This is a genomic window from Actinomyces sp. oral taxon 171 str. F0337, from assembly GCF_005696555.1.
In the GTDB taxonomy this organism is placed as follows: domain Bacteria; phylum Actinomycetota; class Actinomycetes; order Actinomycetales; family Actinomycetaceae; genus Actinomyces; species Actinomyces oris_E.
In genome coordinates this window covers 1,029,808-1,086,477 of record NZ_CP040005.1, presented here as the reverse complement: position 1 = coordinate 1,086,477, position 56,670 = coordinate 1,029,808, and the positions used below count along the sequence as shown (strand labels likewise).

51 protein-coding genes, 4 tRNA genes and 1 other RNA gene (2 of these 56 cut by a window edge) are annotated in these 56,670 nt (G+C 67.0%); 16 read left to right on the top strand and 40 right to left on the bottom strand.

The features are described from left to right. The 3 genes in view from FBF36_RS04825 to FBF36_RS04815 are tightly spaced (at most 5 nt apart) and all read right to left on the bottom strand, a layout consistent with a single transcriptional unit that may run on beyond the window. A protein-coding gene (locus FBF36_RS04825; protein WP_087944043.1) for an alanine/glycine:cation symporter family protein crosses the window boundary here: on the bottom strand, positions 1-1,148 show its 5' portion. 328 nt of this gene lie to the left of the window's left edge; only the first 1,148 of its 1,476 coding nucleotides appear in the window; its start codon is at positions 1,146-1,148; the stop codon falls past the left edge of the window. 5 nt (positions 1,149-1,153) lie between these two features. Continuing rightward, entirely contained in the window at positions 1,154-2,608 is a 1,455-nt protein-coding gene (locus tag FBF36_RS04820) for an alanine/glycine:cation symporter family protein (RefSeq protein WP_009398533.1), read from the bottom strand. Continuing rightward, positions 2,605-4,152 (bottom strand): alanine/glycine:cation symporter family protein, encoded by a 1,548-nt coding sequence (locus FBF36_RS04815; protein ID WP_009398531.1) that lies wholly within the window; start codon positions 4,150-4,152, stop codon positions 2,605-2,607. Before FBF36_RS04815 ends, FBF36_RS04820 begins: the two co-directional genes overlap by 4 nt. A gap of 210 nt (positions 4,153-4,362) precedes the next feature. Here FBF36_RS04815 and FBF36_RS04810 point away from each other — a divergent pair, with 210 nt between their 5' ends. Continuing rightward, positions 4,363-7,029 (top strand): DEAD/DEAH box helicase, encoded by a 2,667-nt coding sequence (locus FBF36_RS04810; protein WP_009398527.1) that lies wholly within the window; start codon positions 4,363-4,365, stop codon positions 7,027-7,029. A gap of 38 nt (positions 7,030-7,067) precedes the next feature. Here FBF36_RS04810 and mmuM read toward each other — a convergent pair whose 3' ends face one another. Further along, positions 7,068-8,045 (bottom strand): homocysteine S-methyltransferase, encoded by a 978-nt coding sequence (gene mmuM / locus FBF36_RS04805; RefSeq protein ID WP_009398525.1) that lies wholly within the window; start codon positions 8,043-8,045, stop codon positions 7,068-7,070. A 190-nt stretch (positions 8,046-8,235) separates the two neighbouring features. Here mmuM and FBF36_RS04800 point away from each other — a divergent pair, with 190 nt between their 5' ends. Continuing rightward, positions 8,236-9,576: an amino acid permease gene (locus FBF36_RS04800; RefSeq protein ID WP_034493518.1), complete on the top strand. Its 1,341-nt coding sequence runs from the start codon at positions 8,236-8,238 to the stop codon at positions 9,574-9,576. Positions 9,577-9,601: 25 nt separating this feature from the next. Here the strand turns inward: FBF36_RS04800 and FBF36_RS04795 are convergent, their stop codons facing one another. Both FBF36_RS04795 and FBF36_RS04790 read right to left on the bottom strand, forming a co-directional pair. Next, a complete protein-coding gene (locus FBF36_RS04795; protein WP_009398519.1) occupies positions 9,602-9,976 on the bottom strand; it encodes a YccF domain-containing protein in 375 nt (124 codons plus the stop codon). A gap of 50 nt (positions 9,977-10,026) precedes the next feature. Further along, entirely contained in the window at positions 10,027-10,947 is a 921-nt protein-coding gene (locus tag FBF36_RS04790) for an ATP-grasp domain-containing protein (RefSeq protein ID WP_009398517.1), read from the bottom strand. 180 nt (positions 10,948-11,127) lie between these two features. Here FBF36_RS04790 and FBF36_RS04785 point away from each other — a divergent pair, with 180 nt between their 5' ends. The 6 genes from FBF36_RS04785 (at position 11,128) to FBF36_RS04760 (ending at position 13,296) form a co-directional block, all read left to right on the top strand. Beyond that, positions 11,128-11,628, top strand: coding sequence for a hypothetical protein (locus FBF36_RS04785; protein ID WP_034493516.1), 501 nt, complete (start codon positions 11,128-11,130; stop codon positions 11,626-11,628). A 177-nt stretch (positions 11,629-11,805) separates the two neighbouring features. Continuing rightward, positions 11,806-11,878: transfer RNA gene (locus FBF36_RS04780), tRNA-Lys, on the top strand. 48 nt (positions 11,879-11,926) lie between these two features. Then, positions 11,927-12,002 (top strand) — tRNA-Lys (locus FBF36_RS04775). 287 nt (positions 12,003-12,289) lie between these two features. Beyond that, positions 12,290-12,514 (top strand): hypothetical protein, encoded by a 225-nt coding sequence (locus FBF36_RS04770; RefSeq protein ID WP_009398507.1) that lies wholly within the window; start codon positions 12,290-12,292, stop codon positions 12,512-12,514. A 155-nt stretch (positions 12,515-12,669) separates the two neighbouring features. Continuing rightward, positions 12,670-13,146 carry a thioredoxin-dependent thiol peroxidase gene (gene bcp / locus FBF36_RS04765; RefSeq protein WP_009398506.1) on the top strand — a complete coding sequence of 159 codons (477 nt, stop codon included), beginning with the start codon at positions 12,670-12,672 and terminating at the stop codon, positions 13,144-13,146. A gap of 68 nt (positions 13,147-13,214) precedes the next feature. Continuing rightward, positions 13,215-13,296: transfer RNA gene (locus tag FBF36_RS04760), tRNA-Leu, on the top strand. A 73-nt stretch (positions 13,297-13,369) separates the two neighbouring features. Here FBF36_RS04760 and FBF36_RS04755 read toward each other — a convergent pair. After that, positions 13,370-13,663 (bottom strand): antibiotic biosynthesis monooxygenase family protein, encoded by a 294-nt coding sequence (locus tag FBF36_RS04755; protein ID WP_009398504.1) that lies wholly within the window; start codon positions 13,661-13,663, stop codon positions 13,370-13,372. Between the two features lie 152 nt (positions 13,664-13,815). On the opposite strand from FBF36_RS04755, the gene rph reads away from it, so the two are divergent. Beyond that, complete coding sequence (gene rph / locus FBF36_RS04750) at positions 13,816-14,622, top strand: ribonuclease PH (RefSeq protein WP_009398502.1); 807 nt, start codon at positions 13,816-13,818, stop codon at positions 14,620-14,622. 3 nt (positions 14,623-14,625) lie between these two features. After that, the gene (rdgB, locus tag FBF36_RS04745) at positions 14,626-15,333 is read left to right on the top strand and encodes an RdgB/HAM1 family non-canonical purine NTP pyrophosphatase (protein ID WP_009398499.1); all 708 of its coding nucleotides are present in this window, start codon (positions 14,626-14,628) and stop codon (positions 15,331-15,333) included. 15 nt (positions 15,334-15,348) lie between these two features. Here rdgB and FBF36_RS04740 read toward each other — a convergent pair whose 3' ends face one another. From FBF36_RS04740 to clpS, 5 genes are read right to left on the bottom strand one after another with little or no spacing between them, the layout of a single operon-like run. Beyond that, positions 15,349-15,912 carry a DUF3054 domain-containing protein gene (locus FBF36_RS04740; protein ID WP_225792466.1) on the bottom strand — a complete coding sequence of 188 codons (564 nt, stop codon included), beginning with the start codon at positions 15,910-15,912 and terminating at the stop codon, positions 15,349-15,351. Beyond that, positions 15,909-16,706 (bottom strand): MBL fold metallo-hydrolase, encoded by a 798-nt coding sequence (locus FBF36_RS04735; RefSeq protein WP_009398496.1) that lies wholly within the window; start codon positions 16,704-16,706, stop codon positions 15,909-15,911. The genes FBF36_RS04740 and FBF36_RS04735 overlap by 4 nt, the downstream gene beginning before the upstream one ends. After that, on the bottom strand, positions 16,703-17,566 hold the full coding sequence (gene murI / locus FBF36_RS04730; RefSeq protein ID WP_009398495.1) for a glutamate racemase: 864 nt from the start codon (positions 17,564-17,566) through the stop codon (positions 16,703-16,705). Before murI ends, FBF36_RS04735 begins: the two co-directional genes overlap by 4 nt. 30 nt (positions 17,567-17,596) lie before the next feature. After that, positions 17,597-18,283: a DUF2017 family protein gene (locus tag FBF36_RS04725; RefSeq protein WP_009398494.1), complete on the bottom strand. Its 687-nt coding sequence runs from the start codon at positions 18,281-18,283 to the stop codon at positions 17,597-17,599. Then, a complete protein-coding gene (clpS, locus tag FBF36_RS04720; protein ID WP_009398493.1) occupies positions 18,283-18,618 on the bottom strand; it encodes an ATP-dependent Clp protease adapter ClpS in 336 nt (111 codons plus the stop codon). The genes FBF36_RS04725 and clpS overlap by 1 nt, the downstream gene beginning before the upstream one ends. 80 nt (positions 18,619-18,698) lie before the next feature. On the opposite strand from clpS, the gene FBF36_RS04715 reads away from it, so the two are divergent. Then, a complete protein-coding gene (locus FBF36_RS04715; RefSeq protein WP_087944047.1) occupies positions 18,699-20,069 on the top strand; it encodes a nicotinate phosphoribosyltransferase in 1,371 nt (456 codons plus the stop codon). A 42-nt stretch (positions 20,070-20,111) separates the two neighbouring features. Here the strand turns inward: FBF36_RS04715 and FBF36_RS04710 are convergent, their stop codons facing one another. From FBF36_RS04710 to FBF36_RS04630, 17 genes are all read right to left on the bottom strand, one after another. Continuing rightward, the gene (locus FBF36_RS04710; RefSeq protein ID WP_034493511.1) at positions 20,112-21,935 is read right to left on the bottom strand and encodes a DEAD/DEAH box helicase; all 1,824 of its coding nucleotides are present in this window, start codon (positions 21,933-21,935) and stop codon (positions 20,112-20,114) included. Then, a complete protein-coding gene (locus FBF36_RS04705; RefSeq protein ID WP_009398490.1) occupies positions 21,932-22,297 on the bottom strand; it encodes a DUF3039 domain-containing protein in 366 nt (121 codons plus the stop codon). The genes FBF36_RS04710 and FBF36_RS04705 overlap by 4 nt, the downstream gene beginning before the upstream one ends. Before the next feature lie 92 nt (positions 22,298-22,389). Beyond that, a complete protein-coding gene (gene nagB, locus FBF36_RS04700; protein ID WP_009398489.1) occupies positions 22,390-23,130 on the bottom strand; it encodes a glucosamine-6-phosphate deaminase in 741 nt (246 codons plus the stop codon). Positions 23,131-23,270: 140 nt separating this feature from the next. Continuing rightward, entirely contained in the window at positions 23,271-24,995 is a 1,725-nt protein-coding gene (locus FBF36_RS04695) for a hypothetical protein (protein ID WP_009398488.1), read from the bottom strand. Beyond that, on the bottom strand, positions 24,971-25,816 hold the full coding sequence (locus FBF36_RS04690; RefSeq protein ID WP_034493507.1) for an ABC transporter ATP-binding protein: 846 nt from the start codon (positions 25,814-25,816) through the stop codon (positions 24,971-24,973). Before FBF36_RS04690 ends, FBF36_RS04695 begins: the two co-directional genes overlap by 25 nt. A 208-nt stretch (positions 25,817-26,024) precedes the next feature. After that, positions 26,025-26,306, bottom strand: a complete 282-nt coding sequence (locus FBF36_RS04685; protein ID WP_003783064.1) for an HU family DNA-binding protein — start codon at positions 26,304-26,306, stop codon at positions 26,025-26,027. Positions 26,307-26,508: 202 nt separating this feature from the next. Further along, on the bottom strand, positions 26,509-27,258 hold the full coding sequence (locus FBF36_RS04680) for an N-acetylmannosamine-6-phosphate 2-epimerase (protein WP_009398486.1): 750 nt from the start codon (positions 27,256-27,258) through the stop codon (positions 26,509-26,511). A gap of 36 nt (positions 27,259-27,294) precedes the next feature. Further along, the gene (locus FBF36_RS04675) at positions 27,295-28,335 is read right to left on the bottom strand and encodes an ROK family protein (protein ID WP_138137222.1); all 1,041 of its coding nucleotides are present in this window, start codon (positions 28,333-28,335) and stop codon (positions 27,295-27,297) included. Between the two features lie 174 nt (positions 28,336-28,509). Beyond that, the gene (locus FBF36_RS04670; protein WP_034493503.1) at positions 28,510-29,430 is read right to left on the bottom strand and encodes a dihydrodipicolinate synthase family protein; all 921 of its coding nucleotides are present in this window, start codon (positions 29,428-29,430) and stop codon (positions 28,510-28,512) included. A gap of 171 nt (positions 29,431-29,601) precedes the next feature. Next, positions 29,602-30,381 (bottom strand): carbohydrate ABC transporter permease, encoded by a 780-nt coding sequence (locus FBF36_RS04665; protein ID WP_225792465.1) that lies wholly within the window; start codon positions 30,379-30,381, stop codon positions 29,602-29,604. 60 nt (positions 30,382-30,441) lie between these two features. Further along, entirely contained in the window at positions 30,442-31,329 is an 888-nt protein-coding gene (locus tag FBF36_RS04660) for a carbohydrate ABC transporter permease (RefSeq protein WP_034493501.1), read from the bottom strand. Between the two features lie 57 nt (positions 31,330-31,386). Beyond that, entirely contained in the window at positions 31,387-32,772 is a 1,386-nt protein-coding gene (locus FBF36_RS04655) for an ABC transporter substrate-binding protein (protein WP_034493499.1), read from the bottom strand. Between the two features lie 79 nt (positions 32,773-32,851). Continuing rightward, complete coding sequence (locus FBF36_RS04650) at positions 32,852-35,158, bottom strand: sialidase family protein (RefSeq protein WP_034493497.1); 2,307 nt, start codon at positions 35,156-35,158, stop codon at positions 32,852-32,854. A 666-nt stretch (positions 35,159-35,824) separates the two neighbouring features. Next, positions 35,825-36,652 carry an ATP-binding cassette domain-containing protein gene (locus tag FBF36_RS04645; RefSeq protein ID WP_009398472.1) on the bottom strand — a complete coding sequence of 276 codons (828 nt, stop codon included), beginning with the start codon at positions 36,650-36,652 and terminating at the stop codon, positions 35,825-35,827. Beyond that, the gene (locus FBF36_RS04640; RefSeq protein ID WP_009398470.1) at positions 36,652-38,811 is read right to left on the bottom strand and encodes a dipeptide/oligopeptide/nickel ABC transporter permease/ATP-binding protein; all 2,160 of its coding nucleotides are present in this window, start codon (positions 38,809-38,811) and stop codon (positions 36,652-36,654) included. Before FBF36_RS04640 ends, FBF36_RS04645 begins: the two co-directional genes overlap by 1 nt. Then, on the bottom strand, positions 38,811-39,776 hold the full coding sequence (locus tag FBF36_RS04635) for an ABC transporter permease (protein ID WP_009398468.1): 966 nt from the start codon (positions 39,774-39,776) through the stop codon (positions 38,811-38,813). Before FBF36_RS04635 ends, FBF36_RS04640 begins: the two co-directional genes overlap by 1 nt. Before the next feature lie 208 nt (positions 39,777-39,984). Then, positions 39,985-41,568 (bottom strand): ABC transporter substrate-binding protein, encoded by a 1,584-nt coding sequence (locus tag FBF36_RS04630; RefSeq protein ID WP_009398465.1) that lies wholly within the window; start codon positions 41,566-41,568, stop codon positions 39,985-39,987. A 170-nt stretch (positions 41,569-41,738) separates the two neighbouring features. On the opposite strand from FBF36_RS04630, the gene FBF36_RS04625 reads away from it, so the two are divergent. Continuing rightward, complete coding sequence (locus tag FBF36_RS04625) at positions 41,739-42,581, top strand: FadR/GntR family transcriptional regulator (RefSeq protein WP_138137220.1); 843 nt, start codon at positions 41,739-41,741, stop codon at positions 42,579-42,581. Here FBF36_RS04625 and FBF36_RS04620 read toward each other — a convergent pair. Then, positions 42,564-43,667 (bottom strand): alpha/beta hydrolase, encoded by a 1,104-nt coding sequence (locus tag FBF36_RS04620; protein ID WP_009398460.1) that lies wholly within the window; start codon positions 43,665-43,667, stop codon positions 42,564-42,566. The genes FBF36_RS04625 and FBF36_RS04620 overlap by 18 nt on opposite strands. Before the next feature lie 204 nt (positions 43,668-43,871). On the opposite strand from FBF36_RS04620, the gene FBF36_RS04615 reads away from it, so the two are divergent. Then, positions 43,872-44,591 carry a FadR/GntR family transcriptional regulator gene (locus FBF36_RS04615; protein WP_034493495.1) on the top strand — a complete coding sequence of 240 codons (720 nt, stop codon included), beginning with the start codon at positions 43,872-43,874 and terminating at the stop codon, positions 44,589-44,591. Between the two features lie 20 nt (positions 44,592-44,611). Here the strand turns inward: FBF36_RS04615 and FBF36_RS04610 are convergent, their stop codons facing one another. After that, positions 44,612-45,190, bottom strand: a complete 579-nt coding sequence (locus FBF36_RS04610; protein ID WP_009398456.1) for a methylated-DNA--[protein]-cysteine S-methyltransferase — start codon at positions 45,188-45,190, stop codon at positions 44,612-44,614. 109 nt (positions 45,191-45,299) lie between these two features. Further along, positions 45,300-45,670, bottom strand: a transfer-messenger RNA (tmRNA) gene (gene ssrA, locus FBF36_RS04605). A gap of 233 nt (positions 45,671-45,903) precedes the next feature. On the opposite strand from ssrA, the gene FBF36_RS04600 reads away from it, so the two are divergent. After that, a complete protein-coding gene (locus FBF36_RS04600) occupies positions 45,904-46,890 on the top strand; it encodes an aldo/keto reductase (protein WP_009398454.1) in 987 nt (328 codons plus the stop codon). A 63-nt stretch (positions 46,891-46,953) separates the two neighbouring features. Here the strand turns inward: FBF36_RS04600 and smpB are convergent, their stop codons facing one another. The 4 genes from smpB to ftsE form a co-directional block, all read right to left on the bottom strand. Further along, complete coding sequence (gene smpB / locus FBF36_RS04595) at positions 46,954-47,490, bottom strand: SsrA-binding protein SmpB (RefSeq protein WP_009398453.1); 537 nt, start codon at positions 47,488-47,490, stop codon at positions 46,954-46,956. A 155-nt stretch (positions 47,491-47,645) separates the two neighbouring features. Next, positions 47,646-48,962, bottom strand: coding sequence for a peptidoglycan DD-metalloendopeptidase family protein (locus FBF36_RS04590; RefSeq protein WP_009398452.1), 1,317 nt, complete (start codon positions 48,960-48,962; stop codon positions 47,646-47,648). A 6-nt stretch (positions 48,963-48,968) separates the two neighbouring features. Next, complete coding sequence (ftsX, locus tag FBF36_RS04585; RefSeq protein ID WP_009398451.1) at positions 48,969-49,886, bottom strand: permease-like cell division protein FtsX; 918 nt, start codon at positions 49,884-49,886, stop codon at positions 48,969-48,971. Positions 49,887-49,898: 12 nt separating this feature from the next. Continuing rightward, on the bottom strand, positions 49,899-50,588 hold the full coding sequence (gene ftsE, locus FBF36_RS04580; protein WP_009398449.1) for a cell division ATP-binding protein FtsE: 690 nt from the start codon (positions 50,586-50,588) through the stop codon (positions 49,899-49,901). A gap of 215 nt (positions 50,589-50,803) precedes the next feature. Between ftsE and FBF36_RS04575 the strand changes: the two genes are divergently transcribed. Then, a complete protein-coding gene (locus FBF36_RS04575; RefSeq protein ID WP_009398447.1) occupies positions 50,804-51,364 on the top strand; it encodes a TY-Chap domain-containing protein in 561 nt (186 codons plus the stop codon). Here FBF36_RS04575 and FBF36_RS04570 read toward each other — a convergent pair. The 4 genes from FBF36_RS04570 to FBF36_RS04555 all read right to left on the bottom strand — a co-directional run bounded on the left by FBF36_RS04570 (position 51,357) and on the right by FBF36_RS04555 (position 55,701). Then, positions 51,357-52,040, bottom strand: a complete 684-nt coding sequence (locus FBF36_RS04570; protein ID WP_034493493.1) for a single-stranded DNA-binding protein — start codon at positions 52,038-52,040, stop codon at positions 51,357-51,359. The two genes, FBF36_RS04575 and FBF36_RS04570, sit on opposite strands and share 8 nt — an antisense overlap. A gap of 180 nt (positions 52,041-52,220) precedes the next feature. Next, the gene (locus tag FBF36_RS04565; RefSeq protein WP_009398443.1) at positions 52,221-53,723 is read right to left on the bottom strand and encodes a GTPase; all 1,503 of its coding nucleotides are present in this window, start codon (positions 53,721-53,723) and stop codon (positions 52,221-52,223) included. Continuing rightward, the gene (locus tag FBF36_RS04560; RefSeq protein ID WP_009398441.1) at positions 53,720-55,321 is read right to left on the bottom strand and encodes a GTPase; all 1,602 of its coding nucleotides are present in this window, start codon (positions 55,319-55,321) and stop codon (positions 53,720-53,722) included. The genes FBF36_RS04565 and FBF36_RS04560 overlap by 4 nt, the downstream gene beginning before the upstream one ends. 307 nt (positions 55,322-55,628) lie before the next feature. Next, positions 55,629-55,701 (bottom strand) — tRNA-Arg (locus FBF36_RS04555). Between the two features lie 396 nt (positions 55,702-56,097). On the opposite strand from FBF36_RS04555, the gene FBF36_RS04550 reads away from it, so the two are divergent. Next, positions 56,098-56,670, top strand: partial view of an ATP-binding cassette domain-containing protein gene (locus FBF36_RS04550; protein WP_034493490.1) — the beginning only. The gene runs 2,109 nt beyond the window's last position; the window shows 573 of its 2,682 coding nt (coding positions 1-573); it begins with the start codon at positions 56,098-56,100; its stop codon lies off the right edge, out of view.

Below are 56,670 nucleotides of genomic sequence, written 5' to 3'. Positions count from 1 at the left end.
TAGGAGAAGGCCCCGATGATGGTGGTGTAGGCCAGGACGACGACGAGCAGCGCCATGGGCCAGCGGCTCCACTCCCCCACGAGGTGGGCGATGGCGTCCTGGGTCAGGGTTCCCGCACTCTCCTTGGCGCTCGCCCCGGGCTGGAGGACGTCCGCACCGGCGACCAGGATCGCCAGCGCCGTCGCGGTGCAGACGAACAGGGTGTCCACCACGACCCCGAAGGCCTGGATGAATCCCTGCTGGACGGGGTGGCTCACGGTGGCCGAGCCCGCGGCGCAGGCGGCCCCTCCCAGTCCCGCCTCATTGGAGAACAGGCCGCGGCGCACGCCGTTGAGCAGCGCGGCGGTCACCCCGCCGGCCAGGCCGCCCAGCCCCTGGCGCAGGCCGAAGGCGCCCTCGATGATGGAGCGCACCGCCTCGAGGGCCTGGACGGGGTGGGTCAGGAGGACGGCCAGAACCAGCACCAGGTAGGCCAGCGCCATGAACGGGGCCAGGTACTCCGCCACGCGGGCCATGGCGCGCAGGCCTCCCAGGAGGACCGGCGCGGTCAGGGCCACGACGAGGACGGCTCCCAGGCTCGGTGAGAGCCCTCCGGCCCCCTGCAGGGACGCGGTGATGGCGTTGGCCTGCACCATGGGCATGACCAGGCCGTTGGCGACGAGGAAGACGACGGCGAACACCCCGCCCAGGATCGGCAGCCCCAGTCCTCGCGAGATGTAGTAGGCGGGACCGCCGCGGAAGGTGCCGTCGGGGCGACGCACCTTGAACAGCTGGGCGAGCGTGGCCTCACTGAAGGCGGTGGCGGTTCCCAGGATCGCCACGAGCCACATCCACAGCACGGCTCCGGGCCCGCCCAGGATGAGCGCCAGGGCGACCCCGACGATGTTGCCGGTCCCCACCCGGCAGGCCAGTCCGACGGCGAAGGCCTGGAAGGAGGTGATGCCGCCGTGGCTGCCGTCGCGGGAGCCGACCACTGAGGCGGCGATCGCGTCGGTGTGCCGCAACTGGACAGCCCCAGTTCTCACGGTGAAGAAGATGCCCGCCCCGATGAGAAGCCACATGAGGCCCCAGGAGTAGAGCATGTCGGAGAAGGAGGCCAGGACGGCGTCGACCTGGCCCATCCATGAGATGCGCCCCAGAGGTGCCATGAGAATCAGCCCCGCTTCACCACGTCGTCGGGCTCCCAGATGCCGGGGACCACGTCTCCGGGAAGCAGGGAGTTGCCGTGCCCCACGAAGGTCGGCTCGGTGATGCCCCGGGCGCGCTGGGACTCGAAGTCCCGCAGGGCTCCGATGACCCAGGGGGCCAGCCGGATGATGACGACGAGGTTGAGCACGCCCAGGAGCCCCAGGGCGATGTCGGACAGGGCCCAGACGACGGGCAGGGTCAGGACGGTGCCGCCGAAGGCCGCAGCGGTCAGCACGATCCCGAAGATCTGCTCGGCCCGGCGCTCTCCGCCCAGGAAGTTGACGTTGACCTGCGCGTAGGAGTAGCAGCCCAGCACCGTGGAGAAGACCAGGACGAAGATGAGCACCACCATGGGCCAGGTGGTCCAGGAACCCAGGTGCTCGGCAACGGACTGCTGGGTGAGGATCGCTCCGACCAGGGAGCCGTCGCCGGGGTGATAGGTCTCGGTGGTCAGGAGGATGAGCAGGCCGGTGGCCGTGCACACGAGGATCGTGTCGACGAAGACGCCGAAGGACTGGATGAGGCCCTGTCGCACAGGGTGGGCGACGGTCGCGGTGCCGGCGGCATTGGGGACGGTTCCCAACCCGGCCTCGTTGGAGAACAGTCCACGGCGCACGCCGTTGAGCAGCGCCGCGAGGACTCCTCCGGCGGTGCCGAACAGGGCCTGGTTGAGACCGAAGGCCCCTTCAAAGACGCTCAGAAGGACCTCGGGAAGCCTGGCGACGTTGAGGATGATGACCACCAAGGCCATGAGCACATAGGCCAGCGCCATGATGGGCGCCAGCCACTCCGCGACGCGGGCCACGAGCCGGACCCCGCCCAGGACCACGGGGGCAGTCAGCAGGACGAGGAAGACCCCGACCATCCAGGCCGAGACGCTGGGAACGGTGGCGGTGATGACCTGGGCCAGTGAGTTCGTCTGCACCATGACCACCGTCACGCCGACTGAGACGATGCAGATGGCGGCGAATATCTTGCCCCACAGGGGCGAGCCCAGACCGTTCTTGATGTAGTAGGCCGGGCCCCCGCGGAAGGTGAAGTCCCGGCCGCGCTCCTTGAAGATCTGGGCGAGCGTGGACTCCACGAAGCTGGTGGCCATGCCGATGAGGGCGACGACCCACATCCAGAGCAGAGCACCGGGGCCGCCGGCCACAATGGCCAGGGCGACTCCGGCGATGTTGCCGATGCCGACGCGCGCGGCCAGGCCCACGGCGAAGGCCTGGAAAGAGGAGATACCGCCCTGCGCACCGGACCGGGACCCGGACAGCGAGTTGACCATGGTGCCGAAGTGGCGCAGCTGAACCAGACGGCTACGTGCGGTCAGGTAGATGCCGGCCAGGATGAGCAGGGCGGTCAGAAGATAGGTGTAGAAGAAGTCATCGACGGAGTTGAGCAGGTTCTCGATACTGGTGAGGTTCATGCGTCGGCTCCTGTCGAGGCGGCGGGCTGGCTGCTGGCCGGGGTGGCTGCGGGAACGCCGTCGTCGGCGGTGCCGCCCGCCTCGGCCAAGTGGGTCCTCTCGCCGGTCCAGACATCACCGGGGAGGTCACCGGGCAGGTAGGGGTTGCCCACGCCGCTGAACAGGGGCGCGACTCGTCCCGCCGCGCGCTGAGCGTCCCAGTCCCTGAGTGCCCCCACTCCCCAGCGAGCGAGCCAGATGAGGGCGACCAGGTTGGTCAGGGTCATGACGGCCATGGTGATGTCGACGGTGTTCCACACGACGGTCAGAGAGGCGAGGGCCCCCAGCCCGGTGGAGACCACCGAGACGAGCCGGGGCAACCAGCGCCATGCGGGTCGCTCAGAGATGAAGGTCATGGAGACCTCGGAGTAGGTGGCCGCGGCGATGATGGAGGAGAAGGCCAGGACGAAGATGACGATGGCCATGGGAATGGCCGTCCAGCTGCCGAGGGTGGCGGCGACGGCGTCGGAGGTCAAGGTTGCCGCGGCATCGGGGGTCAGCGTGCCGGCCTTGACGAGGGCGGGGCTGTAGACCCCGGAGACCAGGATGATGAAGGCGGTCGCGGTGCACACGACGATGGTGTCGACGAACACGCCGAGGGACTGGATGAGGCCCTGCTGGACGGGGTGGGCCACGGTGGCGGTGGCGGCGGCGAAGGGGGCGGTGCCCTGCCCGGCCTCGTTGGAGAACAGGCCGCGGCGGGTCCCGTTGGTCAGAGCGGCGATGATGCCCCCTGTCATCCCTCCGGCGAAGGGCACCGGACCGAAGGCCGAGAAGACGATCGTGACCAGCAGCCCCGGGAGCTGAGTGACGTGGAGGGCGACGATGACGACGGCCATGACCACGTAGACCAGGGCCATGATGGGCGCCATCCACTCGGTGACGCGGGCGACCCGACGCACTCCCCCCAGGATGACCAGGGCGGCCAGCCCCACCAGCACCGCGGCGGCGACGCTCGGGGGCAGGTGCAGCGGGGAGTCCGGGCCGATGACGCCGGCGACGGCATTGGACTGGACCATGATGATGGAGAAGCCGCAGGTGAAGATCGTCAGCCCCGCGAAGGCGATTCCCAGGGGGCGGCTGCGCAGCCCTCGCGCCATGTAGTAGGCCGGCCCGCCACGGAAGGAGCCGTCGGTGTGGCGGACCTTGAACATCTGGGCCAGGGTCGCCTCGAAGAAGGCCGTGGCCATGCCGACCAGGGCGACCACCCACATCCAGAAGATCGCACCGGGGCCGCCCAGGATGAGGGCGGCGGCCACTCCGAAGACATTGCCGATGCCCACGCGGGCGGCCAGGGAGATCGTGAAGGCCTGGAAGGAGGAGATCCCCCCCTGAGCACCCGAACGCGACCCGGCCACCTGGCGGAACATGTCCGGCAGGCGGCGGAGCTGCACGAAGCCGGTGCGGGCGGTCAGCAGGATCCCGGTACCGACAAGCACCCACATGGTGATGTGGAGCGTGATCCAGTCCGAGACCGCCGCGAGCTGAGCAGCGAGGACATCCATGGGAGATTCAGCCTTTCACGGTGTCACGACAGGTGGGGACGGCCCGCATGCTCTCATGAATCGGCGCCCGGAACATAGTGCGGTCGTTTCTCAGGACGCCGGCGCGGCTCCCCAGCATCAGATTCCCGCCAACCTCCCCGGATCGTTCACTGTCCAGCCCCGTGAGACGATGAGGCCGTGACCTCCCAGACTGCTCCGGCCCTCAACGCGATGCTCGACGCCCTCATTCCGGCTGATGATCCCGAGCGCGTCCCCGAGCCCGAGGAGGTCTACCTGGCCTTCTCGAACTGGGCGGAGGCGACCGGCTGCCCCCTCTACCCGCACCAGGACGAGGCGCTGTCGGAGATCCTGGAGGACCGCCACGTCATCGCCGCCACCCCGACCGGTTCGGGCAAGTCGATGATCGCGCTGGCAGCCCACACCGCCTCCCTGGCCCGCGGGGGCCGCTCCTACTACACGGCCCCCCTCAAGGCCCTAGTCAGTGAGAAGTTCTTCGAGCTGGTGCGCCTGTTCGGGGCCGATAACGTCGGCATGGTCACCGGGGACACCTCCATCAATGCCGCCGCCCCGATCATCTGCTGCACCGCGGAGATCCTGGCCAACCAGTCCCTGCGCGAGGGCGAGGACATGGACGTGGACTGCGTCATCATGGACGAGTTCCACTACTACGCCGACCCGCAGCGCGGCTGGGCCTGGCAGGTACCCCTCCTGGAGCTGCCCCAGGCGCAGATGGTGCTGCTGTCGGCCACGCTGGGCGACGTCTCCTTCTTCGTGCGGGACCTGCGCGAGCGCACGGGCCGCGAGGTCGCCGTCATCGACGACGCCGTGAGGCCGGTTCCCCTGGAGATGGAGTACGTCGTCGAGCCGATCGGTGAGCTGCTTCAGCGCCTGGTGGGCCAGGACAAGGCACCGGTCTACGTCGTCCACTTCTCCCAGAAGGAGGCTGTGGAGCGGGCGACCTCCCTGCTGAGCGTGGACCTGGTGCCCAAGTCCCGCAAGGCCGAGGTCGTGAAGGCGCTCGGCGACTTCCGCTTCGGCGGCGGTTTCGGGGCCACGCTCTCCCGACTGCTGCGCGCCGGTATCGGCGTGCACCATGCGGGCATGCTGCCGCGCTACCGGCGGCTGGTGGAGCGACTGGCCCGCGAGGGCCTGCTGTCCGTCATCTGCGGCACGGACACGCTCGGAGTGGGGATCAACGTACCGATCCGCTCAGTGGTCATGACCTCCCTGGTGAAGTTCGACGGCTCCAAGGAGCGCCACCTCACCGCTCGCGAGTTCCACCAGATCGCCGGACGTGCGGGGCGCGCCGGCTTCGACACCCGCGGCTACGTCTCCGTCCAGGCACCCGAGCACGTCATTGAGAACGCCAAGGCGCTGGCCAAGGCCGGCAACGACGAGCGCAAGCGCCGCAAGATCGTGCGCAAGAAGGCGCCCGAGGGCCGCGTCAACTGGACGGACAAGACCTTCGAGCGGCTGCACGACGCGGCCCCGGAGACACTGACCAGCCAGTTCCAGGTCACCACCACCATGGTGCTGAACCTCATGGAGCGCGCCGGCGACCCGGTGGCGGCGATGGCGGGGCTCCTGGAGCGTGCCCATGAGCCCGAGGCCCAGCGGCGCCGACACGTGCGCCGCGCCCTGGAGATCTACCTGTCCCTGCGCACGGCGGGAGTCCTCACGCACGTCTCCAGCGCCCAGGCCGCCGCCGACGGGCGCCCCCGGCTCCGACTGGCCGTAGACCTGCCGGCGGACTTCGCCCTCAACCAGCCCCTGGCCCCCTTCGCCCTGGCGGCCATGGACCTGCTGAACGTGGAGGCCCCGGAGCACACGGTCGACGTCGTCAGCGTCGTCGAGGCCACCCTGGACGATCCGCGTCCGCTGCTCTACGCCCAGCAGCGCGCCGCCCGCGGCGAGGCGATCGCCGCGATGAAGGCCGAGGGCATGGACTACGAGGAACGCATGGCCGCCCTGGAGGAGATCACCTGGCCCCAGCCCCTGGCCGAGCTGCTCTCCCCCGCCCTGGAGATGTACAAGCAGGCCAACCCGTGGATCGCCGAGCATGAGCTGGCGCCGAAGTCGGTGGTGCGCGAGATGGTGGAGAACGCGATGACCTTCTCCGACCTCATCTCCCGCTACGAGCTGGGCCGCAGCGAGGGCGTGGTGCTGCGCTACCTCACTGACGCCTACCGGGCGCTGCGCCAGGTCGTTCCCGAGGAGCACCGCACACCCGAGGTCACCGAGCTCATCGACTGGCTGGGGGCGCTCGTGCGCGCCGTCGACTCCTCCCTGCTCGACGAGTGGGAGGCGCTCGGCCAGGCCCAGGCGGGCAAGGCGGGTGAGATGGCCGGCCTGCTGGAGGCCGACCGTCCCGGCGCGGACGACTCGGCCGGAGTGGAGCGGGCCTTCGACGCGGGCGAGGACGGGACGGTGGCCTTCACTCGCAACCGTCACGCCTTCCGGGTGGCGGTGCGCCGGGAGATGTTCCGGCGCGTGGAACTCATGGCGCGCGACGACGTCGAGGCCCTGGGCCGCCTGGATGCCTCCTCCGGATGGGGCGAGGACCGCTGGGACGAGGTGCTGGGCCGCTACTGGGACGAGTACGACTGGATCGGCACGGACACCTCGGCTCGGGCGATCTCGCTGGCGCCGCTCGACGAGGACCCTGATGAGACGGCCCTGGCGGCCGCGGGGGTCAGTGAGCGCCTGCGCGAGGCCCTGGAGACCTCCGGCAGGCAGGTGTGGCTGGCCACGCAGGTCCTGGAGGACCCCGACGGCGACCACGACTGGCGTCTGACGGCCCTGGTGGATCTGGCCGAGTGCGACCGGGAGGGGCGCGCGGTCGTCCACCTGCTGTCCGTGGGCCCGCAGCAGGGGTAGCCCATCTCATTGGCTTCCACTGTCAGAGGGCTGCGTGGCTAGGGACAGACCGCGCGGGCGAGCTCACTGATCTGGGCCGGTCGGGTGCGGCAGCACCCGCCGACGAGCCGGACCCCAGCGTCGATCCAGGATGGCGCCAACGCCGGGATTCCAGCCCGGTCACCTGTGGACTGCCAGGTCTTGGTCGCCGGGTCGTAGAGATCGCCCGCATTGGGGTAGGCCGCCAGCGGCTTACCGGTAGCCGCACGCAGCACCGGCAGCGCTCGTGCGACGACGCCCGGGGCCACACAGTTGATACCCACAGCGACGACCATCTCCTCCTGCGCACCCCAGGCCGCAGCCTCGGCCAGCGGCGCGCCATCAGCGAGACGGGCGCCGTCGGAGCGCACCTGGAAGGAGACCCAGCACTCGGCCCGAGGAGCGAGACCCTTCACCATGGCGACGAGTGCCTGCGCCTCGTCCAGACGCGGAATCGTCTCCAGCGCAAACAGGTGGATCCCCTCCCCCACCAGGACCTCGATGCGAGGCAGATGAACCTCCTGGAAACCGGGGTCCTCGGGGATGTCGATGTCGTAGGCACCGGTGTACTCACTGCCATCAGCCAGATAGGCCCCATACGGACCGATCCCTCCGGCAACGAGCACCGACTCCTCGGGGTGCTCCTCACCGAACCGACGGGCCGCCTCCTTGGCCAGACGGGCGCCAACTGCGATAACCCGCCTGGCGCCGGCAGCATCCTCCCCGGACCGGATCAGCGCCGGAAGCGTGGCCTGGTAGGTGTTGGTCGTGATGACGCGAGCCCCCGCATCCAGGTAGTCGGAGTGGACCTCGCGCACGAGGTCGGGCGCCGTGGTGAGCGCACGCGCCGACCACAGCGCATTGCGGGTATCGACCCCGCGGGCATCGAGCTCGGTCCCCATCGCCCCGTCCAGAACGACCGGACCTCGGGCCAGCAGATCCGACAACCGGACCGGTTCTCCCCCAAAGGACGTGGCGGATACCGAGAGCGTTCGCATTGCGACACGGTATCGAATGGCTCGAGATGACACCGGTAGCGTCTCACGTATGGACCCGGTTGCCCATCACCGCGAGCCCGCCGCCTCATCGGCCACCCCGGACACCCCTCCTCATCAGTCCCGGTACAACAGCCCTGAAGGGCGGGGAGACCAGGGCAGCCAGGGGCGTGTCACCGCGCTGGAACGCCGCATGAACCGACGTCACCTCATGATGATCAGCTTCGGCGGGGTCATCGGCACGGGACTGTTCCTCTCGACTGGCAACACGATCCACCAAGCCGGCCCCTTGGGGACCGTGCTGGCCTACTCCATCGGCGCCGTCATCGTCTACCTGGTCATGCTGTGCCTGGGAGAGCTGAGCGTTGCGATGCCCTTCACCGGAGCCTTCCATGTCTACGCCCGCCAGTACCTGGGTCCCGCCACGGGCTTCGTCACCGCCATCCTGTACTGGCTCACGTGGACGGTGGCCCTGGGAAGTGAGTTCACCGGCGCGGCGATGATCATGCACGGCTGGTTCCCGGGCGTTCCCGTATGGGTGTGGGCGGTTACCTTCATCGTGCTGGTCCTCGTGCTCAACATGGTCTCCGTCAAGGTCTTCGCCGAGGCGGAGACTGTGCTGTCCGGGATCAAGGTGGCGGCGATCATTGCGTTCATCGCTCTGGGCACGGCCGCAATCGTCGGGCTGCTGCCCTACGAGGGGCACCGCTCGTTCCTGGGGCTGACGAACCTGTACCGGGACGGCCTCTTCCCCAACGGCTTCGGCGCGGTGTTCACCACGATCCTGGCCGTCAACTTCGCTTTCTCCGGCACCGAGCTCATCGGCATCACCGCCGGAGAGGTCGAGGACCCGGGCACCACCATTCCTCGCGCGATCCAGGCGACCCTGGCCCGCCTGGCCATCTTCTTCATCGGCTCGATCATCGTCATCGCAGCACTGATCCCTTGGGAGAAGGCCGGGGTCGAGGAGAGCCCCTTCGTGACGGTCCTGTCCAGAATCGGCGTGCCCTACGCCGGGGACCTCATGAATATCGTCATCCTGGCCGCCATCCTGTCAGCGGCGAACTCAGGGCTCTACGCCTCGACCCGCATGCTGTGGTCCTTGGCCAATGAGGGCACCCTGCCCACGGTCCTGGCCCGCACCAACCGCTACGGGGTACCCGCACTGGCAATGGGCCTGTCCATGGTCGGTGGGCTGGCCTCACTGCTGACCTCGGCCTATGCGGCCTCCACGGTCTATCTGGTCCTTGTGTCCGTCTCCGGTCTCGCCGTCGTCCTGGTGTGGGCGGTCATCGCCGCATGCCACCTGTCCTTCCGACGGCGCTGGCTCGCTGAGGACCGCAGCCTTGAGGACCTGCCCTACCGGGCTCCCGGGTATCCGTGGCTCTCAATCGCCGCACTGGGACTGTCAGCAGCATCGTGCCTGCTCATCGTCTTCGACCCCGAGCAGCGCGGCAGCCTAGCGATCACCGCCGTCTTCCTCGTGGTCTGCTACGTGGGCTACTGGGGAGCCAACCGCCGCATCAGCCTGTGACGCCTGCGATGAGGCCGAAAAGGTCTTACCGGGTCTCGACGATCTGCTTGCCGAAGGGGAAGCAGGTGACGGGGATGAGCTTGATATTGGCCACGGCCAGTGGGATCCCGATGATGGTGATGGCCTGCGCCGCGGCGGTGGTGACGTGGCCGATGGCCAGCCAGAGCCCGGCGACGAGGAACCAGATGATGTTGCTGATCCCGCTCATGGCGCCGGCCCCGGGAGACGGAACCACCTCACGCCCGAAGGGCCACAGGACGTAAGCGGCGATACGGAAGGAGGCGACACCTGCGGGAATCGTGACGATGAGCAGGCAGGCGATCACTCCGAAGAAGAGGTAACCGAGGAACAGCCAGAACCCGCCGAAAACGACCCAGATGATGTTGAGCAGCGTGCGCATGGTATCTATCTACCACACCAGGGTGCCCCGAGATGCCCGCGCCTGCGCGGTCACCAGAAGATGCGCTGGGCGATGGCGTCGGCGAAGTTGTCCAGCCCCTCCGGTGCCGCCCCGAGGTAGAGGCCCGCGTCGATCAGCGAGACCTCCATGAGGTAGAAACCGCCCTGACCGTCCCCGACGACGTCGACACGGTTGAACAGGAGCTGGATGTCGCGGCCGGAGACCTCCTTGATCAGCGTGTGGATGGCCTTGCGCACCCGCTCGCCCCAGAGCCACTCCTGCTCACTGGGCTCGCGCGCCGTGACGATCTCCTCGTGGATCTGGTCGGTCGACTTGAAGGAGGGGTGGAGCATCGGGGCCTTCTCCACCGCGTGGGACAGCACGCCGTTGAAGTAGACCAGGGAGACCTCACCCTTGCGGTCGACCTCCTCGAGGTAGCGCTGGACCATAACGGTGCGCCCACGGCGCAGGTGGTGCATGGCGTCATTGATCGCCGCGGACCGGGAGGAGGCGTCAGTGGCGGTGTAGCGCCCGGTGCCGCGCCCGCCCGAGGAGACGGCCGGCTTGACGACGAAGTCGCCGTGGGCCGGGAAACGGGTGTGAACCTGGTGCTTGGAGTAGCCGGCCTCCGGCTCCAGCCACATCGTCGGAATCATGGGGACCCCCCACTCGCTGAGCCGGGTGAGGTAGTGCTTGTCCGAGTTCCAGGTGACGACGTCGGGGTGGTTGGCGAGCCTGGGCACCGACCGCGCCCACTGGAGGAACCGGGAGTAGTTGCCCTCGGTGGCATAGTCACGGACGCTGCGCAGCACGACCGTGCCGGACTGGCTCCAGTCGACGTCGGGGTCGTCCCATACGGCAACCCGCGGCTCGATGCCACGCGCACGCAGGGCATCCGGCAGGCCACGGTCATCGTCATCAAGGTCAGGGAAGTCGGCGCAGGTCGCCAGCGTCACGATCGGGTCGCTCATGCGGCCCACGCTACCGCGCGCAGGACCGCGACGAGAGCCACAGACATGTGACACTGAACCGCGACCGCACCAGCGGACACGACTACCTGCTGGTCGGATCGGCCGGCAGGTCTCCGTTCCGCAACCTTCGACACCCACACCTTGCTCAGTCGTCATGCGCGAGGGTGTCACAATGCCGAGGTGACTTCTGAAACCCGCGAGCCGCGCATGACCTCCGCGCAGCGCTACTGGGCATCCATGGCCGCCATTGTTGTCGTGACCATCCTCGTCGCGGGCCTGCTCGGAGGAACCGTCTCGATGCTCACCGGTGCCCGCGCGGGGCGCAGCAGCATGTGGGGCGGCATGGTGGTCGCGCTGGTCATGCTGGCGGGCTGGACCCTCGGCACCCGCGTGCGCGACCGCAAGAAGCTCGACCTCCCCCTGTGGCAACGCCTCACCGAGGAGCAGGCGGCCACTCTGAAGCAGTACCACCAGTGGTCTCGCACCGGCAACATCGACCGGGACGACGACGCCACCCAGGGCGCCTCCTCCAGGCGGAGTGGGGGGACCGGCTCGGGCGCGTCACACGCAGCGCCGTCGAGGAAGCCCTCCTCGCAGGGTGCGATGTCGAAGCGCGACCGCGCTCGCGCCGCCGATGTACGCCGCCGCCGACAGAACCGTGAGGGCGGCTCGTCGCACTGAGCGGGATGCTGGACAGCAGGCAGCAGCAACGCGCCTCTGACCCAACCCACGCCCCCTTGAGACTTGCCACACAATCGCCCGGTTTCGCGGATCCTGACTGGACGAAGACCTCCTCCACCCGTAAAGTATTCCTCCGTCGCCCAGCGAGCCACGACGAATGACATCGCTGTGGTGAATGCACCGCTAGCTCAATTGGCAGAGCAGCTGACTCTTAATCAGCGGGTTCAGGGTTCAAGTCCCTGGCGGTGTACGGTTCTTCCAGCCCACAGGGCCGGAGGACCTGGTCACCATTGACCGAGCACCGCTAGCTCAATTGGCAGAGCAGCTGACTCTTAATCAGCGGGTTCAGGGTTCAAGTCCCTGGCGGTGTACCACGAGGGTCACGCGCTTCGCCTGGGATGACCCCGACGGCACAGCAGCAGGCGCATGACGGCGGTCGAAGGCAACCGCCTCGCACTGAGAAGCTCTCAGAATGCCACCGTTTCAGCGGTTCTCACGCCCTCGTGACCACAGTCTGCGACGGCGGCACCAACCAGCCGCCGCGCCAGAAAGTCTTGATCCGCAAGCACGCCGGTTCGGCAGGTACCTCCCTGCTCAGCCACGCGCTGCGACCCCAGGCCCCAAGGGGCCGACGACGTTGAAGGAAGATGAGGAGATACGTATGACACGCAACATCCACACCATGACCACCCTGACCGCCCTGCCCACCGGGCCGGCAACCACTGACACCCGGGCCGACGACGCGGCCACCAGGGAGCTCTTCGCCGCACGCGCGGAGCTCGCCTCGCTCGGGGTAACCGCCTCCCCCTCGCGCCTCGAGCGGGCACTGGAGCGCCTGGAGGCGGCGCAGCAGGCCTCGCGGCGAACGCTCGCCCAGGCCGCCTGACCCGGAGGTCTCACTCGGAGCTGGGTCAGGGGTCCTGCACGACTATCACCCTGAACGTTTGCCAGATCACGAAAGTAAGTCCTCGAATCCACTGCCGCAGGTACGGGAAACGATGCGAGGATGAGCGCATCCGTCCAGGAGCCCGAGGAGGACCCATGACCCAACTCGCCGCCGGTGACCGAGCCCCGGAGTTCGCCCTGCCCGACCAGAACGGCCGCACCGTGACCCTTGACGACCTTCGTTCCAGCACGGACAAGGGCGTCATCGTCTACTTCTACCCCAAGGCCTGCACTCCGGGATGCACCAAGGAGGCGTGCGACTTCAGGGACTCCTTGGAGGCGCTCGAGGCGGCAGGCTATGCCGTCGTCGGCATCTCCCCCGACCCGGAGAGCGCGCAGGCCAAGTTCTCCAGCCGTCACAACCTGCCCTTCCCCCTGCTGTCGGACTCCGACCACACCGTCATGGAGGCCTGGGGAGTGTGGGGCGAGAAGAAGAACTACGGCAAGGTCTACACCGGCGTCATCCGCTCGACCGTGGTGGTGGCCCCTGACGGGACCGTGACGCTGGCCCAGTACAATGTGCGAGCCACCGGTCACGTCAAGCGGCTGCGCACCGCACTCGGCGTGGACTGATACGAACACGACAGCGGTCGCCGCATTCTGCTATCCGAGGCTGAGGTCGGTAGAGTGGGCGCCGCACAGCGCGAGTGGCGGAATTGGTAGACGCCCCAGGTTTAGGTCCTGGTGCCTTCGGGCGTGAGGGTTCGAGTCCCTTCTCGCGTACGGACTTCGGCCCCCGACGCCACAGGGCGTGGGGGCCTGATGCCAAACCCTTCGGTGGGTCTCGCTGCCTGAGTCACTCCTCGTGCTGGACGACCTCGAAACCGAGGACCTCCACGTTCATGCCCCGGCGCTTGTCGTCCTCGTGCCCGCCGGCGGGCCGCGCCGCGCTCCAGCGCTCGTAGTCCTCACGCGTGTCCCACCGGGTCACCACGAAGTAGCGGTCCTCTCCGACCACCGGGCGCAGCAGCTCGAAGCCCTGGAAGCCCTGCGAGGTATCAACACCTCGCTTCCGTGCGGCGAAGCGCTTCTCGATCTCGGCCTGGGCGCCCTCGGGGAAGGTCAGCGCGGTGATGTTGACATAGGTCATAGGTGTTCTCCTCGGTGTCTCCGTCAGCTCCGGACCGGAACAGATATCGTAACGAACGCTACCGCCTGACCACCGTCGCGGACTACAGACATTGGGCATCCCGAAGTACGGAGCAGCCCCGAGGCCCGTTGGCCGCCGGGTAGCCTGAGCCCATGACAACTGCCCCCTTCACTCGCAAGGACGGCCGCGCCGTCGACGAGCTGCGTCCCGTGACCATGACCCGCCACTGGCTCGACCACGCCGAGGGATCGGTCCTGGTGTCCTTCGGGCGCACCCGGGTCCTGTGCGCCGCATCCTTCACCGAGGGCGTTCCGCGTTGGCGCAAGGGCAGTGGCGAGGGCTGGGTGACCGCCGAGTACGCCATGCTCCCCCGGGCCGGGTCGGAGCGCTCCGGCCGGGAGTCCGTGCGGGGGAAGGTCGGAGGCCGCACCCACGAGATCTCCCGCCTCATCGGCCGCAGCCTGCGCGGCATCATCGACGTCGCCGCACTGGGTGAGAACACGATCGCCCTGGACTGCGACGTGCTGCAGGCCGACGGCGGTACCCGCACCGCGGCGATCACCGGCGCCTATGTGGCCCTGGCCGATGCCGTCGCCTGGGGCACAGAGCGCGGCCTTATCAAGGCCCGCCCCGGCAAGCCGGCGCTCTCCGACTCCCTGTCCGCCATCTCGGTGGGGATCATCGACGGCGTCCCCTGCCTCGACCTGCCTTATGAGGAGGACGTGCGCGCCCAGACCGACATGAATGTCGTCCAGACCGGGGACGGCCGCTTCATCGAGGTCCAGGGCACCGCCGAGCACGCCCCCTTCGACCGCTCCGAGCTCGGAGAGCTGCTTGACCTGGCCGCCGTCGGTAACAGCCGGCTGGCGGCGCTCCAGCGCCAGGCCCTGGCCGGCCCCAGCGGCGAGCCCTTCACCGTGTCCTCCCCTCAGTCCTCGTCCCAGCCCGCGGAGGTCTGAGCCGTGAGTGCCTCATCAGCCGCCGAAGGCGCCACCCCGCTCACTGACCGGATCCAGGTGCCCGCTGGCTCCCGGCTCGTCCTGGCCACCCACAACGCCGGCAAGCTGAACGAGCTGCGACAGATCCTGACACCGCTCGTACCGGGACTGGATCCCGGCTCCATCATTTCAGCCGCCTCCCTCCAGGCACCGGAGCCGGTGGAGGACGGCCTGTCCTTCGCTGACAACGCCCTGCTCAAGGCCCGAGCCCTGGCCGGTGCCACGGGCCTGCCCGCGGTCGCCGACGACTCGGGCCTGTGCGTCGACGTCCTGGGCGGAGCGCCGGGGATCTTCTCGGCGCGCTGGAGCGGCCGGCACGGTGACGACACCGCGAACCTTCAGCTGCTCCTGGCCCAGCTGGCCGACGTCGCCGACCCGCACCGCAGCGCGCGCTTCACCTGTGCCGCGGTCTTGGTCCAGCCGGCTTCCGGCAGGGGGCCGGAGCAGGTCACCACCATCGAGCGCTCCATGGAGGGGCGCCTGACCTGCTCCCCCCTGGGGGAGGGGGGATTCGGCTACGATCCGATCTTCGTGCCCGTCCAGGAGGACGAGCCTGGCTGTCGGGGCCGGACCACCGCCCAGATGACGTCTGAGGACAAGCACGCCATCTCCCACCGGGGGCAGGCCTTCCGTGCCCTGGCACCGGTCCTGGCCGAGCTCCTGAACCAGTAGCTAGCCGGTCGCATCTCACTTGCCGGGCACCCGGTGGGCACGCCGGTGCTCAGCCCCTGCCTGCTTCTGCTCGGCGAGGCGACGCGCCACGGGCCTGGGAGTCAAGGAGTCGTGGGCGCGCACGTAGCCGTAGAGCCATCTCCATCCTCCCAGGAACACCAGGAGGAAGGCCCCGGTCATCACCGCCCAGGAGGCCATGGCGGACACGTCGTTGAATGCTGACGTCACGTGGCGCAGCACGACCCATACCAACCAGCTGATCCCCACGATGATAAGCCCCTCGGGCAACGCCATCTCCAGGTGGTCGGGGTGAGAGCGTCGCAGGAGCCAGGTCACGCCCCAGGCGACGACGAGGCCCGCACCCGCCTGCCACAGGGACGCGGGAACCTGCCCCAGGCTGCGGGTGGAGGCGGCGCCGAACAGGGCCACGAGCACGACGGCCGCCAGGTCCGCGGGAACCACCAACCACCAGCGGGTCCGCCTGCCACGGGTCCAGGGGCAGTCCACTCCATCGGGAAGAGCCGGGCTGAAGGAGACCTGTCGTCGTTGAGTGGGGCGATCGTGCCCGTCAGCGCTCACAGCTCCCAGACGGCGTCCGCCGTCGCCGCCTCCAACGGGCCGGAGTAGACGGCTGCGGCCTCCTTGAGAGGAACGGCCGGATCCGTCCAGGGCTGGATGTGGGTGAGAACAAGGTGCCCCGCACCGGCCTGGGCGGCGAGCTCACCAGCGCGACGCCCCGTCATATGCATGCCGCCCACGGTGTCGCGGCCCTCGACGAAGGCCGCCTCGGCCAGGAGGAGGTCCACTCCCTGAGCCATGTCGCTCATGGTCTGGCAGATGTCCGTGTCCCCGGTGAAGGCCAGGCTGACCTGACGGGAGGGGTCCTCCTCACTGGGGCCCTCGATCCGGTAACCATAGGCCTCCACGGGATGAAGCGCCTCGAAGGGTGAGATGACCAGGGGGCCCACGCTGTAGGACCTGCCCGGCACAGCGGTGACGAAACCGAACTCCGTGGCGTAGCGCTCACTGGGCGGGACACCATCAACTCCCTGCAGACGCTCCAACAGCTCCGAGGGCCCCAGGCAGGCGACCGGCCCGAGCGCCCCCGTGGGCAGCCAGCGCCGGTAGACGTGCATGCCCACCAGGTCGACCATGTGATCGGCGTGGCAGTGGGAGATGGCAATGGCGTCGAGCTCGGCGGGATCGAGGTGGCGCAGCAGCTGCCCCATTGATCCCGGCCCGAGATCCAGCACGATCGAGTAGGTGCGCGGTGCGCGGTCGGCGTCAACTCCGTCGGCCTGCACCAAGTAGGAGGAGGCCGAGGACTGGGGACCCGACATGGAGCCCGAGCAACCGATAATCGTAAGTCTCATGCAGATCCTTGATGGGCGGTGGGAGGTGAGGAGAGCCGGGGCAGCTCGACAGGGGCCTCCACTGCCCCGGAGGAGAAGGCGACACGCTCGACGGCGGCAACCTCGGGGCCGAGGAAGCGCCGGGCCAGGACGGAGAAGGCCTCCGGGTCGCCGGTGGAGGCGAAGTCATGGCGAGGTTCGGGGGCGTCGGGTCCGCGCAGAAGGTTCTTGCCTGCCAGTGCCCGGTAGACGTCCTTGGCGGTCTCGTCCGAGGATGTCACCAGGGCCACGTCCTCCCCCATGACGTAGGAGATCGGCCCCACCAGCAGGGGGTAGTGGGTGCAGCCGAGGATGAGGGTGTCCACGCCGGCGGCCTTGATGGGAGCCAGGTACTCCTCGGCGACGTCGAGCACCTCGGGGCCGGTGGTCACCCCCCGCTCGGCCAGCTCGACGAAACGCGGACACGCCTGTGAGACGAGCTCGACGCCGGGAACGGCCTGAAGCGCGTCGTCATAGGCTCGGGAGTCAACCGTCCCACGGGTGGCGATCAGGCCCACCTTGCCGTTGCGGGTCACTCGGGCCGCCGTACGTGCCGCCGGGTGGATGACCTCGATGACCGGGACGCCCCGCCCCAGGGTGTAGCGTTCACGCGCATCATGCAGGACGGCCGCGGAAGCGGTGTTGCAGGCGATGACGAGCAGCTTGACCCCGCGGTCCACGAGCTCGTCCATGATGCTCAGAGCCAGGGACCGGACCTCGGCGATGTCTCGGGGGCCGTAGGGACCGTTGGCGGTGTCTCCGATGTAGAGCACCTGCTCATGGGGCAGCTGGTCGAGGACAGAACGGGCGACGGTGAGGCCACCGACCCCAGAGTCAAACATCCCGATCGGAGCATCATTCACACCGCGAGACTATGCGGGCCCTGTGCCCCCGAACAGCGCGGATACCAGTGATTCCTGCCACCAGGTGATCATGTCGTAGACGAGCGCCGTCCCCCGGTACCACTGCTCGCGAGACGTCTCCTCCTCGGGGAGCTCCTGGAAGGCGGCTGTGTGAACTCGCTCGGCGTCCTGAGCCGACTCGATACCCAGCCGCTGGGCCAGCACGAGCCGGATGTCATTGGTCGCCCCCAGCCAGTCGGACTCCTGACCCGGGGCCACAAGCACTGTCTCCCCGGGGCCCGACGGCTCCCGCAGCTCGGCGGCCAGGCGCACCAGGCGGTCGACCTTGTCACCCCGCAGGCGCGCACGAGTCAGGCTGCTGACCTCCATCGAGGTGAGGGAATCCTCCGAGGCCTGCGGAAGCAGGACGGCGATGACGGGATCCGCGTTCGGACGACCGGCATGAACGTGATTGATTGGCGCATCGAGGTCGAAGTCCAGGGCCTCCAGGACCTCACGATCCCGCTCGCTCTCCCCCGGGCGCACCGGGTCGGGGCGGGACGGCGAGGAGGTCTCGGACTCGCAGGCGTCCTCGGCGCAGGGGGCATCCGCTTGGAGAAGGCCCCGGACCTCCAGTGCCAACCTGGCGATGAGCTCGCGCTCCCAGTCGTCAAGGCCGCAGGCCAGCCCCTCGGGGACTCGGCGGAAGGCTCGCATCAGCGCCCTCCTGAGGAATCGTCCGCGGAGGCGTCGGCGTCCTCACCCATCGGCTCGATGGTGGCGCGCAGACCGTAGCCGTGCATCGCCGTGACATCGACCTCCATGCGCTCGCGGGCCCCTCGGGAGACCACGGCGCGGCCGGCGGTGTGCACCTGCATCATCCGCGCCTCGGCCACAGGCAGTGAGAAGCCGAAGTAGGAGTGGAACACCCAGGTCACATAGCTCATCGTGTTGATCGGATCATCGTGGACCACGGTGCACCACAGGCGCTGGGCACGGACACGCGACTCCTCCAGGGTCTCCGGTTTCACAACGGGCAACGAGGTGCTCATACCACCAGGGTAGCGGTGAGCCGCGATAGGTTGTTCCCGTGAACAGCTATATGCCCACTGCCGAATCCACCGCCGCCTCCATGGACGGGTCCGCGGCCTCGACCTCGCTGCTGACCGACATGTACGAGCTCACGATGCTGCAGGGAGCACTGGCATCGGGGGCCGCCGCACGGCGCAGCGTCTTCGAGCTCTTCGGCCGCAGGCTCCCCGGGTCGCGTCGCTTCGGTGTCGTCGCGGGCACCGGCCGACTGCTGGACGCCATCGAGGCCTTCACGTTCACCCCCTCCCAGATCGACTTCCTGCACCGCGCCGAGGTCGTCAACGACGAGACCCTGGACTTCCTGCGCGGCTACCGCTTCACCGGGACGATCCGCGGCTACGCCGAGGGCGAGTGCTACTTCGCAGGCTCTCCGCTGCTGACCGTGGAGGGCACATTCGCCGAGGCCTGCATCCTGGAGACCCTCGCCCTGTCGATCTACAACTACGACTGCGCCGTCGCTTCAGCCGCCTCCCGCATGACTATCGCCGCCCACGGACGCCCCTGCGTGGACTTCGGGGCGCGCCGCGGCCATGAGCAGGCGGCCGTGGCCGCGGCCAGGGCCTCGGTCGTCGGCGGTTTCGTGGGAACGAGCAACCTGGAGGCGGGACTCCTCTACGGCATTCCCACGGTGGGGACCTCGGCGCACTCCTTCACCCTCCTGCACGACACGGAGGAGGATGCCTTCGCCGCGCAGGTGGCCAGTCTCGGACCGAGCACCACGATCCTGGTGGACACCTATGACATCACCACCGGCGTGGAGCGGGCGGTCAAGGCGGCCCGCGCCGCCGGTGGCGAGCTCGGAGCGGTGCGCCTGGACTCCGGCGACCTGGTGGCCGAGGCCTTCAAGGTGCGCGCCCAGCTCGACGCCCTGGGGGCGACGTCGACAAGGATCACCGTCACCAACGACCTCGACGAGCACGCCATCGCGGCACTGGGGGCGGCCCCCGTGGACTCCTACGGCGTGGGCACCAAGCTCGTCACGGGCTCGGGGCGCCCGACCGCGGCGCTCGTCTACAAACTGGTGGAGCGCGAGGGCGCCGACGGCACCATGGAGGAGGTCGCCAAGTTCTCCTCGGGCGGCAAGTCCACCGTGGGTGGCCGCAAGTGGGCCGGCCGCATCCTCACCTCCGAGGGCACAGCCGCCGAGGAGCTGGTGGTCTCCTCCAGCTCGCAGGAGCAGGGACTGTCGGCGTTGAGCCAGGCCGGCGCCCGACCGCTTCAGGTGCTCCTGGTCGATGAGGGCAGGATCATCGAGGAGCACCGCGGCAAGGAGGCCTTGAGCGCGGCGGCGGAGCGGCACCGGGCTTCCCGCGCCGAGCTCCCCTATAACGCCTGGCGCCTGAGTGACGGTGAGTCGGCACTGCCGACCCGCCACGTCGACCTCGACGGGCGAGGCGCCACCCGACGCTGACCGGCGGCAGAGGCGCCTCCGGCCACCAGTCAGCGCTGCTTGTCAGCGCTTGCCGACGAACCAGCGCCGCAGAGTCTGGATGCGCCTCTCGATCTCCTCGGTGGACGCCGCCGCGACCTCCGGCCCCCCGCACACGCGTCGGAGCTCGTTGTGGACGACGCCGTGGGGCCGGCTCGAACGGCGGGCCCACGCGGCCACCAGCTGGGAGAGCTCCTTACGGGCAGCTGCCCGACGCCGGGCGTCGTCGACGCCTGAGTTCTTCCGCCTCTGCGCCTCGGCGGCGGCCTGCTTCTTCTGGGAGGCGATCTGCTTGTCCTGGCGCTGGCGCAGCAGGGCGGTCACCTGCTCGGGCTCCAGCAGACCCGGCAGCCCCAGGTACTCCTGCTCCTCGATGCTGCCCACCATGGCGCCGGTACCGAACTCGCCACCGTCGAAGAGCACGCGGTCGAACTCGGCCTGGCTGTCCATGGCCTCGAAGCCGGGCAGCAGCTCGGCCGAGGCGTTCTCAGTCCTGTTGGCCTCTGTGAGCAGCCGGTCCTCGGGACTGAACAGGGCATCCTCCTGCGCCGCCGCGTCGGGTCGGCTCAGGACGTGGTCGCGGGCCACTTCCATCTCCCCGGCCAGGGCCAGCAGGGGCGTGACCGATGGGAGGAACACCGAGGCGGTCTCCCCCCGGGCCCGCGAGCGCACGAAGCGCCCCACCGCCTGGGCGAAGAAGAGCGGGGTGGAGGTGGAGGTGGCGTAGACGCCCACGGCCAGGCGGGGCACGTCCACTCCCTCCGAGACCATGCGCACGGCCACCAGCCAGCGGTCGGTGGAGGCGGAGAAGGCCTCGATGCGGCTGGAGGCGCCGTTGTCGTCGGAGAGGACAACCGTGGGGGCCTCGCCGGTGATGGCGCGCAGCTGCTTGGCGTAGGCACGGGCCTTGGCCTGGTCGGAGGCGATGACGAGGGCTCCTGCGTCGGGCACCTGGCGGCGCACCTCGGTCAGGCGCTGGTCAGCGGCGGCCAGGACCGCGGGGATCCACTCCCCCGCCGGGTCGAGTGCGGTGCGCCAGGCCTGGGCCTCCAGGTCCTTGGTGAGGGGCTCGCCCAGGCGGGCCGCGACCTCGTCGCCGGCCTTGGTGCGCCAGCGCATCTGCCCCGAGTAGGACATGAACATCACAGGGCGCACGACTCCGTCGCGCAGCGCGTCGGAGTAGCCGTAGGAGTAGTCGGCCTGGGAGCGCTTCGCCCCGGAGGCGTCCTCCTTGTACCGCACGAACGGGATCGGGGAGGTGTCGGAGCGGAAGGGTGTCCCGGTCAGGGCCAATCGCCTGCGTGCCGGGGTGAAGGCCTCGCGGATCGCGTCGCCCCAGCTCAGGGCGTCTCCCCCGTGGTGGATCTCGTCGAGGATGACCAGGGTGCGGGCCTGGTCGGTGCGGGCGCGGTGGAGGTTGGCGTTGGCGGCCACCTGGGCGTAGGTCAGGGCGACGCCGTCGAAGCGTGACCCGAGTGCTCCTTGGGAGTTGGAGTATGAGGGGTCGATATGGATGCCGACCCGGGCGGCGGCCTCCGCCCACTGGTACTTGAGGTGCTCGGTGGGGCAGACGATCGTCACCTTGTGGACGTCGCCGGAGCTGAGCAGCTCGGTGGCCACTCGCAGCGCGAAGGTCGTCTTGCCGGCCCCGGGGGTGGCCACTGCCAGGAAGTCCTGGGGCATCGTCTCCAGGTACTGCCCCAGCGCGGCGGCCTGCCAGGCTCGCAACGAACCGGCTGTCCCCCAGGCGGCGCGGCGCGGGTAGGCCGGGGGGAGGTTCTGGGCCGCCGACGTCGAGACTCGCGTCGGGGTGGGGTGGGTCGCCTGGCCGCCGCGGGCGGCGCTCACCGACCGCCTCGCCCGAACGGGAGGCGGGGGAAGCGCGGCCCTTTGCCGTCACCGGAGCCATCCCCGCCGCGCATCTCCTCGTAGATGGACTTGCAGGTGGGGCACACCGGGTACTTCGACGGGTCGCGCCCGGGCGTCCACACCTTGCCGCACAGGGCGACAACGGGACGCCCGGTGACAGCGGCCGCGGCGATCTTGTCCTTGCGGACGTAGTGGGCGAAGCGGTCGGCGTCGCCGTCGTCGGTCGACTGGAGCTCCTCGCGTTCCAGGACAGCCGTACCGACGCCCTGGGTGGGCTCGGCGGCAGGATCGGTCGGGGCTCCGGGCGATCCGGGATCAGCGCTGGCGAGGACATCTGTCATGCCGCCCAGTGTAGGTCGGACAGTGCGCACCGGCAGTCGCCCGCCCCGCTCCTGTGGGCAGGCTCTCCCCTGAGGAGAGCATGACCCCGTCGTCAGCGCTTCGAGGTGAGCCGGCTGGCGGCGGCAGGATCGACCAGCACGAGGGCGTCGTCGTGACGCTGCATGACGGTCGCCGGCCACTGAGGGCTCACCTCACCCTCGACGAGCTGGGTGATGGCCTCGGCCTTGCCCTCACCGGTAGCGATGAGGACGAGCTTGCGAGCCTCCATGATGGTGGCCAGCCCCTGGGTGATGCACTGGGTGGGCACGGCATCGACGTCGCCGTCGAAGAAGCGGGCGTTGTCCCGGCGGGTCTGCTCGTGGAGCTCGCCGAGGTGCGTGCGCGAGTCGAGGGCGCCGCCGGGCTCGTTGAACCCGATGTGCCCGTCGGAGCCGATGCCGAGGATCTGCAGGTCGCAGTATCCGGCGGCAGCCATCTGCGCCTCGTAGTCCCGGCAGGCGGCCTCGAGGTCCTCGCTCAGCGCGTCCGGGCCGTGGAGGGCCCCGGGGCGCATGTCGACGCGGGAGCGCAGATTGGTCTCCATGAAGGTGGCATAGCGCTCCGGGTGCCCGGCGGGAAGGCCGACGTACTCGTCGAGCATGAATCCGGTGACCTCCGCGAAGCTGAGGCGCCCGGCGGCGCAACGAGTGGTGAGCTCGTCATACAGGGGCAGGGGCGAGGATCCTGTCGCGGTGCCCAGCACGGCTGCCGGTTTGTCCTTGAGCAGCGCCTCGATCTCGTCGGCGGCCCGCTGCGCGATCGCCTGCGCGGAATCCAGAATGACAAGCTGCACGATGATGTCCTCTCTGACACAACGACTGGTAGTACTGAGTTTACTGATCTCAGAGAGCCGCTACATGCTTGAGCGACTTTAGAGAAATGCTACCTCGAATCGTCAGAATCAATCACTCTGTGGTGATGTGACCAGCACGATCACACCGGCTGTGCATGGCCCGGCCAGGTGCGGATCGTGGCAAGAACCTGAGGTCCTCGCCGGTCCAGCATCCGCCCGCCGAAGACGACTCCACCCCAGAGCAGCAGACTGCACCACACGATCCCCGCGACGAGTGCAACCCACTCCCACAGAGGCGCCGCCTGGACGACGCCGTAGACCGCCATCCCCAGGACCGGGGAGCACACGGCCAGGAGAAGCAGGATAGCCACCATCTGAATGAGCGCGGCCAGGAAGGCCGTCCCCGAGGTCCGCGAGCGCATGGGGCTGTCCCCGGGGGCGAGCGTCTCGTAGGGCAGCAGGACGCTGGCGAGACAGGACCAGGCCAGCGCGCAGCCGTAGAGAGCCAGGCAGGCGCCGGTGACGGCGGGCAGCGCCTCCCATCGTCCTGTCCACGCGACCATGAGCAGATCGACGACGAGCAGAGCGGGAACCTGCCACGCGGCCGCCCCGACTACCCGTCCCAGACGGTCGTGCGCCCCACGGATCCCTGCGCTGATATGACTCCACAAGGCGGTGGAATCCAGGCCGAGGTCATCATGGATAGCCCACCCCATGAAGACTGCCAGGGCGGGTGCCATGAACAGCAGCGCGGCCGGTGCGTGCCCGAGGGCGAAGCTGTTCTCCACCCGCTGACCGTTGACGTAGACGACGAATCGGGAGGAGTTGAGAGCAGGACCCAGAACGAGCACAACAGGAAGGAGCAGGACGGACAGGAACTGAACCAGGTACCTGGGATCGGTGCGCCAGTAGCGCAGGCTGCGTGCCGCCACGGCGGCGGCGGGCGCAGGCAGGGCCGCGCCGAGCCTACGGGCCCATGGCAGCACGTCGGGCAGGCCACGGTGCTGTATGTCGGAGCCCGCGCCGTCGGCTGCGTAGGCCCGCGTCCGGGTGTGCGACGACCCTGGAGAGGTCATCGCCTTGTTCACCACGCGCTGCCACAGGGGCAGCAGGATCATGGGGAGGATCCACGCTCCGATCGCCAGTACCAGAGCCGACAGTACGGAACCGGTGGCTATGAGACCAGGGGCGGCGAAGGCCCACCCGAAGGGGATCAGGCCCATGACCTTGGCCAGGGTCCGGAGCTGTTGAAGAAAGCCAGTGGGATCGTCCCCGAGGATCCGGGGGATCAGATTCGGCAGCTGTGTGAACACCAAGAAGGCCACGAAGGCGATGATCGCCGTCGTTTCACGCCCCCGACGAGAGGAGGAGATGCCTGCGGCCGTCACGATGATCCGGGACAGCAGGACGCAGGTGGCCAGGGCCGCCGGGGCGCACAGCAGCGCCAGGAGCGCAGCCAGGAGCTGGCCCGCCAGCAGCCAGGTGAGGACTGGAATGAGGCAGACGGCAGCCGTGATGCAACCGGGGATTCCCAGGGCGCCGGCGGCCAGCAGGCCGAGCGCCAGCCGTCTTGATGGAGCGGCCCAGGCCGCCATGGCACGAGGGTCCAGGGTGGAGTCGACCCCGGTGACGAGCAGGGGCACCATGGCCCAACCGGCCACCAGCAGCGCCCCGAGAGACCCGAGAACCAGCATGATGACGTCGGGGTCGGCCTTCAGTCCCAGTCCGACGGCGCCGGCCAGCATCAAGCCGAGCGCCCCCAACCCGTAAAGGGCCCCGAACACGGTCCCGATGATGGCCCAGACGTTCTTGGTCAGGGCGTTGAGGGTCAGGCGCCATTTCAGCTTGACGAGGGTCGCAACCATGACAGCCCCTCCGTTCGCACCTGGCCCCCCACCAGCTCGGTGAAGCGCTGCTCGAGGTCCGCGCCGGCCGCGACCTGCTCCGTCGTCCCTGCGGCGACAACTCGGCCGGCATTGATGATGGCCACGTGGTCGCACAGGCGCTGCACGGTGGCCATGACGTGGCTGGAGATGACCACGGTGCCGCCGGCGGCGGCGTAGTCCCGCAGGATCGCCTGGATCGTCTGGGCCGAGATCGGGTCGACGGCCTCGAAGGGCTCGTCCAGGACCAGGATGGAGGGCGAGTGCACCATGGCGCAGGCCAGGTGGATCTTCTTGCGCATGCCCGCCGAGTAGTCGGCGACCAGTGTCGTCCCGGCGTCCCACAGCCCCAGCACCTTGACCAGCTCAGTGGCCCGGGGCACCACGACATCCCGATCGAGCCCGCGCAGCAGGCCGGAGTATGTGACGAGCTCAAGGCCGTTGAGACGGTCGAAGGTACGCAGCCCGTCGGGCAGGACTCCCAGAAGGGTCTTGGCCCGCTGCGGCTGAGTCCACACGTCAACACCATGCACGAGTACCTGACCGGCGTCGGGGCGCAGTAGGCCGGTGGCCATCGACAGGCTGGTCGTCTTGCCCGCCCCGTTGGGACCGACGATGCCATAGAAGCTGGACACGGGAATGTCGAGGCTCAGCCGATCCACCGCAACTTTGCGATCGAAGGCCTTGACCAGTCCCATCATCTGAAGTGCCGGAACAGAAGCGGGGCCGGGAGACGCCCCGGCCAGTGCGGCAACCGCGTCCGTGCCGTCAGGCGAACTCACCGCGAATGTGGAAGCAGACATATTTCCACTGTAAAAGGACCTTCCTATTCAGCCCTCCGCCGGAAGGAGGAGATCACAGATCCGGTCATCCTCCCGGAGAACCGCACTGAGCATCATCAGCGTCATGGGGACGGCACGGGAGCGCAGACACGATTCCGGCCCGTCTGCCGCACCTCGACGGTGCGGCAGACGGGCCGGAATCAGGACATCAGGGGCACGGCCCCACGTATCACTCGGCGACAGCCTTCTTCAGCGAGGAGCCGACGGTGACCTTGACGCCGTAGCCGGCGGGGATCTGGATCTCCTCACCGGTGCGGGGGTTGCGGCCAGTGCGTGCGGCACGCTCGACGCGCTCGATACCCATGAGGCCAGTGATCTTCACGGCCTCACCCTTGGCGACGTTCTCAACGAGGACATCCTGGAAGGCTCCCAGGAAGGCGTCGGCGTCGGTCTTGGTCAGGCCAGCCTTCTCGGCGATGGCGGCGATGAGCTCGGTGCGGTTGACGGACATGTCTTCCCTCTCGATCGTGGACGGACACCCTTATGTGGTGCCACTTCTGGCAACGCTACGCATAAAACCTTGGGTTTGTCAGGTCAGACCGGAGTGTCGCGCTGGGTAGCGAGTAACAATTCGCACATTTGCACCACAGCAGTCACATCCGTCACACACAGAGCAAGTCGCGGAACGACGCCGTTTCCTCCTGCCCCTCCGCTCAGCCCTTCCACAGGGCGCCGGGCAGCGCGCTTGCGAACCACGAGGTGATGGTCGTCGGGTGAGTGATAGCGGTACCGACGACGACGGCGAAGGCGCCGTGCTCCATGGCGGCAGCCGCCTGCGCGGGAGTGTGGACCCGCCCCTCGACCACCAGGGGGACCTCCGCGACACCGGCGATCTGGTCGACGAGCTCGAGGTCGGGTCCCTCGGTCTTGGGGCGCTCCCCGGTGTAGCCGGCCAGTGTGGTCCCCAGGATGTCCACTCCTGCGTCCTGGGCGGCCTTGGCATCATCCAGAGAGCCGCAGTCGGCCATGACGAGGACCTCGGGGCGGGCCTGACGGAGGCCCTCGACGGTCTGGGCCAGGCTCAGCCCGTCGGGGCGGGGGCGCCGTGTTCCATCCATTGCCACGATCTGGCTTCCGGTGGCGGCCACGGCGATGGCGTGGGTGAGGGTCGGGGTGATGAAGACGCCGTCGTGCCCATCCTTCCACAGGCCGATGACAGGAACGTCGACGTGCTGACAGATGAGGGCCAGGTCCGCCAGCCCTTGTGCGCGGATGCCGACGGCGCCTCCGGCGATGCACGCCTGGGCCACCTGGTCCATGGTGCGGGAGTCGCGCATCGGCTCGCCCGGGTATGCCTGGGCGGAGGCGATGAGTCCTCCCTTGAGGCGTTCCAGAACGGGGTGGATCCCCGCCGTGGCGGCATGCGCCTGCGTTGACGACTGTGAGGGTGACTGCTCGGTCATGGGTGTGTCCTGTCTGATGATGCCCGAGCCCGGTGGCTAGGGGCGGTGGTTGTCGTTGCTGGCAGCCAGGGCGAGGGCACCGCGAGCCGCGCCGACGATCGGCGCGGTGGTCCCCAGGGTGGCGGGAATGATCTTGATGGGGGCCAGAGGGGCGATGATCTCTGCGGTGAAGGTCTGTCGCAGGGGCTTCCACCACAGGTCGCCGGCGCGGGCCAGTCCACCGGAGACGACGACGACGTCGGGATCGATCACGGTGACCAGGCCTGCCAGCGCCCTGCCCAGGCAAGTGGCCGAGTCTCGGTAGACCTCCACGGCGATATCATCCCCGGCGGCGGCGCGCTCCTCGACCCCGCGGGCGTCAGGGACATCGGGGGCCCCACCCTTGGCCAGGTAGCGGCGGTGGATCTGCGGCCCGGCGGTGATGCCCTCCAGGTGCCCCTTCCTACCGCAGGTGCAGGGCTCCCCCTGGGCCCCGGGGACGGGGACGTGACCGATCTCGCCGGCCACGTGATGGGCGCCCCTACGAGTTCGCCCCTCGATGACGAGGGCGCCGCCGACCCCGGTGCCCACCGCCACCATGAGGACGACCTCAGCCCCGGTACCGGCGCCGAGCCAGGCCTCTCCGGCGGCGTAGGCGTCGACGTCGTTCTCGACGTGGATCGGCAGCTCACCCAGGCCCTGGGCGGCGAGCCGCTCCTGAACACCGGCGGCGACCTGCGTGCCGGCCCATCCGGTGATGGCGTCGGTGGCCGACAGGATGGCTCCCCGTTCGACGTCGACGACGCCTGCGGTACCGATCCCGACCGCCGTGATCGGTACGGCACTGCCGGGCTCCTGGTGCGTTCCCGCCCCGACGACCTTCGTGATCAGGCCGCTGATGGCGTCGAGCATGGCGGCAGGACCGTCGTGAGCCGGGGTCGGGCAGGAGCTCACCGGTCCTTGCAGGGCTCCATCGGCGTCGACCAGCGCGGCAGCCATCTTGGTGCCGCCCAGGTCGAGTCCAACGACGAGCGGTGCCTGGTAGCACGGCAATGGTGATGGGTTGAGGGAGGTGGATGGGAGGACATCCTGACTCATGACGCTCTCCGACGGGGGGGGTTGGGCGCTGGCGCGCCGGATGAAAGTGGGAAGGAATGAGGGACGACCGCAGGAGGCCGCCTGGAGCGAGGCTCGAGGCCTCGGCGCCGCCCTGGCGCTGCATGCCCGCATCGGCCGACGTCGCGGCCGGGCGGGCTTGCAGCCGTCGGGACATCAGATAAGGCCCTGGGCCCTGACGATCTCCAGGACCCGCTCCTTGGTCTCGCCCTCGAGAGCCTTGACGGGGAAGGCCATCTCGTTGGTGGCGATGACTCCGATCGCCTCCATGGCGGTCTTGAAGGCGCCGATACCGGTGGCGTCGGCCGAGCGCCCCTGGGGCACGAAGACGATCTCGAAGCCGGCGCAGACCTCGTCCTGGAGGCGACGCACCTCGTCCCACGCGCCTTCGCGGGAGGCCTTCCACATCGCGGCGTAGCGGACCGGGTCCACGTTGCCGTATCCGGGGACGAGGCCGTCGGCTCCCAGCAGGAGCATGCCGTCGACGACGCACTCGTGACCGGTCAGGAGGGCCAGGGGGTGGCCCGCGGCCTCGTTGGCAGCGACCAGTCTGCGGAAGGCCACGTCATTGCCGGAGGAGTCCTTGACGCCGGCCAGGACTCCCTCCTTGCCCAGCTCGACGAGCAGGTCGCAACCGAGCTTGGCGCCGCCGAGGCGCACGGGGACGTCGTAGGCGAAGACGGGGACATCGATGGCCGCGGCGATGGCGCGGAAGTGAGCCTTGATCTCCTCGGCGTCGTTGAGCGCGTAGAACGGGCAGGTGGCCACGATCGCCTCGGCGCCGAGGGCGGCCGCCCGACGGGCCTGGTCGATGACCCGGTGGGCGGTGGTGTCGATGGCACCGGCAAGCACCGGGACGCGCCCTGCGGCGGTCTTGACGACTCGTTCGATGACGGCGTCACGCTGGGCGTCGGTGAGGTAGGCAACCTCTCCGGAGGATCCCAGGGTGAACAGGCCATTGACGCCACCGGCGATGAGGTGCTCGACGACCTTGTCCAGGCTGTCGCAGTCAACCTCGCCCTCGGTGGTGAAAGGGGTGACGACCGGCGGGATGACGCCGGTGAAACGGTTGTCCATTGTGGTGACTCTCTTCATTGAAAGGTTATCGGACGTCTGACATCTGACGTCACGAGGTATTGTTGCAGATGCTCCCGGTTGGCGCCACCCCGGTGTCTGTGAGCGTGCGATCACTCACGTCACAGACACCGGAGCGACAGGAGGCGGACCGGGGACCGGCTCCAGGAGGCGCTACTTGACGGAGCCCTCCGAGAGCCCTCCGGAGATGTGCTTCTGAATGACCATGAAGAAGACGACCGATGGGACGATCACGATCACGGAAGCAGCCATCATGGCTCCCCAGTCAAGAACCTCCGACCCCTGGAGAGAGTAGAGGCCGACTGCGACGGGCATCCTGTCCGACTCGGTGATGAACAGGAGCGCGTAGAGGAACTCATTGAAAGTGTTGATGAAGGTGTAGACGGCAGTGGCCACGATCCCCGGAAGGATGATGGGGACCGAGATCTGCCAGAACACTCGGAATCGACTGGCCCCGTCCACGGCGGCCGCCTCCTCCACCCCGATAGGGACCGTCTGGAAGAAACCGATGAGCATCCAGATCGCATAGGGGATCGAGAACGAGAGATAGGCGATGATCAGCCCGAAGTAGCTGTTCATGAGGCCGAGCTTCACCATCGTGATGGTGTACGGGATGGCGAGCAGGATCGGCGGGAACATGTAGGTGCCGATGAGAAGCTTGGTCAGCTGCTTGCCAACACGGGGGAAGAATCGCACGATCCCATAAGCACCCAGCAACGAGACCAGGACCGCGATGACGGTTGAGCAGCCTGCGATCAGCAATGAGTTCTTGAGATTCGTCAAGAACCCGATCTCCTCGACCACCTTGCGGTAGTGCTCGAGCGTCGGCGAGCTCGAGAACAGCTGCAACGGATTCTGTGCGAGCTCGTGAGAGGTCTTGAAGGATGAGGAGACCACCCACACGAGCGGGAACACTGCAACAAAAGCAGCCACGATGAGAATGAGGTACACGCACACCGTACCCCACGGACCACGACCAGCACGTCGCATGATTCAGCCCCTTTCCTTTTCCCAGCGGTTGAGCATCACGAAGGCACCGTAAGCCAGCACCAGCAGGAAGATGAGCAGCAGGATCGTCACAGTGGAGGCAACCCCGAGCTGCCGCAGGCTCCAACCCTCCTGGTAGGCGAAGATCGGCAGTGTCGTCGTCCTCTCCCCCGGACCTCCGCCCGTCAGGAGGAAGAGCATGTCAAAGTTGTTGAAGACCCAGATGGTGCGCAGGATGACCAGCAGACCGATGACCTCTCGAATATGGGTCAGCGTAATGAACCTGAACCTCTGCCATCCGGAGGCGCCATCCACCATTGCCGCCTCGTACTGCTCCTGAGGGATGGTCTTGAGAGCAGAGAGGATGTTCACCATGAACATCGGCGCACCGAACCAGATATTGATGAGCAGCGCCACCCAGAAGGTCGTCGAGGGATTGCCCAGCAATGCCATATTCTTATCGCTGAGCCCAAGAGTGGTCAGAAGATTGGGCAGAAACCCGTAGACATCATTAAGGATCCATTTCCAGGCGAACGCAGTGATGATCGCCGGGAACGCCCAGGGAACGATGAGGAGCGTACGGAACAGTCCCGACCCGCGGGGCACCCGGTCCAACGCCAGTGCCAGAACCATTCCCACTGCGAGCTGGCCGATGATCGACGCCGCGGTCCACTTGATCGACACCCCGAAAGCATTCCAAAAACCAGGAGATGCGAGGAGGTCGGTGTAGTTGGATATACCCACCACCTGGTAGCTGTGGCGCAAGAGGTGATTGTCAGTGAAGGAGTACCAGATGCTTGAGAAGACCGGGTATATCAGAAGGGCAAGAACAATGATGACTGACGGCGCCACAAAGACGACGCCCGTCCAGTTCATTCGCTTGATTCGTGTCATGAGCTCACCTTTCGGACTGGGCGGTGGGGAGACGCCTCTCCCCACCGCATCACCGAGTCACTTGATACTGGCTCCAGCGGCCTTGAAGGCCTCGTTGAGCTTCTTCTCGCAGTCCTTGGCAGCGGTCTCGACATCGGTCTTGTCAATGATGATCGAGTGGTACATCTTCTCGATCAGCCCCTGGCTGGTGAGGACTCCCGCCTGGGCGAGTGGCCCCTTCTCCATGCCGATCGCACTGCCGACGTTGACCTGGTCCTGAATCACCTTGATGGAGTCGGAGTATTTCTTGATGGTCTCGTTGTTCGTGTAGCTCGGCTCCTTCGAGATGTCACTGAGGACCGGCAGCATGCCGCCGGGGACCGAGTGCAGGAACTCGATGTACTTGTCCTTGGTGAACAGGAACTGAAGGAATGCCTTGGCCTCCCGCTTGACCTTGGATGCCTCCCACACCACCAGGGGAACGTTGGACACCTCGGCCGGGTAGTTCGCCGGGTCCGAGGCCTTCATACGGGGAAGAGGCGCCGCGGCGATGGAGTCGACCAGGTTGGGGCTGTCCTTCGCCACCCCGGAGATGTGGAATCCGGAGTTGAAGTCGAAGGCGGTCTTGCCCTGGTAGAAGAGCGTCGCCTGATCGAGGACCGCGTAGTCCAGTGAGCCCTCCGGAGAGACCGACTTGTACAGGTCGGTCCAGTACTTGATACCACCCAGGGCTGCCTCGGAGGTGAGGTTGGCCGTTCCGTCATCCTTGAGCAGCCTCTGGCCGGCGGAGCGAACGTAGAAGTTGAGGTAGCGCGCCCCCAGCATGTCCCCCGTCCCCAGGGGCACGGAGAGTCCGTAGAGGCTATCCGACTTTCCGACGGCTTTCGCCGCCTTGGCCAGCTCCTCCCAGGTCGTCGGAACAGACAGTCCCTTGGAGCTCAGCACGTCCTTGCGGTACCACATCACCTGCGCGTGGGAGTAGATGGGCACGGAGTAGGACTTTCCGTCCAGCTGCCCCTCGGCCAGTGCCTGCTTGGGGAACCGGTCCCGACCGATGGAGTCGATGACCTTGTCCAACGGCACCAGGGCCTCGGAGTTGATCATCTCCACGACGTCATTGGGCAGTGCCGTGGAGATATCCGGAACCTGCCCTGAGGTCAGTCCGGTGGTCCACTTCGTCTTGAACTCGGACCAGGAGAACTGCTCGATCTTGATGGTGACGTCGGGATTCTTCGCGTGGAACTCCTCGGCCATCTTCTTCATCCAGTCTGCACGAGGCCCCTGGGTGAAGGAGGACCACATGGTGACCGTGCCGCGCAGGGGCCCGGTCCCCTCGTCATCGGCGGAGTCCTTGCCGCCGCATGCGGCCAGCGCGCCGCACATGCCGATGCCGCCCAGGACCATGAAACCGCGACGACTGAGTGCGGAGGCCGAGTGAGACGAGACTGAGGTGGGGGGAGTCATGACAGTTCTCCTTTGAACGGGAAATGACGGTTGGGGGTGAAGTGAGATGTGGCTGACGGGTGATTCATCGTCATGAGAGTCAGTCCTGCTCCTCTGCCTGACGGGGCTCGACGGTCTCGATACCGTCGGAGAACCAGCTCAGGGGCAGACGTGAGAAGTAGAGACCCTGGCACTCGTTCTCCCAGAGGATCCCGATCCTGCCGTCGGGCAGGACGCACATGCACTGGTAGACGTAGTGACCGGGGTTGAAGGTCCGCGAGTGCTTCCACGTGCGTCCGCCGTCGAGACTGAGTCGAATGACCCCACAGCCACGGAACGGGAGCATGAGCGAGGCGTTGGCGAAGACAATGCGGTCCTCTCCCTCGGGGGAGGGCAGACTGATCGCATTGGGCTGGCACCAGATCTCGGGAAGCTCCTCATCGAAGCGGATCGGCCCCCAGGTCTGCCCCGCGTCGTGGGACTCGCTGACGGCGACACGCCCACGAGGGTGCTGGTTGCGCATGAACAGCAGAAGGACCCCGTCTTGTCGTTCCACCACGGCGGCCTCGTGCAGTGACCAGGTCTCATCGACGAATGTCTGCGGGTCGAGCGCCCCCTCGGGGGTCTGCCGCCCTTCATTGGGGCCGTGACCGAGCTGCCAGGTCTCGCCGTGGTCGTCGGAGTAGGCGACGGTCGCGCACATCGCCAGCCAGTTCCGTTCGTTGTTGAAGTAGAGGGGAACGATGAGGCGTCCGGCGTGAGGACCGTTCCTCAGGGCGATGCCGTTGCCCGGGCAGGTGCCCAGGAACCTCATCCACGGCTGTTTCACCTGGGGATTGAGGTCCCGTGGCGTGCTCCACGTGACGCCGTCGTCGTCGGAGTGAGCGATCTGCAGGTAGCTGGTGGGGATGGCCAGGAGGCTCTCGGCCGGGTCCGCCCCGGGGGCCAGCTCGATGTTGCCCGCCGGGGTGCCGTTACGGAGCACCGTGCCGTCATCCAGCACCCGGAACTCGGTGTCCTGACCCTCGACCGCCGCGACCGTGCCATCGGGCTCGACGACGTAGCGGCCACCGTCAAGGTCTCTGAGCAGCCTCCTTCCCCGCTCGTCGAATCCTGTCGACGCCCAGCAGTTGGGCTGCCCGATCCCTCCCGGGAAGTGGTCGATGAGGACATGGACCCGTCCTGTGTGCGGATCCTGGACCATGCAGGAGTCGATGACTGACGAAGCGTCCTCCCCGCTCCCCGGACAGTCGATGACGGTGCTCGCCGGTTCCCAGCTTCGTCCTGCGTCCAAGGATCGGCGCACGACGAAGTTGATGTCGTTGGGAGAGTCGTTGGCGTTGGAGACCCGCTGATCAGCCCCTGCCAGGACGGTGCCGGAGGACAGCGTGAGGAGGGAGGGGATCCGGTAGGAGGCAGATCCGCAGTAGCCGCGGTCGAACAGAGCGTCGGTCTCAATCGGCTCCACCTCGGACAAACGCTTGATCTGTGCGTCGCTGAGCGCGTAGTCGTAGAGCCCCGCTCGCTGGACCTCTCCGGACAGACGCACCCCCTCGCAGTCCTGGCCGACGACGATCTCATCGAGCCCCTCAACCCCTCCGAGGAAGAACTCGCCAGGAGCGTGCGTCTCACGGAAGCCGTCGACGTAGAGGTCGACCGCACCGTGCCCCACAGCGACCACGACCTCGTGCCAGCCACCGTCGCTCCAGGCGCCTGTGGCCTTGACCTCCCTGCGCTCTCCCGTTGCGCTCACTCCGGTGTAGGTGATCCCCTCGGGTCCCACGGTCACAGTGAGCTGCTCGCGCCCAAGTCCACCGGCGGCAAGGAGGGCTCCTTGCTGCATCCGCCCCCGCACCCGGAAGCGCAACCAGAAGGAGCCGTGCCGAGCACCGGCGAAGCGGGCGACGTCATGAGGGCTCAGACGGTTCGCAGCGACCTCGACCAGTGGCTCAGCCCGCCTCGACAGGGCCAGGACCTCTCTGGCCGTCAGCACCCTGGGGTGCACTGTGAAGGCAGCGACCTCAGGGCTGTCCCCCTGCCCCACGACGGCCTGCGTCAGACCGGGAAGGTCCTTGAGGAAGGCCGTGGTGGTACCGCAGAACACCTGGTAGCCGTCGAGGTAGAGACGGGTACCGGCAGAATTGACGGTGACGACGGCGCTGTGCCAGCGCCCATCGTCGAGTGAGCGCACATCCTCAGCCTCCAGCTTGCTCCACCTGTCTGGAACCGTCGCCTCGTACGCGAGTGAAGATCCGACGATGCGTAGCTCGAGACCGGACCCGTCGGCTCCTCGCAGAGCAAAGAGGTTACCGTCAGACCTCGACCGGAACTCACAGGAGATGCTTCCTGTTTCAGAGTCGAGAATTTCTTCATCAAGCCGCAATGCGGCACATACTGACTCAATCACTTGTCACCTGTTTCTCAAAAAGGGCACAGAAGTCCCCATCGATCACTACATGAATCGCAAATCCCGGAATTCCACACTCAGCATCGCGAGCCGGACTCATCAAGAATGCGTCTGATCGCAGGCGCGCTTGACCTCAGCGACTCAAGCGCGTCTCGAAATTCTCATCGCCTCATACTTCACAGCGATGAGACAGCAACGGAGGGGCGCACGCCGCAGCCCACTCCTCCCCGACACAACCCCAGGTTTTCCCACCAGCTGGTCAGAGGTGAATCAAGGACGGGCCCCGACCCTCACGCACGACGGACTGGCGACGTGCCGTCGTGGTCACACGCCATGGCGCTGTGACATACATAGGAGACCCTCCTTCACAATCAACACCTTTGTTGGCGGCCGTGTATGCCGCTATCAGCTCCTCTCTGAACTGATAAAAGTAATCTACACGACACGTGACCAGAAAGTCAATGCTTGGACACTCAGAGTTCATACGAGATTGACGGACCGATTTCTCGCAATTATCACACCGATGCCTCTGCTCCAGCATCAGCGGTCTGGAGAAGGAGATACCCTCTTCAACGGAACCGATAGACAGGTGAGGGGCGGACCCGAGTGGGTCCGCCCCTCACCTGGAGATGCTGACGCCGCCGGCCGCAGCCGGGGGCCGTCTACTCAGACATCGAGCAGTGAGGGCACTGCTGACAGGAGAGTGCGCGTGTACTCCTCCTGAGGATTGTTGAAGATCTCCTCAGTGGTGTTGATCTCGAGGATCTTGCCGAAGTACATGACGGCGATCCGGTCCGAGACGTAGCGCACCGTGTTGATGTCGTGACTGATGAACACCAGTCCCAGCCCCAAGGAGGCCTTGAGGTCCTGGAGGAGGTTGAGCACCTGAGCGCGCACCGAGACGTCCAGGGCCGAGGTGGGCTCGTCGGCCACGATGATGTCGGGGTCGAGAGCGAGTGCTCGGGCAATGGCCACGCGCTGGCGCTGACCACCGGAGATCTGCCGAGGCAGCACGTTGAGTGCGCTGGGCGGCAGCCCGACCAGGTGGAGGAGGTCGCGCACCCGGGCCTCTCGCTCCTTGGGAGAACCGATTCCGTGGACGTTGAGCGGGTCGATGAGCGCGTCGTGCACGATCATGCGCGGGTTGAGGGCCGTGGCCGGGTCCTGGAAGACCACCGAGATGCTGCGTCCCAGCTCGCGACGGTCCGCGGCCGAGCGCCCCAGCGGACGGCCCTTGAAGATGACCTCACCGGAGGTGATCGGCTGCAGCCCCACCATGACCCGGGCGGTGGTGGACTTGCCACAGCCCGACTCCCCCACGAGTCCCAGTGTCTCTCCGCGCTTGACGGACAGCGAGACGTTGTTGACCGCGTGAACCGTGTCCGGGTTGAACAGGCCACCGGTGCGGGACTTGTGGATGACATTGACGTCCCTGAGCTCGACGACCGGCTGGTCCTCGCTCCATGAGGACGATGCAGACGTGTTGGGGGACATCAGTGCTTCTCCTTAGCGAGCAGAGTCTCGAGCTCGGGGGTGATGGCGTAGCTGTGCTCCGTCGTGCCCGGCACCGGCTTGAGCACCGGACGGGTCTCAAGGCCGACCGTCGGGTGGGACGATCTCGGGGCGAACCGGTCTCCCTTGACGAACTCGCTGGGTGAGGGGACGACCCCTCGCACCTGGTGGAGTCGTTTGGAGCCGGCCTCGATGGAGAGCACAGCACCAAGAAGGCCCTGGGTGTACTCGTGAACAGGGTTGGACAGCAGCTCGCTGGTGGGCGCCTGCTCGACCACCTGGCCCGCGTACATCACGGTGATTCGGTGAGCCAGCTTGGCCACGAGAGCCAGGTCGTGCGAGACGAAGACCATCGCGAAGCCGAGCTTCTCACGAAGCTCATTGAGCAGGTCGATGACCTGCTTCTGAACGGTCACGTCCAGGGCGGTCGTCGGCTCGTCGGCCAGAACCAGGGCGGGGTCGCGGGTCAGCGCCATGGCGATGAGGACGCGCTGGCGCTGACCGCCGGAGAGCTCGTGCGGGTAGCTGCGCAACGTGCGCTTGGGGTCGAGCCCCACCAGCTCGAGGAGCTCGGAGGCACTACGCGTGCCTCCGCGTGCGCTCAGCTGGGCCATCTGGGTGCGGATGAGCATCGAGGGGTTCAGCGAGGACAGGGCGTCCTGGTAGACCATGCTCATCTCGTGACCGCGCAGCGCGTTGTGCTCGGACGGCGTCATCTCAAGGATGTTGCGCCCCTTGAAGAGAATTTCGCCGGAGAGGCGGGCCGAGGGCGGCAGCAGCCCCATGACGGCCATCGAGCTGATGGACTTGCCGCAGCCGGACTCCCCCACCAGGCCCATGGTCTCGCCGGGACGCACGGAGAAGGAGACGCCATCGACGATGTTGACCTCACCGTGCTGCTCGGGGAAGGCGATCGAGAGGTTCTTGACCTCCAGGACCGGGTCCTCACCGGTGTCCTCGTAGACCAGGCGGTCTCGCCGGGCGAGCTCGGCCACCCGCAGGGAGCTGAGCCGCTCGGACAGAGGAACATCCTCAGCCGCCGGAGCGACGACGCCGGTCAGCGAGCTCAGCCCGTTCGTGGCGTCATCCCCGTCAGCGACGGAGGCGTTGGTGACCACCGCCTCGGCCGCGTCGTCCCAGGCCTCCAGGGTCTCCTGGGCGTCCATGGCCTCCTCATCGGCCTGGACATCGGGCTTGGCCTTGATACGCGGCGAGGCCATCGCATCGGTGAGCCCCTCGGACAGGACGTTGAGGCACAGGGTGGTGATAAGGATGAGCAGGCCAGGGAAGAAGGTCGGCCACCAGTGGCCAGACAGGAGCAGCTCCTTGCCCTCGGACAGCATGTTGCCCCAGGTCGGGGTGTTGACGGATTTGATGCCCGCACCGATGAAGGACAGTGAGGCCTCGAAGACGATCGCGTCAGCCACCAGGACGGTCGCGAAGACCATGATGGGGGCGATGCAGTTGCGGGCCACGTGCTTGAGGAGGATCCACGGCACCGGGGCACCCATCACTTTGGAGGCAGCCACATAGTCCTCCCCGAACTGAGAGATGATGTTGGCACGCACCACGCGGGTGAGCTGGGGGATGTAGAGGATGCCGATGGAGACGATGATGACCGGCAGCATCGGCAGGCGGGTCGACATCGCCGAGACGAGGACGGCCGCCAGAGCGATGCCGGGGAAGGACATGACGACGTCGAGCACGCGCATGAGGGTCTCAGCGACCCACTTGCGGGAGGTGGCGGCGACGGCGCCGAGGACCGAGGCCACCACAAGCGCAAGTCCAGTGGCCGTCAGGCCCACGACCAGTGAGATCCTAGAGCCGTAGACGGCGCGGGAGAAGATGTCACGTCCTGTGGCATCGGTGCCGAACAGGTGCGACATCGAGGGAGCCACGGAGAGGTCACTGGTGGTCAGATTGCCGGCGCCCTCAATTCCCTCAATGTGGGCGGTCGACTTGGCCACCGCGAGCCCTGTCGCATTGGGAGAGTAGGGGGCGACGACGGGAGCCAGGATGGCGATGAGAGCGATGAGGCCGAGTACGACGACAGCGATCTTGGAACCCAGGGGAAGCGCCTTCCAGCCCTGAAAGCGCGTCCCGGGCTTGGAGGCCTTATCCAGTGTGGAGCGGTGCAGCATCAGATGCTCCTGATTCGTGGGTTGACGAGGACGTAGAGCATGTCAACAACAATGTTGATGATGATGAAGGCCAGTGCCACCGTGATGGAGACTCCCTGAACGACGTTCACGTCATTACGGGTAATGCCCTCGAAGATGAGCTTGCCCATCCCCTGGATATTGAAGATCATCTCGATGACAACAGCGCCCCCCATGGCATAGCCGAAGCGCAGGCCCAGCACGGTCAGCGGCGTGATGAGCGCGTTGCGCAGCACGTTGCGAGCCACGACGACGTTCCTGGGGACACCGCCGCCGATGGCGGTGCGCACGTAGTCGCGGTCGAGCTCCTCGACCATGGCGGTACGGACCACACGGGTCAGTGAGCCAGCATTGGGCACCGCGATGGCCAGGGCCGGTAGGAAGATCTGATTGACATAGGCAGCAGGATCCTCGTCAAGAGAAATCCATTCGGCAACCACCGCCGGGAAGGTTCCGCTTCCGCCCGGGACAGTGGAGAACCACTGAATGAGCAGCAGGGCGAGCCAGAAGGACGGGGTGGCCAGGCAGGCGATGGAGATGACGCGGATGACCTGGTCCTGCCACTTGTCGCGGTAGAGGGCCGCAGTGATGCCCAGGACCGTGGACACGATGACGGCTGCGAAGATTCCGATGAAGGTCAGCTGGAGCGTGATGGGGAAGGCCTCGGCAACCCGCTGGGAAGTATCGACTCCGGTGAAGGAGGTGCCGAGGTCTCCGTGGACCAGGCCCAGGAGGTAGTCCCAGTACCGCTGAAGGAGGGGATCGTTGAGGTGGTGGGCGACTCGGTACTGCTCGAGGGCGTCTGGCGTGGCCGACTCACCCAGCGCGAGACGCGCCGGGTCTGCCGAGGAGAACGACATGACGACGAAGACGAGCAGCGTCACGCCCAGCACCATGACCGGCAGCGCAACCAGGCGCCGTCCGATCAGGCGGAAGAGGTTGGACACTGAAATGCTCCTTTGCGTTAGCGTCCTGCCGCCTTAAGCGGGCGGCTGGGTGACATGGCGGCCGCAAGGTCGACCACCACCCCAATTGTCTGATGTCTGACGTCAGATCGCAAGTCCGTTACTTTCGCCTCGGACACACCGACGCCACAAGCGCAGCGCGGGCGGCGCAGCACCCTCCAGAGAGTGACACACCGCCCGCGCATGATTCTCAGGACTTGGTCGACCCCGTCCCAAGGAAGGACAGCGCGGTCAGCTTGATCGGCTGGAAGTCCTTCAGGGTCGAGGAGTTGTAGGCAATCGGGCTCTTGCGGTGGAAGATCGGGTAGAGGGGAACCTCCTCCGAGATCTTGTCGAAGGCCTCCTGCCACTTGGCGATCTGCTTATCACCCTCGAGCTTGGCCCCCTCCTCGAGCAGCGCATAGATCGCCTTCTGCCCCTCCGAGCCCTTCCAGTGCATGCGATTCTCGATCCACGTAGGCGTGTCATACCACCAGCGCATGAGCAGGTCCCCATCCTCACCGAAGACCGAGGGATCACCGGGCGCGATGACGACATCCCACGCCTTCGCCCCATCCTGGGACTCAATGAAGGTGTACAAATCGGACGACTTCTTCTCGTCATAGCTGACCGTCACCCCGAGGGCCTCGAGGTTCTCCCGGATGACGGGACGCACCCCCGAGAACCAGCCGTGGTCCGAGCACAGCATCCTGATACTGGTGATCCCAGCCTCAGCCAGGAGCGCCTTGGCCTTGTCGAGGTCCTTGGAGTAGACCGTCTTGGCCTTCTTGTACGCGGGGTGCCCCTCCTGGACGAAGCAGGTTGCCGGCGTTGCCAGCCCGGCCATGGCGTCCTTGCAGATCTTGTCGTAGTCCAGGGCGTAGAGCACCGCCTGGCGGGCCTTGACGTTGGAGAAGGTGGTGTTGTTGAACATGGCGAAGAGCAGACTGAATCCCTGCAGCGCCGAGACCTTGATCGGTTCCTTGAAGGTCGGCAGGTTGGCCGCCGGGACGGCGTCGATAGCCTGCACGGAGCCAGAGGTCATCGCGTTGGTGCGGGTGGTGTCATCGGGCATGATGTTCCACTTCATGGTCTTGACCAGCGCCGGGTACGGACCGTTGTAGTGGTCATTGCGCTCGAACACGATGACCTGCTTCGCCGCACCGTTGTCCGTCATCTTGTAGGGCCCGCTGCCGACAGGGTTGTACGTGAACTTCTTGGGGTCGGCCTCGACGACCGCCTTGGGGACGATCTTGACGACACTGAGACGCTCAGGCAGGAGCACGAAGGCGTGCTTGAGCTTGAAGGTGATGGTACTGGCATCCTTGGCCTCCACCTTGTCGATGAAGGGGAGGAAGTTCGAGTACGGCGGCAGCTTCTTAACCAGGATACGTTCGAAGGAGTAGACGACATCCTCAGCGGTCACGGCCGAACCGTTGGAGAACTTCGCATCCTTGCGCAGCTTCACCTCATAGGTGGTGTCGTCGATCTTCTTGGGCATCTCCGCCGCCAGAGCCGCGTACACCTCACGGGTCGCCGGGTGAATATCGGTGAGCCCCTCCATGGTGTGCCAGTTGGCCGCAATCGTGAGAGCGGAGCTGGTCGTCGCGGGGTCGTAGCCGTTGGTGCCCAGCTCGTAGGAGATGCCCGCGGTGATGACGCCGTCCTTGTTCGCAGCCTTGCTCCCCTTGCCGCACGCCGCCACGCTGGCCGCAAGGCCAGCAGCCACGCCCAGGGTGCCGGTCAGCCTGATGAAGTCGCGGCGGCTGGCGCCCGCCGGAGTTGTGATCGCCATTGATTCTCTCCTGATGTCTGACGTCTTATGTCTGACGTTGGTAGGATGACTGTAGCAGAAGTCGGGGAGCTCAGACCACTCACGACCTCGCAGGCAGGACACTCACCAACCACCGCCCCACCGTTGGGGCGAGTCGTTCAACGAGCGGAATCACATCGCAGTGATCAACAATGACTGACAGGGCAGGAACCGTGGCAGACAGCAAGAAGAGCAGCATCATGAACAGAGCATCCGTACCGCACACAACCGCCGCCGCAGGGAAAGAGACGAACATCACGCTTGCGATTGATGAACCGATCATCCCCCACGGCCCCTACTCCACACTGATGACGTCGCCCGTCACTCAGGCGGAAACCACGATGACCGCGATCAAGAACTACATCCTGCGCTCCGGCCTGCAGATGGGTGATGCGTTGCCGACGGAGTCCCAGCTGTGCACCGACCTGGGAGTATCCCGCTCCTCCGTCCGCGAGGCCGTCCGCACCCTCGTCGCCCTCGACATCGTCGAAGTACGCCACGGACACGGCATGTTCGTCGGCCAGGTCTCCATGCGCCCCATGGTCGAGTCCCTCGTCTTCAAAGGCCTCCTCAACCCCGGAGACGACCACCGCGGACTACGCAACATCGTCGAAGTACGCATCACCCTCGACAACGCCCTGGCCGAACCCGTCACCCACGCCTGGAACAACCGACAAGACCCCGAGCTCGACACCATCGTCGACAAGATCGAGCACCTCGCCTCACAAGGAGAGCTCTTCACCGACCAGGACCGCCGCTTCCACACACGCCTGCTCGAACCCCTCGACAACCGCCTCTACCTCCACCTCACCGAAGCCTTCTGGGCCATCCACACCCTCACCGTCCCCCTCCTGGGCGCCCCCAAGCTCGAAGACCTCACCAGCACCGCAAAAGCCCACCGAGCCATGCTCCACGCAGCCCGCACCGGAAACATCCCCGCCTACCACCAAGCCATCACCCAGCACTACGCCCCACTCCTAGCAGTCCTCACCTAAACCACCCCCAGCCAAAAACCGCTCCGTCAGAGCCGGATAGGTTCCGGCCTGCGCCACGGCCAGAACATTGAGGCGCGGGTCCTCCGGACGAAGCAGCCTCTCCATCCACAGGTCGCGCGCGGCAGTGAGCCCCTGCGCGAGCCACCGCGCATTGACGAACTCCATGGCGTGAGTGCCCCCGGGGTAGACGTGCAGCTCGGCATCACCGCCGTCGCACCACACCCTGGAGGCGAAGGCGACATCCTCATCCCGGAAGACCTCGGCGGAGGCCACTGAGATGAACAGCGGCGGCAGTCCGCCCAGCCATGTAGCGCGGGCGGGGGCCTCGTATGGGGTGACCAGCTCCGTGCCACGCCGCTCCCCCAGCGCCGCGTCCCAGGCAACGTTGTTGTACGCCGCCGGCCAGGTGCCATCGTCCGGGTACTGACGCGCCGAGACCGAGTCCTGCCAGTGCCGCATTCCTGTGCGGTCATCCAGCATGAGGTAGTCCAGCAGCCCGCCGAGAACGGCCGGCCCCTGTCGGTCTCGCGCCATGAGCAGCGTGCCGGCGCTCAGCCCTCCACCGGCGCTCGGCCCGACGACGACGACGCGCCGCGGATCGGCCCCGAGGTCCTCGGCATGCTCGACCGCCCAGCACAGCGTGGCGTAGCAGTCCTCGACGCCGGCGGGTGCCGGATGCTCCGGAGCCAGCCGGTACTCAGGACTGACAATGACGCCTCCATGCCTCCGCAGCCACGGGACAACGGTCAACAGACCGTTGAAACGGCACCCCATCACCAGTCCTCCCCCGTGCAGGGAGAGGAACAGAGGACCGGGCCGGCCGACGGAGGCGCTTTGGACGGCCCGCGCGACCGCAGCGGGAAACGCCGTCCCGTTCTGACGAAGGACCTCAACATCCTCCAGGTCGACGTCAGGATGCCTGAGCAGGAAACCCGCTCGGACCTCATCAACGGGGGCGCGCCAACTCGGGATATTCCGCACCGTCATGGTCCGGAAGATGCCGAGCGGCTCAATGCGCTCAAGCAGGGCTGCAGTGGCACTGTCGTAGGGAGGACGGGCAGGGAGCGATTCATGCGTGAGAGGCATGCCGCAATTGTTACACCATGATCTATATCGCAGTAATCCAATCACAATCAGTCACTGATCTGCGGTTCGCGGCTCCGCCACCGACCGCTGACCGACGACGACTCCACACTCAACCTGTCAGCTGCCTGGGGTCTTGAGAGCGCATGGGTGGGTGCGGTTCGACATTCACCAGCGTAAATGCACCAAAAGTCGGACAATGGGGCCATGCAGATGTCCCGCGGTGTCATGTCCGGCCTCACCACCACCCCCATGACTCAGTCCTCCACAGCGATCGCCGAGATCAAGAACTACATCCTGAGAACCGGCCTTCAGGTGGGTGATGCGTTGCCGACGGAGTCGCAGCTGTGCTCGGACCTGGGAGTGTCGCGCTCCTCCGTGCGCGAGGCCGTACGCACCCTGGTCGCCCTCGACATCGTCGAGGTCCGCCACGGACACGGCATGTTCGTCGGCAAGGTCTCCATGCGCCCCATGGTCGAGTCCCTCGTCTTCAGAGGCCTCCTCAACCCCGGAGACGACCACCGCGGACTACGCGACATCGTCGAGGTCCGCATCACCCTCGACAAGGCCCTGGCCGAACCCGTCACCCAGACCTGGAAGAACCGCCAGGACACCGAGCTCGACCAGATCGTGGCGCAGATGGACGTCCATGCCCAAAAAGGCGAGCTGTTCACCGAGCAGGACCGCCGCTTCCACATGAGACTGCTCGAGCCCTTGGACAACCATCTCTTCTTGCACCTCACCGAGGCCTTCTGGGCCGTCCACACCCTGACCGTCCCCCTCCTGGGCGCACCCAGACCCGAGGACATGCTCAGCGCCGCCAGAGCTCACCGGACCATGCTCCAGGCCGCACGCGCCGGAGACGCCCAGGCCTACCGCGAGGCCATCACCGACCACTACGCCCCACTCCTGGCCGCCCTCACCTGAACCGAGCGGCAGCAGTCCTCTTATCCGAGTCCCGTAGCCCCTTCGCGGCGCAGCAAAGAGATCTTGACGGCGGTTCCGTAGCGGAATCCCCCGACGCTTCCGTCGGAACGCCGTATGCGGTGGCAGGGGACGAACAGCGCCGCGGCATTGCGTGCACACGCTGAGGCGGCGGCCCGTGAGGCCGCCGGCCTCCCACTGGCCTGGGCGAGCTCGGTGTAGGTCAGTGTGGTGCCTGCGGCGACCTCTCGGAGCCTGGACCAGGCCTGCTCGATGAAGGGGCCGCCGACCTGGAGAACAGGAACCTCAGCGAGAGCGTCGCCCTCGCCGCGGTAGTAGGAGCGCATGGCGGCAACAGCACGTGCCAGGGTCCCATCGCACTCCCCCTCCGAAAACGCCTCGGTGCGGGATGGTCTCAGACTCGGGTGGATGAGCCCGACCAGCTCCTTGGTGTCGGCGGTCCATCCTGAGGCGAGCACGTACTCGGCCCGGTCGACGCCGTCGTCGGCGCCATCGGCACTGCCGTGGCCCGTGACGATGGTGAAGGGACCGTCAGGAGTGCTCACAGTGCAGCTGCGAGCCGTGTCGTTCGTCGTCGCCATGGAGTCAGGCTACGTAGTGGTCCGGGGATGTTCCACCAGTCCGGGAGCCGGCGGCAAAAACAGAGGTGCCCGCTGAACCGGCGATTCAGCGGGCACCTCTCATGGGAATTTGTGGAGATGGGGGGAATCGAACCCCCGTCCGACGGGCGCACAACAGGACTTCTCCGGGTGCAGCTCGCTAGCGTTTTTCTCAGCCCCGGCGTCTCACGCGAGCAAGGACGCCGACGGGCTCAGTCGATGAAAAGTCCCAAGAGCCCTACCGACACGGGCTCTCAGCAGTGGCTCCCTGGATGACGCCAGGAACCGGGGCGGAAGCGCTCCCCGGGCTGACGGACTTCGAGGCTCGCTCAGGCGGCGAGGGCGAAGTCGGTGCGAGTGTTATCGGCACCTATTGGTTCGCGCAGAGCGTTGACGAGATGACTGCGCATCCTCGACCCGCTTCTCCTGAACCTACGACCGTCGTCGAAACCGATCATCCCCTGTGCAGTTGTCACCGGCAGCCCTGAGGCCTCCCGGAACACGCCCTCAAAGGGCCACACAAGTCTAGCAGGAAGAGGACGACCAGTGTCGGAGGACTGCGCCACACGGCGTCTCGGCGAGCTGCTCAACTGCGGCGATGGCGGGTCAGCGACTTGAACGAATATCATGACAGAACAGGCCGGTTACCTCGTGGTGACCTCGGTCCTCCTCTGCACAGCGTCAAGGAGAGTGTCATGGACACACGCCTGTTTCCCGCCCTGGGCCGCGAGATCCCAGTCATCGGCACTGGTACGTGGCAACTGGGCATTGATCTGAGCGAAGTCGATCCTTCTCGTGCCTTCAGCAATCTCGATGCAGCATGCGCCTCGGGGGTCACCTTCATCGATACGGCCGACGCCTATGACAACGGCGCCTCAGAGAGGTTCCTCGGCGAGTTCTTCTCCGCTCGTCCTCGCACCGGACTCACGGTGGCCACGAAGATGGGGAGGAGCAGTGGAGAGAGGACGTATCCCACCGACGGCTTCAGTCGAGACCTTGTTCTTCACTGGAACGACCGCTCCCGGAAAAATCTCGGCACCGAGACCATCGACATTGTCCATCTGCATGCTCCTCCCATCGAGCTACTTCAACGCCAGCACCTGTGGGAGCTCCTCGACGAGCTGGTCGAGACCGAGCGGATACGCTGCTACGGAGTGAGCGTCCTCACCTGCGCCGAGGCTCTCGAGGCGATCCGGCACCTGGGTTGCGCGAGCGTGGAGATCATCGTGAACGTCTTCCGGCACAAGCCCCTGGAGGAAGTTCTCCCCGCTGCGCGCGAGTCCGGGACCGCAGTGATCGCGAGGGTTCCGCTACCTGATGGGCTGCTGTCCCATAACCGTCGTCGTGGTAGCACACCCGCACCGTCCGGATCAGTGGCGGCCCTCGACGCCGGCTGGATCTACTCCGTGGTCCCCGACGAGGTGGGAATGCAAGCCGCCCACGAGTTCTCCGGCCTGTGCCGCCGGCTCGGCCCCGAGCATGTTCCACCGGTCCAGGTCGCCCTGCGGTGGCTCCTGGATCAGGAGGGCATCACCTGCATCCTGCCTGACGCTCATAGTCTCAATCAGGTACGCTCCAACGCCCGTGCAGCCGAGCTGCCACCGCTGAGTCAGGAGATGCACACTGCGGTGAGAGAGCTCTACGACCGTCTCATCAGGCCCTACGTACACCAGCACTGGTAGGACCGGACGACACGAGTGAGGGCCGCGCAGGCTATACAAGCCGTGCGGATGATCACGGCGGCCTCAGCCCCGACGTCGGTTGGCGGCGGCCATGGCCCGGGCAGCCTCCCTCTTGTCCTGCGCCTCGCGCAGGGCCTGGCGCTTGTCCCAGTCCTGCTTGCCTCGGGCAAGGGCGATCTCCAGCTTGGCGCGGCCACCGATGAAGTACAGCTCCAGCGGGACCACGGTGTAGCCCTTGGCCTGCACCCTGGTCTTAAGACGCTCGAGCTCGCTGCGGTGCAGGAGCAGCTTGCGCTTGCGACGCGGGGAGTGGTTGTTCCACGTCCCTTGCAGGTACTCGGGGATATGAGCCCCCTGGAGCCAGGCCTCGCCATGGCGGTCGATCTCGATCCAGGCCTCGGTGAGCGAGGCCCGTCCCATGCGCAATGCCTTGACCTCGGTGCCGGTGAGAACCAGCCCTGCCTCATAGCGGTCCTCGATGAAGTAGTCGTGGGTCGCCTTGCGGTTACGGGCCACCGTCTTGTGGGCGTCGGAAGCGGCCTTCGCCTTCTGCCCGGCCGTTGGCTTGGACGCCCGAGCAGACTTGGGGGCAGGGGTCATCGGCCTGTCCTTTCACGAGTACTGGATGGCTGGCGCTCCCACGTCAGGGCGGCCCGGAGTCCCCTCCGAGTGAGCTGCTCCCCACCGGGGCATCGTGGCGTGACACGACGACGCGCAGGGACAGGAGTTTACGGGCCTCGTCAAGAAGAACTCGCCTAGAAACCGGGCAGGGACATCGGGTCGATGTACACCCCGTCCTGAGCCACCTGGAAGTGGACGTGCGCCCCGGTCGCGTAGCCGGTTGAGCCGGTCGCGCCGACGACGTCACCGCGATTGACCTGCTGGCCGTCGGCAATGCTGCGCGAGGAGAGGTGGCACAGAGTGATGACGTAGGAGTGCCCGTCGATGATGCCGCCGTTGATGTCAATGCCGATGCCGCAGGACTCGGAGTCCCAGTAGGTGGCTACTCCGGAGACCGCGGCGTACTGGGGCGTCCCCTCACTCGCGGCGAAGTCGACCCCCTGGTGCCCTGTTCCGGTGCCGGTGACCGGGTGAACGCGGTACCCGAAGGGCGAGGTCACCTCGAGCGGACCGGTGATCGGGTGACCGATGTACCCGCTTCCCAGGGAGTCGGAGCCGATCGAGCTCGAGGGGACCGACGGCATGGTTCCGGCGCTGGCCGCAGCCCGGTTGGCGGCGTCGATCTGGGCGACTCGCGCGGCAGCGGCAGCGGCATCGGCGTTGGCCTGGTCGAGCTGGGACTGGAGACTGCTCTTACGGCTCTCCAGCGCCGCGGCGGCGGACTTCTTCTGAGCAGCCAGCTTGGCGACCTCGTCCCGTTTGGTCTTGGCCGCGTCCCGGGCCGTCTTGGCGTTGGCCTCGGCGGTGTCGGCCTCGGTCTTGAGCGTGCCGACTCGCGTGGTGGCAGCATTCTGTCTGGCCTCACGGTTGGCGTTCTGAGCGCGCTCGACCTCGGCGGCGGACAGGACCGCCTCCTGGACCCCTGAGCCGATCTCGACCGCTGAGGCACGCTGGCTGAGCTCCTCGACGTCCTGCGAGGCGAGAACATAGCTCCACGAGGTCACCGAGTTGTCCCCCTGGTAGGTGGACACCACGATCTCCGCCACGGAGCTGGAGGTCTCCGAGGCCGTCTTCTGGGACGCCTCGGACTCCTGCTTGACCGTCTCAAGGCTGCTCTGCGCCGCGGCCAGGCGGTCACTGGCGATCTGCTGCTCCCTCTCCTTGGCGGCCAGAGCCGTCTCAGCGGTGGTCAGCTCGGATTCCGCGGTGCTCAAGGAGGCCTGGGCGTTCTGAAGCGAGATGTAGGCCTGTCCCAGATCGGCGCTGACCCCCTCGAGGGAGGAGAGGACCTCCTGCTGCTTGCGCTGAGCCTCACTCTGTTTGGCCACGGCGTCGTCGCGCTCATCGGCCAGGGAGATGTCCCCGGAGTAGAAGAAGGCGAGGCTGGCGGCGGCCAGGGCGCAGACCGCGGCACGCCGGCGCGAGCGACGGAGGAACAGACGAGACAGCATGCGAGATCAGACCCTCGTGTACTTGGACAGTGAGAAGGCGGAGGAGACCGCGGCCAGGGCGATGGCCGCCAGGATCAGCCAGGGCGACAGGAGGAGAACATCTCTGGTGCTGATGAAGGCGCTCGTGAAGGATATGGAGGAGGCGAGCCACCCCTCCACGACGTAGCGGACTCCTACCCACAGCGTGGCCACGGCGAGAATCGCCCCGGTGAGGGCGGCAAGCACCCCTTCAAGAATGAAGGGCAGCTGGATGAAGAGGTTCGAGGCTCCCACCAGGCGCATGATCCCGGTCTGTCGGGAGCGGGACATGGCCGACAGCCTGATGGTCGTCGAGATGAGCAGCACCGCGGCCACCGCCATGATGGTCGCCAACCCTCCTGTGATCCAGGAGGCCCGGTTCATCACGAGGAAGAGGGGCTCGAGGGTGGAACGCTGGTCGACCACACGCTCCACGCCACTGTGCCCCTCGAACTGCTCGGCCACCAGCTTGTAGTTCTCGGCGTCCTTGAGCTTGATGCGGAAGGACACGGGCATCATGTCCTCAGTGGCGTTCCTCCCGACGGCGGACTTGGCGTAGGCCTTCATGAAGTTCTGATAGGCCTGGGCCTTGGTCTCCATCTGGTAGGACTTGACGTAGCCGGAGGGGGCACCGCTGGTGATGAGGTTCTCGACCTCGCTGATCTGAGCAGCAGTGGCCTCGCCGTCGGCGCAGTTGGAGGAGGCCGAGGACTTGGGGCACATGTAGACCGAGACCTCGACCTTGTCGTACCAGTCTCCCTTCATGGTCGAGATCTGGCTCTGCAGCAGTGCCGAGGCCCCCACGAAGAGCAGCGATACGAAGGCGACGAGAATCACGGACACCGTCATCGCCAGATTCCGGGACATGCCCTTGGCGGTCTCCGAGAGGACGAAACGCAGTCTCACAGTTCTTCTCCTTCAGCGGTCCGAGCCGTAGACACCGCGGTCTTGGTCGCGTACGACCTCACCGCCCTTGAGCTCGATGACGCGTTTACGCATCTGGTCGACGATCTCGTCGTCGTGAGTCGCCATGACGACCGTGGTCCCCTGTCGGTTGATGCGGTCGAGCAGACGCATGATCCCGACCGACGTCGAGGGGTCCAGGTTTCCGGTGGGCTCATCGGCCAGGAGGAGCTTGGGCCGGTTGACCATGGCGCGGGCAATCGCCACGCGCTGCTGCTCACCCCCGGAGAGCTCGTGGGGGAGGCGCTTCTCCTTGCCTGCCAGCCCCACCAGGTCGAGGGCCTCCGGCACAGCGGAAAGGATGTAGTGGCGCGGTTTACCGATGACCTGGGAGGCCAGTGCCACGTTCTCCAGGACGTTCTTGTTCTCCAGAAGCCGGAAGTCCTGGAAGACGAAGCCGATCTCCCGTCGCAGCTGGGGCACCTTCCACGAGGAGATCTGCGACAGGTCACGCCCCAGGACGTGGATACGCCCCTTGGTAGGACGCTCCTCGCGCAGGACCAGACGCAGGAAGGTTGATTTTCCTGACCCCGAGGCGCCGACAAGGAACACGAACTCGTCCCGGTTGACCTTGATGTCGACGTCGTCGAGCGCCGGACGTGCCCCGCGTTTGTACACCTTCGAGACGTGGTCGAAGCGGATCATCTGCTCGTTGCTCTCCTATTGCGCCCCGAGCACGGCACTCGGGTTCATGGCGTTACGGCCACCGTATGCGCCGACACGCCATTTTCCCGCCGTGACACGCCCAGCATCGATGTGGCTTGTGATGTCCGGGACGAGGTGTGATCCTCCTGTGATCACAGAGTTCGAGAGCCCCAAGCTCCAACCACTCGCCGGGAACGCGCCCTAGGCTTGCGATCATGAGTGAGATCTCCCTGTCGCCCGCGCTGTCACGTGCCTTCGAGGATCGCGTCGACCTGGGTTCCTGGGCAGGCTTCACCTCGTCGCTGGCCCGGTTCCTCGACGAGGTGTGCAGGCCGCTCGCGCGGCGGGGAGAAGCGGTCGAGGCCGTCATTGATCCATCTGGCGGAACCCTGCTCCTGACGGCTCCGGTCCCCATGGTCAAGGCCGAGGAACTGGTTCCCCAGGGGCGCTGGTCGCAGCTGCTGTCGAGACTGCCCCTGTCCACTCCCCCTGCTCCCTCCCCGGACCTGCCGGGCGTAGTCCTCGTCGGACGCACCGACGGCATCGAGGTCTCCCTACCCGAGCTCGATGCACAGGGGCGGGTACTGCTTGGCCCCACCGAGCGCAGGATCCTGGGCGCGATCGGCTGGCAGGAGAGTCATCACGTCTTCGCCAGGCTGCTGTCCGACGGAGACGAGGCCGCCGATCTGGTAACCCGCATCCTCATCGAGGTGCTCGAGGTCGCCCATCCCGCAGACCTCGACTACCTCTTGCGCGCGCACTCCGACGTCAGCTGACCCCGATAGCCTGCTCGACGAGATCATCGGCGAGCTCGTACATGGGCCACGGTTCCCCGGTCTGCTCCTCGGCCCGCGCCGAGGCTGGATCAATGACGAGAGAGCCAGGACTCTCTACGTACGTCGCGCTGGACTCGCCGAGCTCAGTGGACTCAGTGGGGCCCTGAGGAGCTGCTCGCCGGGCCTCTGAAGCCGAGGCGCCCGAGGCTGCCGCCTCGACGTCCCAGTGATCCGAGGAGAGGTGCTCGTCAGAACCCGGCTCGAGCTCGACATCACCGGTTCCGGCACCCGAGGACGCGGAAGGCGCCGACTCCACGGCTCTCACGCGCGCGAAGCGGGACTCTCCTCTGGTCAGGTCGTGCCCAGCGGCCTGAAGCGTGATGACGTTGGTCTCGTGCCTCCTGCCGTTGTTCTCCCAGGACTCCTGGGAGAAACGTCCCGTGAGCAGAACTGCGTCCCCCTTGTGCAGGGAGTGACTCAGATTGGCGGCGAGCTGCCCCCACGCCTTAGCGGTGAACCAGATCGTCTCGGCGTTGTTCCACCCCCGCTCAGTGCGGTAGGTCGGGGTGACGGCAACGCGAAAGCGGCAGTAAGGACGGGCATTGTCCCCGACACGGGACAGGACCGGGTTGGTTCCGACGACGCCTTGGACGGTGAGGTCGAGCTGACGAGTCATGAGGGGCTCCTTGGTTGTGGGCGGGCGGCGCTCTGCCGCCCCCTGCACCACAACGGTGCTCGACCCGCCCACCAGATGCCCAACGGGCCCCGAGCTCACTCCCCGCACGAGTCTCCCAGGAGGGCAATCCGAGGGCTGTGGCCACTGGGTGGTCTCGCAAAGACGGGGTTAAAGACGGGGTTACAGCCCCAAAGCGGATTGCAGCACCCGATGCTTCTCCAGAATCTTGGCAGCGGGCCGGCTCAGTCCCCGCTCAACCACGGACTCCAGGCGGGCACGCACCCGTTGCCCATAGCGCTCCGCCTCACGGCGCGCCCTGCTGCGCCGGCGCACCGCGGCGATCAGGACCGCCATGAGCCCGAGGACGATAAGGCAGACCGGGACGATCTCGATGCTGCGGTGCAAAACCTCGAGCCCCTCTCGCACCAGGGAGACGGACAGCCACGACACCCCGCCGAGCACCATGAGCAGGCCTCCCCACCACAACAGGTCAATCACCGGCTGGCGATGCCCTGGCAGCGGCACGGAGCCGACCGCCTCAGCGGTCTGCCCCGCCAAGGTCTCCGGGGATACGACGGAGGCCTCCATGCTTCGGGCCCACGTGGGCGGCAGTCCCTGTGAGGTGCGGTGGACCCAGGTGGAGTGAGCCGAGGACACTGCGGTACGCGAGGGCGGTTCGGGGCGGGCCAGGGCTCTGGGCAGAACCCTGGACAGTCCGACTCTCACCGAGTCCTCCACCGCCTGGGCACCGGATGCCTGAAGCAGCACCTTGGTGGCCTCCTCGGTGAGGTCGGCACTGAGCTCCACCTTGTTACGAGCCACCGTCGGACGCAGACGACGCACGATCGCGTCAAGCTCGGCCGAAGCCGTACGAGCCGCGTTGGACTCACGTGCGACGCGCTGGCGCAGCATGCTGCGCACGACGTCGAGATTGTCGCCGCGCACAGCCGATACCGGGAGCACCTGAACCTGGCTGAGCCCGTCGTCCTTGAGAAGAGACCCGACGTCGTCCAGCAGGCTCGCCAAGCCACTCTCCGGGAGGGTGTCCACCTGGTTGACCAGGACGAGCATGTCCTCCTGACGGGCCCCCAGGCCGCGCAGGTAGCCGTCGTGCAGGGCCGCGTCGGCGTACTTCTGAGGATCGACCACCCACACGAGGATGTCGGCCAGCGGAACGAGGCGATCCACCTGCAAGGAGTGCTCCGTCGTCACTGAGTCGTAGTCGGGAACGTCCAGCAGGACCAGGCCGGACATGCTTCCCTGGTCATCGGCGTCGAGAATCGAGTCACCCCGGATTCGCCGTTCCGAGGAGACCCCGAGGAAGTCCAGGAGCGGACCGGCGTCATCACCCCATGAGCAGGCGGCAGCCCGCGACGTCGTGGGTCGACGCGCACCGACATCAGCGAAGTTCAGCTGGGTCAAGGCGTTGAACAGCGACGACTTGCCCGAGCCGGTCCCCCCGAACAGCGCTACGACGGTGTGATCCACTCCCAGCGCCAGACGCTGGGCCACAGCATCGAGTGCCTTGTGAGCAGGGATCGACAGGGAGGCAGGAACCTCCGTGGGACACAAGCGCAGGGCATCTCGCACCGCGTTCAGGCGAGCATCGAGGTGCTCGGCGTCGAGCACCTCGAAACCTCCCTGGTCGGAGGAGGTGGAAGGGACGGTGTCGGAATGGCTCATGCTGTGGCTCCGGGACGGGTGAAGGGCTTGAGCTCGCCCGAGCGCAGACGCAGCGCAGCGGCGAACCCGGGGGCGGGGGCGAGCGAGGTGGCCGCCCCCTTGGGGACTGTGGCAGTCATCGCCTCCGTGACTGCTTCCACCAGGAGAGCACCCGCCTGTGCGGTCTGCTCCTCCAGCCCCAGACGTCTGGCGGCTGAAATGGCCCCGTCAACACCGGCTGCCGCGGCGATGAGGAGATCGATGACACTGGCGGGACTCAGTCTACGGATGTCCTGCGGGCTTTCGATATTAGCCTCCAGGTAGCCGACCCAGGCGTCGACGGTCACGGCCGCGTCATCACCCTGACCCAGGATTCTGTGCGCGTGCTCCTCGGCGCCCACCTCGGCCCAGGCTCTCTGAGCCTCGGTGCTCAAGGCGACGATAGCGGCCTGAAGCTGGTTGGCCAGGGCCTGGCGGGCGTCGGCGGCCAGCTGGGAGAGTCCCTCGGCGCGAGCCTTGTCAGCCCGTCCCAGGAATCCTCTGCGCAGTCTGCCCCCCTGAGCCAGGGAGGCCAGCGGACCTCCAGAGGAGGCCAGGGTGATCCACCGGGTGGCTGTGGCGCCCTGGCCTGCAGAGCCGGCCCTGATGTCCGCGCTCAAGGCCTTGATGGCGGACTCCCTCAGCTCCTGGCACGTCCTCTCCAGCGCCTGGGCCACCGCGTCCTGGGCGTCGACGTCGTCCGCCAAGCGCTCCAGGTCGGTGCGCAGAACACTCCACACTCCCCTGCCGGTACGACGCACCAGGCCGGCTGCGCGGTGACGGCCAGCGAGGAGCTGCAGCCAGTCGCGCAGCTCGTTCACGCCGTCCCCAGTCAGGAGCCCCTCGTGCGGCCCGGCGTCCGGGATGACGAAGAAGGGCGCCTCCGACAGCCCCAGTCCCTGCAGGCGGGTGATGAGATCCCGACGAACCTCGGGCAGGATCCTCGCCGGCACCCGGTTGAGAACCACTCCGATGGGGGTCTCACGGCGTGCGGCCTCCTCCAGCGTCGTCCACGGCGTCTGGTCGCCGTAACGCGCCGCAGTCGTGACGAAGAGCCACAGATCGGCCGCCTCCAGCAGCCTGCCGGCCAGAGCCCGGTTGGCCTCGTGCACGGAGTCCAGGTCCGAGGCATCGATAAGAGCCAGGCCGGCCGGAATCGCAGCGGAGACCTCTTGCCTGCAGACCTGCGTCAGAGGGTGCTCGGACAGCGAGTCCATGTCCTCGGGATTGGTCACCAAGACCGGGGTTCGAGTGGTGGGTCTGAGCACTCCGGCAGCTGAGACCTCCTGGCCGAGCACGGAGTTGACGAGTGTGGACTTCCCGGCACCCGTGGAGCCCCCGATCACCACGATGGACGGGATATCTGCATCCTGGAGGCGGGGAATCACCTGGTCACGGACCTGCCCGATGAGACCGTCGCGCAACGTGCGCGCAGCCTCGATGCCGTCGGCACTCAGGGCCAGGTCGAGGCGCTCGAGGTCCCGGACCAGGTCGGACAGGACATCGAGGAGCTGGGCGCGACTCAGGGCGGAGACGGGTGCATCGTCCTGGGAGTGGCGCGAGGGGACAGGAGCGGGCATGTGCCAACACTATGAGCACAGCGCAGCAGAGTCGACGATTGATCTCGACAGTTCGCACCACGGGTGTCGCGAGCTCAGTGAGAACCCCCTGTCACCCCGCTGTGACCGCCGAGAGCGCGCACCGGCTCTCGTACGAGAAGAGCAACCGCCCCCTCAAGCGGGCCAGGGACGCAGCCCCCGGCCGCGGCATCCAGGCCGGCTGAAGCGGGCGGCGATGAGTGCGACGCGTCTTCGCCGCCTCCGTGATCCAGCGGCCCGAACGGTCGATAGTCCGCGGAATATCAACCTTCTCAGCCCCGGCTGCCAGTGCCCCCGGCCGGACTCGAACCGGCAACCTGCGGATTAGAAGGCCGATGCTCTATCCATTGAGCTACGGAGGCGTGCGCAAGCGCCTCACCAGCCTACGCCATCAACATGGCGGCCCCGGTCTCGACGGGAGGACCGCCCCCGCACTGCCGTCAGCGCCAGGCGATGGTCGCGAGGAGATCACGCCAGCATGACGGTCGCGCATCGAACCGGGCAGACGAACGATTCTGCGCAGCCGCCAGGGCCTCCTCTCACACCATTCACCACCTGAGTCGCAATACGAACGTGATAGCAATGCAACCACTCTGTGACCGGTTTGATCGACACGTCGCAAGGCCTCGCCTCCCGCCCGAGAGCACTACCTGCATGTTGGCAACCTCACACCGGGGAGTCCTCGCTCTTAGCGATGACGGCGAAACACCAGTATCGTGGCCGGAGCCCCACTCCCGCCCCTCTGGAAGGACCGCGCCTTGCCCACTCCCGCACTCATCGTGCGCTCCCTTTCCGCCCAGGCATCACTGGAACCCCACACCTTCACCACCCCTTTCACCGTGGGGCGCTCACCGGACAGCGACGTTCAGATCGTCCACCCCCTCGTATCCCGCACCCACCTCCAGGTGACTCCGACCCCAACCGGGTGGGCGGTGAGCTGCCAGGGCCGTAACGGCATGCTCGTCAACGGGGCCGTGACGCGCGAGGCGCTTGTGAATCAGGGCACTCGGATCCAGCTGGGAGACGCCTCGGGGCCGGCGCTGGGACTCACTCCGATCGTCTCCGGCGGAGCGCCTCAAGTCGGCGCTCCCATTCAGTCACAGCCAATAGGGCAGCCCGGACCATCTGCTCCGAGCACTCCCTTCATCCCATCGCAGCCGAGTGCGGTCTCCGCCCCACAAGCCGCCCCCCTCCTCCAGCGCCCTGCCGGTCCTCCCCCGGCCGCAGCCGTCTCGGCGCAGGCCGCGCCCATTCCACAGGCCATGGGCTCGGCGTCCTCAGCAGCCACCTACGTGGCCTCCGGAAGCCCCCAGGCAGCGTCCTCGTCCGGC

Excerpts from the sequence above, each read along its gene's own strand:
- FBF36_RS04820 (WP_009398533.1), bottom strand. The coding sequence starts at position 2,608 with ATGAACCTCACCAGTATCGAGAACCTGCTCAACTCCGTCGATGACTTC.
- FBF36_RS04815 (WP_009398531.1), bottom strand. The coding sequence starts at position 4,152 with ATGGATGTCCTCGCTGCTCAGCTCGCGGCGGTCTCGGACTGGATCACG.
- FBF36_RS04810 (WP_009398527.1), top strand. The coding sequence starts at position 4,363 with ATGCTCGACGCCCTCATTCCGGCTGATGATCCCGAGCGCGTCCCCGAG.
- mmuM (WP_009398525.1), bottom strand. The coding sequence starts at position 8,045 with ATGCGAACGCTCTCGGTATCCGCCACGTCCTTTGGGGGAGAACCGGTC.
- FBF36_RS04800 (WP_034493518.1), top strand. The coding sequence starts at position 8,236 with ATGAACCGACGTCACCTCATGATGATCAGCTTCGGCGGGGTCATCGGC.
- FBF36_RS04795 (WP_009398519.1), bottom strand. The coding sequence starts at position 9,976 with ATGCGCACGCTGCTCAACATCATCTGGGTCGTTTTCGGCGGGTTCTGG.
- FBF36_RS04790 (WP_009398517.1), bottom strand. The coding sequence starts at position 10,947 with ATGAGCGACCCGATCGTGACGCTGGCGACCTGCGCCGACTTCCCTGAC.
- FBF36_RS04770 (WP_009398507.1), top strand. The coding sequence starts at position 12,290 with ATGACACGCAACATCCACACCATGACCACCCTGACCGCCCTGCCCACC.
- bcp (WP_009398506.1), top strand. The coding sequence starts at position 12,670 with ATGACCCAACTCGCCGCCGGTGACCGAGCCCCGGAGTTCGCCCTGCCC.
- FBF36_RS04755 (WP_009398504.1), bottom strand. The coding sequence starts at position 13,663 with ATGACCTATGTCAACATCACCGCGCTGACCTTCCCCGAGGGCGCCCAG.
- rph (WP_009398502.1), top strand. The coding sequence starts at position 13,816 with ATGACAACTGCCCCCTTCACTCGCAAGGACGGCCGCGCCGTCGACGAG.
- FBF36_RS04735 (WP_009398496.1), bottom strand. The coding sequence starts at position 16,706 with ATGAGACTTACGATTATCGGTTGCTCGGGCTCCATGTCGGGTCCCCAG.
- murI (WP_009398495.1), bottom strand. The coding sequence starts at position 17,566 with ATGTTTGACTCTGGGGTCGGTGGCCTCACCGTCGCCCGTTCTGTCCTC.
- FBF36_RS04725 (WP_009398494.1), bottom strand. The coding sequence starts at position 18,283 with ATGCGAGCCTTCCGCCGAGTCCCCGAGGGGCTGGCCTGCGGCCTTGAC.
- clpS (WP_009398493.1), bottom strand. The coding sequence starts at position 18,618 with ATGAGCACCTCGTTGCCCGTTGTGAAACCGGAGACCCTGGAGGAGTCG.
- FBF36_RS04715 (WP_087944047.1), top strand. The coding sequence starts at position 18,699 with ATGGACGGGTCCGCGGCCTCGACCTCGCTGCTGACCGACATGTACGAG.
- FBF36_RS04705 (WP_009398490.1), bottom strand. The coding sequence starts at position 22,297 with ATGACAGATGTCCTCGCCAGCGCTGATCCCGGATCGCCCGGAGCCCCG.
- FBF36_RS04695 (WP_009398488.1), bottom strand. The coding sequence starts at position 24,995 with ATGGTTGCGACCCTCGTCAAGCTGAAATGGCGCCTGACCCTCAACGCC.
- FBF36_RS04690 (WP_034493507.1), bottom strand. The coding sequence starts at position 25,816 with ATGTCTGCTTCCACATTCGCGGTGAGTTCGCCTGACGGCACGGACGCG.
- FBF36_RS04685 (WP_003783064.1), bottom strand. The coding sequence starts at position 26,306 with ATGTCCGTCAACCGCACCGAGCTCATCGCCGCCATCGCCGAGAAGGCT.
- FBF36_RS04680 (WP_009398486.1), bottom strand. The coding sequence starts at position 27,258 with ATGACCGAGCAGTCACCCTCACAGTCGTCAACGCAGGCGCATGCCGCC.
- FBF36_RS04675 (WP_138137222.1), bottom strand. The coding sequence starts at position 28,335 with ATGAGTCAGGATGTCCTCCCATCCACCTCCCTCAACCCATCACCATTG.
- FBF36_RS04670 (WP_034493503.1), bottom strand. The coding sequence starts at position 29,430 with ATGGACAACCGTTTCACCGGCGTCATCCCGCCGGTCGTCACCCCTTTC.
- FBF36_RS04660 (WP_034493501.1), bottom strand. The coding sequence starts at position 31,329 with ATGACACGAATCAAGCGAATGAACTGGACGGGCGTCGTCTTTGTGGCG.
- FBF36_RS04655 (WP_034493499.1), bottom strand. The coding sequence starts at position 32,772 with ATGACTCCCCCCACCTCAGTCTCGTCTCACTCGGCCTCCGCACTCAGT.
- FBF36_RS04645 (WP_009398472.1), bottom strand. The coding sequence starts at position 36,652 with ATGTCCCCCAACACGTCTGCATCGTCCTCATGGAGCGAGGACCAGCCG.
- FBF36_RS04640 (WP_009398470.1), bottom strand. The coding sequence starts at position 38,811 with ATGCTGCACCGCTCCACACTGGATAAGGCCTCCAAGCCCGGGACGCGC.
- FBF36_RS04630 (WP_009398465.1), bottom strand. The coding sequence starts at position 41,568 with ATGGCGATCACAACTCCGGCGGGCGCCAGCCGCCGCGACTTCATCAGG.
- FBF36_RS04625 (WP_138137220.1), top strand. The coding sequence starts at position 41,739 with ATGACTGACAGGGCAGGAACCGTGGCAGACAGCAAGAAGAGCAGCATC.
- FBF36_RS04620 (WP_009398460.1), bottom strand. The coding sequence starts at position 43,667 with ATGCCTCTCACGCATGAATCGCTCCCTGCCCGTCCTCCCTACGACAGT.
- FBF36_RS04615 (WP_034493495.1), top strand. The coding sequence starts at position 43,872 with ATGCAGATGTCCCGCGGTGTCATGTCCGGCCTCACCACCACCCCCATG.
- FBF36_RS04610 (WP_009398456.1), bottom strand. The coding sequence starts at position 45,190 with ATGGCGACGACGAACGACACGGCTCGCAGCTGCACTGTGAGCACTCCT.
- FBF36_RS04600 (WP_009398454.1), top strand. The coding sequence starts at position 45,904 with ATGGACACACGCCTGTTTCCCGCCCTGGGCCGCGAGATCCCAGTCATC.
- smpB (WP_009398453.1), bottom strand. The coding sequence starts at position 47,490 with ATGACCCCTGCCCCCAAGTCTGCTCGGGCGTCCAAGCCAACGGCCGGG.
- FBF36_RS04590 (WP_009398452.1), bottom strand. The coding sequence starts at position 48,962 with ATGCTGTCTCGTCTGTTCCTCCGTCGCTCGCGCCGGCGTGCCGCGGTC.
- ftsE (WP_009398449.1), bottom strand. The coding sequence starts at position 50,588 with ATGATCCGCTTCGACCACGTCTCGAAGGTGTACAAACGCGGGGCACGT.
- FBF36_RS04575 (WP_009398447.1), top strand. The coding sequence starts at position 50,804 with ATGAGTGAGATCTCCCTGTCGCCCGCGCTGTCACGTGCCTTCGAGGAT.
- FBF36_RS04570 (WP_034493493.1), bottom strand. The coding sequence starts at position 52,040 with ATGACTCGTCAGCTCGACCTCACCGTCCAAGGCGTCGTCGGAACCAAC.
- FBF36_RS04565 (WP_009398443.1), bottom strand. The coding sequence starts at position 53,723 with ATGAGCCATTCCGACACCGTCCCTTCCACCTCCTCCGACCAGGGAGGT.
- FBF36_RS04560 (WP_009398441.1), bottom strand. The coding sequence starts at position 55,321 with ATGCCCGCTCCTGTCCCCTCGCGCCACTCCCAGGACGATGCACCCGTC.